Genomic DNA, 57671 nt, shown 5'->3' on the forward strand with positions numbered 1-57671 from the left:
GACCCGGCGCAGTTCCCGGGCGGCGGCCGCGACGCCACGCTGCACCGGCTCGCCGCCGCCGGAGTCTCGGCGCGGCGCGGGATCATGGCCTCGCACTTGGAGCCGGCGTATGAGGGCACTGATCACGTCCCGCTGCCGAACACCGAGCGGCTGACCCGCGACTCGCTGATCCTGCCGCTCTTCCACGCGCTCACCGAGGCCCAGCAGGAACACGTCGTCGACGTGCTGCGCAAGCCCGCGGACGACGCGGCGTAGGGATCGGCGCGATGACCACCACCAGCGAACTGTTGATCGTCGGCGCCGGCGGCTTCGCCCGGGAGACCGCGCAGGCCGTCGCCGCGATCAACGCCGTGCGGCCGACCTGGCGGCTGCACGGCTTCCTGGACGACGACCCGCTGCTGCACGGGCGGCGGGTCGACGGGCTGCCGGTGATCGGCGGTACGGATCTGGTGCACTCGCTGCCGAACGCGCACGTCGTCGTGTGCGTCGGCAATCCCCGCAACTACTTCACCCGTGCCCGCATCGTCGAACGGCTCGATCTGCCTGCCGAGCGCTACGCGACCATCGTGCATCCCTCCGCCGACCTCTCCGCGGATTCGGTCATCGGCCCCGGCAGCGTGCTGCTCGCTCAAGCGGTGTTGACCGCCGCGGCGACTGTCAGCGCGCACGTCGCGGTGATGCCGCACGCCGTCCTCACGCACGACGTGACGGTCGACGACTTCGCGACGATCGCTTCGGGAGTGCGGTTCGGCGGCGGCGTGCGCGTGCAGCGCGGGGCGTATCTCGGTTCCGGCGCGCTGATCCGCGAACAGGTCAAGATCGGCGCGTGGTCACAGGTCGGCATGGGTTCGGTCGTGCTGCAGGACATTCCCGACGGACAGGTCTGGGTCGGCAACCCGGCCCGCAAGCTTCGTGACATAGAAACGCAGTGACGTTCAGTAGCAGCGAAAGGCTGGCTTAGGCGCATGACGCAGGCAGACCCGATCCCGTTGGTGGATCTCAAATCGGCGCACGCCGAGATCGCCGACGAGGTCGCGGCGGGCTTCCAGAAGGTGCTGGCCACCACGGGCTTCATCGGCGGGCCCGAGGTGGCGGCCTTCGAGGAGGAGTTCGCGGCGTTCAGCGGCGTGCGGCACTGCGTCGGCGTGGCCAACGGCACCGACGCGGTCGAGCTGGCGCTGCGCGCGGCCGGGGTGCGGCGGGACGACGAGGTTGTGCTGCCCGCGAACACCTTCATCGCGAGCGCCGGCGCGGTGGCGCGCCTCGGCGCGGTGCCGGTGCTCGTGGACTGCGACCCGGACAGCTACCTGATCGACGTGCAGGCCGCACTCGCCGCGATCGGCCCACGCACGACTGCGGTACTCCCGGTGCACCTCTACGGCCAGCACGCTCCGGTCGAGGAATTGACCGAGAAACTGGCCGGCAGCAACGTGCGCGTGATCGAGGACGCCGCCCAGTGCCAGGGCGCGACCCGCAACGGCCGGGGCGCCGGTTCGGGCCCCGGGGCGATCGCCGCGACCAGCTTCTACCCCGGCAAGAACCTCGGCGCGTACGGCGACGGCGGCGCCGTGGTGACCGACGACGCCGATATGGCCAAAACCGTCCGCGCCATCGCGAACCACGGCGGCCTGACCAAGTACAGCCACGACCTGGTCGGCTTCAACAGCAGGCTCGACGCGCTGCAGGCCACGGTGCTGCGTTCGAAGCTGCGCCGGCTGCCGGCCTGGAACGCCGCCCGCCGCGCTGCCGCCGCGCGGTACGCCGAACTGCTCGCGGAGGTGCCCGGGATCGCCCTTCCCGCGACCTTGGCAGACAACGAACACGTCTGGCACCTCTACGTCGTACGCATCGACGCTTTCGACGGCGATCGTGACCGTCGCGACGCGCTCGTCGCGAACCTCAACGCTCAGGGCATCGGCGCCGGCGTGCACTACCCGGCCGCCCTGCACCAGACCCCGGCCTTTTCCCACCTGGGTTATCCGGCGGGCAGCTTCCCGAACGCGGAGGCCGCCGCCGCGCGCATCGTCTCGCTCCCGCTGCACCCGCACCTGACCGCCGCGCAGCAGGAACGCGTGGCCGAAGCGTTCACCGCGGCGCTGGGCTGAAAGGATCGGCTGAGGTGACGTCGTGGTGAGTTCGCACAGGCCGCGGTTGGGGCGTCGGCGCATCGTGATCCTCGTGGTCGCGGGCGCCGTGCTCGGCACGGCCGGGGCGCTGGCCACCACTCTTGGCTCCGGCGGCGGCAGCACGCCCACCGCGGCCTCGACGCCGACGACGGCCCCGCTCTCGTCGAGCCAGATCCCGGCCCCGTCCGGCACGGGCGCGTTGCGCTCCCCGTCGCCGCGCTCATTCCCCAAGGCCTCCGGCACCGCTTCGCCCGCCGGGAACGCCGCGCCAAGCTGTACCAGCCCCGCCGCCTGCGGATACCCGGACGCGGCCAGCACCGGTCCGCGTACCGCCTCGTTTTCCGCGCATTCCGGGAACATCTCCATTCGGGACAACGGAACCACGATCAGCGGCTGGAATCTGACCGGTTCGCTGGACATCTACGCGGACAACGTCACGATCGTCGACAGCAAGATCACCTCCACTAACTGGTGGGGGGTGAACCTGCGCCCCGGCCACACCGGCCTGCGAATTCTGCACACCTTCATCACCGGCGTTCCCGGGAAGGGCCCTGACAATGGCGGCGAAGACTACGCGCTGTCGAACATGAGCGACGGTTCCGTGGAAGTCGGCTGGAGCAACATGTCCGTTTTCGGGAACACGGTATCGACCGGCCACGGCTACATTCACGACAACTACGTGCACGACCTGGTGCCGTTCATCAACCACAGCGGCTATTACCAGCACACCGACGCCGTGATCAGCGACGGCGGGGATACCGGGGGCTTGCGCATCGAGCACAACACGCTGCTGAACCCGATCGACGCGACCCACGGAGCCTCGGCCGCCATCGGCCTGTTCCCGAACACCGGGCTGATCACCGACGTCACGGTCAAGAACAACTGGATCGCCGGCGGCGCGTACGCGCTCTACGGCGGCGGGCCGGGTGCCGCGCGGGTCGTGGTCTCCGGCAACGTTTTCTCCGATGAGTACTGGCCGGAGTGCGGCTTCTACGGCGCCATCGCGCATTGGAACGCCACGGGCTCCGGAAACGTGTGGTCGGACAACGCCTTCCGTAATGGTCAGGCCGTGATCCCGGCCACCTAGCCGCCGCTACCCAACGCGATCAATCAGAGCACCGTTCGAACACCTACGGTGACGAAACCCCAGCACCAGATGAAGGTCTCGCAACAATGGCCACGTTCTCCTGTAAATATCGAAGCCCGTCGCTATCTTTAGCACTGCATGTGTGTAGCGAGGACCTTCCATTCATCTTTTCTAGGCCCGGGGTGGGCGATGCACGTTAAGCTATTATCAGTATTCTTCGAAAAGTACCGCCGCGCAAGGGCCAGAAACAGAATTCTGATCCCGGCGGTCATTCTCGGCGTTCTCGCCGCGCTGGCGGGCCCCGCCATCGTGGCGCAGGCCACCGACCCCTGCGGCTCCGGCTCCAACCCGATCGTCTGCGAGAACTCACAGCCGGGCACGCCGATGAGCCAGTGGTACTCCCCCAGCGCGTACGGCGACATCACCGGCTTCAGCACGACCGAGAGCGTGCAGCCAGGGCAGACCATCAGCTTCAAGGTCAGCTCCCCCACGACCTATAACGTCGAGATCTACCGGCTCGGCTGGTACGGCGGGGACGGGGCGCGGCTGATGCCCACCTCGCCCACCACGGTCTACCCGGCGATCACGCAGCCGACGTGCAACCGCGACTCGTCCACCGGCCTGACCGACTGCGGCAACTGGTCGGTGACCGCCACCTGGACCGTGCCGTCCGATGCGGTCTCCGGCGTGTACCTCGCCGACCTGGACCAGAGCGGCGGCCAGGGCTTCATGCCCTACCCGTTCGTGGTGATGAACCCCAACAGCCACTCGGACATCGTCGTGCAGACCTCGGACCAGACGTGGCAGGCGTACAACATGTACGGCGGCGACGACCTGTACCAGGGCAACGGCCCGGCGCCCGACGGCCGCGCCTACGCGGTCAGCTACAACCGGCCGCTGAACGTCTCCGGCGCGAACGGCATCTTCGGGTCCGAGTACCCCATGCTGCAGTGGCTGGAGCGCAACGGCTACGACGTGAGCTACATGAGCGGCATCGACGTGTCCACGCAGGGCAGCCTGCTGCTCAACCACAAGGTCTTCATGTCCTCGGGGCATGACGAGTACTGGAACCAGGGCCAGTGGGACGCGGTGACCGCCGCGAAGCACGCCGGGGTCAACCTCGCCTTCTTCGCCGGCAACGACGTCTTCTGGAAGACCCGGCTCACGGCCAGCGCCGTGGACGGCGGGGCCAACCGCACCGTGGTCTCCTACAAGATGACGAAGCTGGAGTTCCCCCAGCCGGACGGCATCCCGGACCCCAGCGGCCAGTGGACCGGCACCTGGATGGACCCGGCCGGCGCGGGCATCGGCGGCAACCTGCCGCAGAACCAGCTGACCGGCACGCTGTTCGACGTCAACGGCTACAACGCCGAGGCCATCACGGTCAGCTACCCGTACAGCACCGACCGGCTGTGGCGTAACACGCAGGCCGCGTCGCTGCAGCCGGGCCAGACCTACACCATGCAGACCGGAACGCTCGGTTACGAGTGGGACAGCGACGTGCAGAACGGGGTGCGGCCGTCAGGCGAGATCGACATGTCGTCCACGACCGTCAACCTCACCAACGGCACGCTGCTGAAGGACTACGGCAACACCTACGGCAACGGCACCGCCACACACAGCCTGACCGAGTACCGCGACCCCTCCGGCGCGCTGGTATTCAGCTCCGGCACCGTGCAGTGGGCCTGGGGCCTGGGTACGACCCACTTCGACCTCGCGACCAACGAGGACCCGGTGCAGGAGCAGGCGACCGTGAACCTGCTCGCCGACATGGGCGTGCAGCCGGTCACCCTCCAGTCCACCCTGGTCGCGGCGAGCCAGTCCACTGACACGGTCGGCCCGACCGTCACCGTGGCGACGCCGAGTTCCGGGGTCACCGTTCCGGCGATGTCCCCGGTGACCATCAGCGGCACGGCCGCGGACAGCGGCGGCGGCGTGGTGGCGCGGGTCGAGGTGTCCACGGACAACGGCAACACCTGGCTGCCGGCCACCGGCCTCGGCAACTGGAGCTACAGCTGGACCCCGACGCAGACTGGCAACGTCACCATCCAGGTGCGGGCCGAGGACGACAGCGACAACATCGGCGCCGCCGTCAGCATCCCGGTGACGGTCGGCCCGCAAAGCTGCCCGTGCTCGATCTTCCCGAACTCCGCTTCGCCCGCGAAGCCGGACAGCGGTGACGGCCTTTCCGTCAACCTCGGCGTCAAGTTCGCGACCAGCGTGTCCGGCGCGGTGACCGGGGTCAGGTTCTACAAGGCCGCCACCAACACCGGCACGCACGTCGGCAGCCTGTGGACCTCTTCGGGCACCCTGCTCGGCAGCGTCACCTTCTCCAACGAGACGGCCTCCGGCTGGCAGACCGCCACCTTCTCGCAACCGATCCCGGTCAGCGCGAACACCACGTACGTGGTCTCCTACCTCGCGCCCGCCGGGCACTACTCCGCCGACGCCGGCTACTTCACCAACCAGGGCGCGGGCCTGAGCCCGATCACGGCCCTGCAGTCGAACAGCACCTCGCTGAACGGCGTGTACAAGTACGGCTCCGGCACCACGTTCCCGAACACCGGCTACCAGAACACCAACTACTACGTGGACGCGATCTTCCAGTCCAACGTCACCAGCACCACTCCGCCGACCGTCACCTCGACGCAGCCGGCCTCCGGCGCGACCGCGGTCCCGGTCAACTCGCCGATCACCGCTTCGCTGAGCGAGGGCATCAACGCCAGCACGCTGAAGTTCACGCTCAAGGACCCGAACGGGGTCAGCCAGTCCGGCACGGCGACCTACGACCCGGTCGGGCACACGGCGACGTTCACCCCGAACGGCCAGCTGGCGATGAACACGACGTACACGGCGAGCCTGTCGGCCACGGACCTGTGGGGCAACGCGATGACGAGCCCGTACACCTGGTCCTTCACCACCGCGAACACCCCGCCGTCGTTCAGCTGCCCGTGCTCCTTCTGGAACGGCGCCGTGACGCCGGCGAACACGAACACCAACGACGCCAAGTCGGTGGAGCTCGGTCTGCGGTTCCAGTCGGCGGTCGGCGGCTACGTCACCGGGGTGAGCTTCTACAAGGGCACGAAGAACACCGGCACGCACACCGGCAGCCTGTGGACCGCCTCCGGCACCCTGCTGGCCAGCGGCACCTTCACCGGTGAAAGTGCTTCGGGCTGGCAGACGCTCACCTTCTCCTCCCCGGTCGCGATCACGGCCAACACGCCGTACATCGCGTCCTACCACGCCCCGGTCGGCTACTACGCGTCGAACGGTTCGTACTTCACCTCGGCCATCACGGCCTACCCGTTGACCGCGCTCCAGTCGGTCACCGGCGCTGGCAACGGCCTCTACCTGTACGAGTCCGGCTCGACTCAGGTGCCGAGCAACAGCTTCAACGCGACGAACTACTGGGTGGACGTGAACTTCACCACGACCCCGCCGAGCGGTTCCAGCGGCGGCGCCTCGACCGCGGCGGCGACTTCCAACGGCTCGGTCACCCCGGCGGTGGACGCGCTCGGCCCGGACAAGGACGACATCGTCACCTCCACCACGGGCGTCTCGGACGCGGTGCACCCGCCGACGGTGACGTTCGCGGAGCCGATCGCGCCGCAGAGCCTGCGGATCAAGGTGGTCACCACGGTCGGTACACAGGGGACTGAATCGCCTGCGGGCACCGCGGTGACCGGTACACTGTTGTACAACCCTGCGACGCTGACGGCCTCCTTCAAGCCGGACTCGCCGCTGCGTCCGGGGGCGATCTACCGGGCGGTGGCGACGGCGAACGGGCTGGACGGCAAGGCGATCGCGCCGGTCAGCTGGACGTTCCGCGAGGCGACCCCGGGCAGTTCGGCTCCGGCCCACCTGCCGAAGATCCCGCCGAACGGCCAGGTGCCGCAGGTCGTCGCGCTCAGCACCGAGGGTGACAGCTGGCGGCGTACCGACCCGCTCCCGCCGACCGACGTCTAGCACCTTCGACCGATAGAAAGCAGGTCCGTCCCATGAGCTCGGTCAGCGTGGTGATCCCCTGTTACCGCTACGGGCACTTCCTGGAGCAGTCGGTGGGCAGCGCGCTGACCGAGCAGGACGGCGTCGACGTCAAAGTATTGATCATCGACGACGCCTCGCCGGACGACTCGGCCGAGGTGGCCCGTCGCATAGCGAAGTCGGACTCGCGGGTCGAGGTCCTCGTCCACGAACGCAACAAGGGCCACCTCGCCACGTACAACGAGGGCCTGCTGGAGTGGGCGGACGGCGACTACACGGTCCTGCTGTCCGCCGACGACCGGCTCACCCCGGGCGCTCTCGTGCGCGCGGCGGCGCTCCTGGACGCGAACCCGAATGTCGGCTTCGCCTATGGGCATCCGCTGCACTTCCGGGCGGACCAGCCCCTTCCCCCGGCGCGAACCGAGGGCAGGGGCTGGTCGGTCTGGCCCGGCAGATGGTGGCTCGAACGGCGCTTCAAGGCCGGCCACGGCTGTATCACCTCCCCCGAAGTCATGGTGCGGACGGACCTTCAGCGCAAGCTCGGCGGCTACGATCCGCGCCTGCCGCATGCTGGCGACATCGAGATGTGGATGCGTTTCGCCGCGCACGCGGATGTCGGCTACCTCAAGGGCGTCGACCAGGCGTACTACCGGGTGCACAGCGCGAGCATGTCCAAGACAGACTTCTCGGGACAGCTCGACGACCTGCGCCAGCGCAAGGCCGCCTACGACGCGGTGCTGGAACGCGCGAGCGAGCTCACGGCCGCGGAGCGGGAGCGGCTCGGCGCCATCGTGCACCGTAAGATCGCCCGCCAGGCGCTCTGGCGCGCCGCCCGCGCGTACGACCGCGGCCGCACCGCCCAGGTTCCGGTCGACGAGCTGGTGGCCTTCGCGGCCGAATGCTGGCCGCACTACGAGAGTCTGCGCGAGTTCGCCGGCCTCTCGCTGCGCCGTCGGATCGGCCCGAAGGCGATGCCGTACCTTCAGCCCCTCATCCTCACCGCGGTGGCGCACCACGCGCGCGAGCGCCTGTGGTGGCGCACCTGGCGGCGTACCGGCGTCTGACCGATCTTGCCTATCTCCGCGTCCTTCGCGACCATGGAGAAATGAGTGGCTTCGACTCACGCTTCGAAACGCTGGTAGACAAGCAGATCCGGGAAGCCGCCGCGCGCGGCTCCTTCGACGATCTGCCGGGACAGGGCAAGCCGCTCGCGGACGCCGGCCCGTACGACGAGGACTGGTGGCTCAAGGAACTCGCCAAGCGCGAGGAAGTAGGCCCGTACGTGCTCCCGGTGCCCCTCGCGCTGCGCCGCGAGGCCCAGGACCTCATCTCAGGGCTCACCAAGGCCCGCAGCGAGCGCGAACTGCGCGAGCTGGTGGCCGACTACAACACCCGCGCCGAGAAGGCCCGCCGCCGACCCCACGCCGGCCCGTCCGTCGTCATCCCCAGTGTTGACGCGGAGCAGGCGATCGCAGCCTGGCGTGAGCGGCGCGCCTCCTGACCGGCGAGCGAAGCCCGCGCGATTCCCGCGCCGCCGAGAGCGATCCCGTAGATTGCGCCCGGTAGTCAGTGCGCGAAGAGGCTGAGCAGTTCGCCGAGCGTCGTGATGGAGGGTACGTCGCACGGTTCGCCGCCATCCGTGCGGCGTAGTGCCCGGCCCGCATAACCGAGTGCGATCGCGGCTTCGACCAGCGCGGGATCGTCGTCGATGAAAAGGCACTGCGCGGGTTCCAAGCCGAGCGCCGAACTCGCATGGTGGTACATCCGCGGATCCGGCTTCCGGCATTCGAGCACCGCCGAGATCGCGTACGCCTCGAAGAAATCGCTGATGCCGAGACTCGAATGCAGTTCGGGAAGTTCCGGCCACGCGTCCGAGACCACGGCCATCCGCACGCCACGGCGGCGCAGCTCCTGCAACGTGGGAAGCACGTCGGGGAACGTCTCAAGAAATGCGGTCGGTTCGACGGGACGGGTGAGTTCGGCGAGCAGCGCATCACTGGCGTCGATGCCCAATTCGCCCAGGATGACGCGGTGATACGAATCGAAGTCGGGCGTGCCCGGCGCCTCGCTCATGAAGCGGTCGCCGACGGCTATCGCGGCCGCGAACTGCTGCGGCGTTATTCCGGGGGCGTGGGAGAGCACGGTCTGCTCGAAGTCGGCGCGCGGATTCCAGCGGCCGCCGATCGGCTGCATCAGCACGCCGCCGGAGTCGAACAGGACGGCGCACAGCGCGGATTCAGTCAAGGCTTCGGTCCCAGACGGTGTAGTAAGTGTTCGGATTCACCAGATAGCGAACGGTGGGCACCGGGATGTGGGCAATGCGGTGGTGGCGCGCGTAGCGGTATAGCAAGACCCAATCCTCGCGCGGCATGACGTCCTTGTGGCGGCGCAGGCGGCTGAAGCGCAGTGCGCGGTTGCGGCGCGCGACAAACGCATTGGTGTCGAAGAACGACTTCTCTCGAGCCAGTCTGCGGTCGTAGGGCACGGACAGGATGTCCATCTCACGACCGTCCGGGGTGACCCGGCGCAGGGCCGTGTACACCCCGTCCAGGCGGTATGAGCGGTCCTTCGGCCTGGCTTCGAGGGCCGCCAGTGCCGTCGCGAGGTGTTCCGGCTCCCATAGGTTGTCGTCGTCGAGGAAAGCGACGAACGGTGACGAGGCGAGGCGGACGCCGACATTGCGCACGACGCCGGCGACCGCCGTATTGCGCCGCAGGCTCACCGCGACCACGCGTGGATCCTCGGGGAGCGGCGGAATCTGGCCGCCGCCGTCGTCCACGATGATGACGCGGTTGTCCGCGATGGTCTGCGAGAGCGCGGATTCGACGGCGGCGCGCAGTGCGTCAGCGCGCTTGTACGTCGGGATGACGGTCGTGACCAGTGAGGGCGCGACGTCCGGCAAGAGCTTTCGCAGCCGGTGCACTTCGCGGGTCTCGAACAGCCAGTTCCCCGGCACGGTGTGCGCGAGCAGCACTTTGTTGCGCAGCTCGTACAGCGGCAGCCAGCCGAATCGCCGCCGCAAAATCCGCTTGGCGGTCCGCCGGATCATGACGTGCCTCTCATCGCTTCGGTCGATCGTGAGGTTATGGAACGCTCACCGCGTGTTCGGCCCGGTCGGCCTCGGCCTCTGGTTGCGCGGCCTGCTGCGCGGCGGGTCGCGGGCCGGCCTTGGCCAGGTGCCGCAGTGGCCAGACGACGGGAATGTACACGGCGAAGGCCGCCGCTCCCGCCGTGAACAGGTAGGCGATCTCGGGAAGGTTGAGCTGGCCGAGCGCCAGGGCGACGCCCACCATCAGCGCTCCGCCGAGGAACGGGCGGGCGCAGGCCTTCGCGATGACCAGCGGCGAGATACCGGCGCGGGAGAGCGCCCACAAGAACAGCGGAGCGACCAGCGGGCCGGCCACCAGGATGTGGCCGAGACCGACCCCTGCGATGCCTCTGGCCTTCGCGGTAACAATCAAGGTCGGGATGAGAGCGATCAGCCACCAGCCCTGCACTGTGATCAGCGCCTTACGGCGTCCCGACGCGACAAGGCAGTCGTAGGCCAGCTCGAACGCCACGCGCAGAAGGCCGAGGAGGGCGAGGAAGCGAAGGGCGCCCGACGCGGCGGTCCAGCGCTCACCGTAGAGCGCGTAGATCAGCGGTTTGGGCATGACGGCGAGCAGTACACAGGCCGGGACGGCAGCGGCCATGAGAAGGGCCAAGCCGCGGCCGAAGCTGTCGGACAGCGCCTTCTTAGAGCCCGCGACGCGGGAGAACCCGGCGAACGAGACCCGGCGGGCGATCTCGGAGACGCTGCGCACCGGCCAGCTGGAGACGTTGAACGCGATCTGGTACAGGCCGAGCTGGATCGGTCCGAGGGTCGCGCCGACGACGATCGAGTCCACGTTGAGCATGGCCAGCACCAGCAGGCTCGCCCCGGCCAGCGGCACGCCGAACGCGAGCAGCCGGCGCGCCTGCTGCCGGTCCCAGCCCGGCTTCAGGAACCCGGGCGCCGCGATCGAGCAGCCGACCAGCGCCACCAGGTTGCCCGCGATCGAGCCCCAGGCGAAGCTCATCGCGCCGAGCCCGGCCACCGCGAGGCCGATCGTCAGGCCGGTGCTGAGCACGAAGTTGCCCGCGTCGATGAACATCCGCTGGCGTTGGGCGAAGTTGCGCGTGAGCACGCCCGCGGGCACGCAGGCGATGCCGTCGATGATGACGGCGATGCCGAGCACGCGCAGCATCGACGTCGCGTCGGCGGCGCCGAGCAGCCGCGCGAATTCGGGGGCTGCGACGAACAGGACGAGATAGAGCAGGCAGCTGAAGACGGTGGAGAGGGTGAGCACGGTCGGAGCGAAGCGCTTCGGGTCCTCTTCCCAGCGCACGATCGCCAGGCTCACCCCGAGTTCGTTCGCGGACAGCAGCACCGCCAGCGCGACTAGGCCGATCGCGTAGAGGCCCCAGTCGCGCGGGCCGAGCAGCCCGCGGGCCAGCACGACTCCGGTCAGGAAGTTGCCGAGCCGCATCACCACGGTGTTGACGAAGCTCCAGCGCACCCCCTTGCGGATCTGCCCGCCGATCTTGGGTTCCGCGCTCGGGTCCGCCTTGACGACGGGGATCTCGCCGGTCTCGGTCGGCAGCCTGGCCTGCACGCCGACCGGCCTGATGATCGGCAGGACGAGCGTGTCGTCCTCCATCGGCGGGAACCACGGCCGCAACGTGGCCGCGATGGCGTGCGGAGTGCGGGTGAGACGCGTCATGTCGAGCATGTACGCGTTCGGGGCGGCCGTCCCTTGAGCGGACTTGCGCAGCGAGAAGAAGGCCGGCGGGATACCCGTCAGCGCGGCGGCCGGATCGCGGCGCGGCAAGAGGTCGCCCTCCCGCCGCGAGATGCCCAGATAGGCGCCCGCGCAGCCGATCAGCAGGAACACCACTCCGGCGAACATCGGAAAGCCGAGCGAGTCGAAGGTCGCGCTCACCACGAGTGCCGCGGCCAGGGCGGCGACGAAGCTCTGCCCGATCTCGCGCGTCGGCTCGTGCTTCCACAGCTTCCGGCCGCGCCGCGCGCAAACGATGCCGGTCACGTAGAGCACGACGATCATCAACGCGCCGACGATGCCGATCTCGACGACCGCCAGCAGGTACTGGTTGTCGGTGTACCGGTAAAGCGCCGGGATGAAGGTACGCCATCCGCGGCCGAAGAAGGGGCGCTGTTCGAAGTACTGCGCGACGCCCGCGTAGTCCATCGTCCGCGCCTGGGTGCTGTTGTCGCCGCTGCCGAGGAACGCGCTGAAGAGGTTCAGCACGGTCTTGATCAGTCCGGGCACGGCCAGCTTCATCACGCCGGCGCCGAGGATGATGACGCCGAGCGCGCCCCAGCGGCGGCGCGACGTCCAGGTCGGGATCAGCACGACAAGCACCGTGACCAGAGCGACCATCGAGGTGCGCGACACGGTCATCGGCAGCGCGCCGCCGATGCAGATCACCGGCAGCCAGCGGCGCGCCCAGCCGGTGTGGCGGCGCTCGGGATCGAGCGCCTGCTGAATCGCGAACGGAAGCAGCATCGCCAGCACGCCGGCCAGCTCCAGGGGCTGCGCCGCGGTGGACGACGGCCGGGTGAACGCGCCCCGGACCATCAAGTTGCTGATGTCGCCGTTGACCTGCAGGCCGGGGATGTGGATCTTGGCGAGCAGGTCCTTGCGGGTCATGAACTCGACGATGGCCAGCCCGCCGACGAAGGTGCCGCAGACCACCAGCCGGCGAAGCAGGGTCTTGAGCCGGTCGAGGTCGGTGATCGCCGCCGAGGCGACGACCACGACGCCGACCCACGCCGCGAGCACGATCAGTCCGCGGTCCGCGGCCTGCGTCTCGGCCTGTACCGGCGCGCGGTCGCTCTGCGCCAGCGCGGTGTACGAGACGAGGATCGAGACGGAGAACAGCAGCAGCGCGATGCGCACCGCCCGGGTACCCGGCGCGGGCAGCAGCCGCCCGGCCAGCCATGAGGCGAGGTACCACATCAGAGCCAGCAAGGCGTATACGTTCGCGACCGTGCCGGCCGCGCCGAGCGAGGGGAGGGTCCAGGTGGAGGGGATCAGTTCGAGCAGCGCGACGTAGACGGACAGCACCACCACCGCGTCCAGGCCGTGGCGCCGTTTCCGGGGCGTCGGCCTCGGGTCGTTCTTGCGGGCCCGCGGCCGCAGGCTCATCCCCAGCCTGGAATTGCGAATGGCTGGATCGGCCTCGGGACCTAGTCCGCGCAGGCCAAGGGTCGGCGCGGACACTAGTCGCGGGCGCCCGGTGCCCGGCTGCTCAACTCCGGGTGCGCCGGCTCGAAGGGGTCACGGTCCAGGTCGGCGCCGCCGTCCATGCCGTACCAGCGCGAGGCGGCGGTCTGCGGCGCGGCGGCGGGCGTGCTCGCCTGCGGGCGCTCGTCCGGGTCGTCGCGGCCGGTTTCCACGGCGGCGAAGTCGACGTCTGCTTCCGCGTCGAAGCCGTCGTCGTCGGCCCCGAAGGGCACCCGGCGGCGCCGGCGGCGGCGCGAGGCCAGGACGTTCTCGACGACGAAGGTGACCAGGAACGAGATGACCAGGCCGCCGATCGCGACGCCAAGCACGTCCTGCGTCTTGGTCTTGTTCTGCGCGGCCGGCGGCCCGGGCGGCACGATCACCATGGAGCGGATCATGTCGACCGGCTTGACCGCGGCCTGCTCCTGCACCGCGGCCAGCTGCTGAACGGTGTAGTTGGTCAGCGTGTTCATCGAGGTGAGCACGTGCTCGGGCTTGGGCCCCGTGACCGTGAGCGTGAGAAACGGTCCCTGCGCGGCGGCGGCGAGCGCGACGGAGTAGGTCTCGGTGACGCCGAGCTTCGCCAGGTCGTTCGCCGCGTCGGTGGAACCGAGGCGGCGGGCCAGGAAGTCAGCGGTCTCGTTGAGCGAGGAGTCGAAGTTCAGGAACGCGTTGCCGGTGCCGGGCACCTTCTCGGTGCCGGCGGTCGCGGACTGCGAGGCAAGCAGCGAGAGTTCACTGGTCGCCTGGTATTTCGTAGGAATGGCCCGGTCCACGCCAACGGTGAGCGCGATAGTGAGCAGCAACAGCGGCACCATCACGTACCAGCGTTTGCGTATGACTCGGACAACCTCCGCCAGATCCATGAACCCCTCCCCTTGCGTGCGTTGGCCCCGCTGCCCGGTCTGATGCCGGGGCGGTGCCGTGCGCACCGTCCACGGGTAGAGAATAGGGCCCGTAGCGGCGATGCATCCACCGCTTCGGCGACTTGGGTCGTTGTTCCGCACTTTCGTGCGCGGGCGGCCCGATCCGCTATACGGTGTGCGCGGGAGGGACGCGGACCAGGGGAGGGCTGCGGTGTCGTTTCGCGAAGTGATCGGGACAGTGCGATCACGCTGGTACATAGCCGCGCTCGTGCTGCTGGTGACCGCTGCCGCGGGCTGGAAGGTGGACCATCCGCCGCGGGTGTTCCAGGCCACCTCGGTGCTGCTGCTGGTCCCGCCGCAGGACCCGAGCGCGCCGAACACGCTGGCCGCGGCCACCCCGTCGATCGCCGCCACCGGCCTGATGGTCGACACCGTGCTCAGCGACTCCACCTCGGTGGCCCGGCTGCGCCAGGCCGGGGTGACGGATGACTACTCGTTGACGCCGCGCAACAACGGCACCGTGCAGACGCCGAGATACACGATCCCGGCCGAGCAGCTGAGCGTGACCGGCCATGACCCGAATGCCGTATTGACCAGCCTGACCAATCTTTCCGCAGTGTTCATCGCGGAGTTGAACGACCTTCAGGCGCGCGCCGACGTGCCGGCGTCACTTCGCATCACGACCCAGGAATTGGTGGCGCCGGCGGTAGCGCAGGTGCACGGATCGAAGTCCCGGGGGCTCGCCGGGGTCGCGCTGATCGGTTTGATCGCGGTCGTCGTGCTGCCGAATTGGTACGACCGGTACTTGCGGCGCAGAAACCGGCGCGCGAAAGCAGCGGACAAGAGCTGGAACGGCAAGTGGCGCAAGGCGAAGCCGGACAGGCCGAAGGAAACGGAGAGGGTGCCCGCATGAGCACGGGAAGCACGGCGGACAACGTAAGGACGGGCACCCGTATAGCCCCGGACGCCGATGTACACGCAAGCGCGGTGCTGGGCGAGGGCACCTCGGTTTGGCACGGCGCCTCGGTGCGTGAGAATGCCGTGCTCGGGCGCTCGTGCATCGTGGGCCGGGGCGCGTATCTCGGACCGGGCGTGCAGGTCGGCGACAACGTCAAGATCCAGAACAACGCGCTCGTCTACGAACCGGCCGTGCTCGGCAACGGGGCGTTCGTCGGGCCCGCGGTGGTCTTCACGAACGATCTCAATCCCCGCTCGGTGACTCCCGACGGCCGGTTGAAGACCGCGGACGACTGGCACGCGGTCGGTGTGACGGTCCTGGAGGGCGGCTCGGTCGGGGCGCGCTCGGTGTGTGTGGCGCCGGTGACGATCGGGCGGTGGGCGATGGTGGCGGCGGGCGCGGTGGTGACGCGCGACGTGCCCGATTTCGCCTTGGTGCTCGGGGTTCCGGCGCGGCAGGTCGGCTGGGTCGGCCGGGCCGGGGTGCGGCTGGTGGAGGACGGCGAGGGGTCCGGGCGTTTCGTGTGCCCGCAGACCGACGCGGTGTACCTGGAGAAGGACGGCGTGCTGACCGAGATTGACGCCCCGTGAGAATGCGAGCGGGTGCGAGCGCGGGCAATGCGCCGCGTGCGGTGATCGTCGTGCTGAACCTGCCGGTGCCTGACGACCATCGAGTCTGGGCGCAGGCGCAGGCGTTGCGCGATGACGGCGTGTCCGTGACGGTGGTGTGTCCGGCGATTCGGGACAAGCGGCCGGGTAAGGCGACGATCGACGGCATCGACGTGGTGTATTTCCCGTCGTTCGAGGGCGCGGGACGGCTCGGCACCATTGTCGAAGGCGCTTGGACGACGTTTGCTTCGACGCGTGCGGCCCGGCGGGCACTCAGGCAGCCGGCGAGCGCGCGCATGGTTCAGGTGTGCAATCCGCCGGACATGCTCTTCCGGTTGCTGAGCTGGGCTCGGCGGCGCGGTTGCTGGACGGTGTATGACCAGCACGACGTGGTGCCCGCGCTGGCTGGTTCGCGCCCGGCCTTCCAAAAGCTGGAGCGGCTGTTCCTCGCCTGCGAACGCAAGACCGTCGCGGCGGCGGACATGGTCCTGACGCCGAGTTCGGAGCAGGTCGAACGGCTGCGTAAGCTGTATGGCCGTGAAGCCGTTGTTGTGCGTACCGCATCCGTGGTCGCGGGGGTACGCACGCAGCCGCCGGAGGACGAGGACACGACCGTACTCGGGTATCTGGGCGTAATCGGCGAGCAGGACGGCGTCGGGGATCTGGTCGAGGCGGTCGACCTGCTGCGCGGGCGCGGCGTGACCGGTTTCCGCGTGGAGATCGCGGGTGACGGGCCGGCTCTCGCGGGGGTGCGCGAGCAGGTGGCGCAGCGCGGGCTCGGCGAGTTGGTGCATGTGCGCGGCTGGCTGCGCCCGGAGCAGATCGGCCCGTTCCTCGACGAGATCGACGCGATGACGGTCCCCGATCCGGATATCGAGTTCAATCACTATTGCGCGATGAACAAGGTCACGCATGCGATGGCGCGCGGCATCCCGGTGGTGCTGCGGCCGCTGCGCGAGAATTCGCGGCTGGTCGCGGATTCCGGGGTGCTGGCGAAGGATCAGAGCCTGCCGGCCTTCGCGGACGCGCTGGAGACGATGATCGGCCTGCCGCAGAAGGAACGCGCGGCCATCGGCGAGCGGTTACAGGAGATCTTCGAGGCTGAGCTGTCCTGGGAGAAGTCCTCAGCGCGGTATTTGGAGGCGGTCTCTCCGGCGCGGCGCGGCTAGCCGCGGCGGCCGGGGCGTGCTCTGCGAGCGGGGGCGGCCTGTGCAATGCTGTCCCGATGCCTCTGCCTGCGCGAATCGAACCGGTGACGCCCGACGCCGCCAGGCCGGTACGACGCGCGTTGCTAACGCAGTCCTGGCTGGATCTGACTTTCCTGCATTGGTCCGTGGCGCCCGAGGTTGTGCAGCCGTTTTTGCCTAAAGGAACGCAGGCGGACGTAATCGACGGCCACACGTATATCGGTCTCATCGCATTTCGGATGTACCGGATCGGCTGGCTCGGATTACCGGGTATGCCGTGGATCGGCACCTTCCCGGAGACGAATGTGCGCCTGTACTCGGTGGATGAGGCCGGGCGGCGAGCGGTCGTATTTCTGTCGTTGGACGCGGCCCGGCTGCTGCCCGTGCTCACCGCGCGGATCGGCTTCAAGCTGCCATACGTGTGGTCCCGCATGTCGGTGCAGCGGCACGGGGACGATGTGTTCGAGTACGCGAGCAGCAGGCACTGGCCGGGCAAGTCGTCGGCGCGTTCGCATATCAGGGTACGCATCGGCGAGCGGATCGAGGCGCCCTCTGCCGCCGAGCACTTTATGACCGCCCGCTGGGGTCTGCACTACGCGCCGCTTCGCCGCACGCTGTACCTGCCGAACGAGCACCCGCGCTGGTCGCTGCATCGCGCCGAGGTGCTGGATCTGCGCGAGAGCCTGGTCGCGGCGGCCGGACTGCCCGCGCCGGTCCGGCCGCCGGACAGCGTGCTGTACTCCCCCGGTGTTCCAGTCAGGTTCGGCGCGCCGTTGCGGGATCAAGGGCGCCCGCTAATTCAGCATGCTGCGTCCCACGTCGGAAAGCGGTCCAACCCTATCCGCGACTGGTGTCGATGACGCAGAACCGGTTGCCGTCAGGGTCCGCCAGCACGACGAAGTCCGGGTCCTGCGGATACATGTCCCAGTCGACGCGCTGCGCGCCGAGCGAGACCAGCCGCTCGACCTCGGCCGCCTGGTCGGCCGCGTCGCCCGCGTAGAGGTCGAGGTGGATGCGCGGGTGGTGCTCGACCGGCGCGTCGCTCGGCTGGAGCCCGAGACCGGGTCCTGATTTACCGTCCGGCGGGATGAGGAACGTCCAGCCGTCCGTCACCTCGTCACGCGGCACGTAGCCGAGCGCCTTGGTCCAGAATTCGACGGCGCGGCGCATGTCGGACACGCCGACGACTACGGTTCCGATGCTCAACATGCTTCGATTCTCACGGATCGCGCCGCGAAAACGGGCTTCCGCAGCCGGCAAACCATGCACTTGGCGTATCGGCCGCTGCGCTGCTCAGAGCTGGCGCCGCACCTCGTCGAGTTCCGCGACGGTGTACTCGCGGTCCGTGGCGATCGCGGCCAGCAGGTCACGCGCCTTAACCACGCGAGGATCGGCTTCCCTGATCACGACGCGCGCGGCGGCGTCCTCGCCATCGCCGGCCTCGACGACGGCCTGGTATTCGCCCGGCATCAGCGGGCCGTAGTTGCGGGCGAGAATCGCCCCGATCCGCACCGCCGCGGTCAACTCGTCCTGCGGCAAAGCCAACGCCTGCGCTCCGGTGCCGACGTCGGCGAGCACGACAGCCCCCTGAAAATAAGTTATCCGCCTCATCGCCTACTCCCCGTTACGAACCCGTCGCTGTCTCGTCGCATCGCACAGTAGACCACAGACGCCCTGCGGCTTTGCGGACCTTCTCCCCCGGGTTGTGTCCGAGTGGTCCTTTATGATCGAGAAAAGTCGGTCCCGGAGGGGAGACGGTGCCATGGCCGAGCTCGTGCGGCTCGACGAGGTGTTGGCGGCGGCGAAGCGGATCGCCGGCATAGCGACCCGTACTCCGCTGCTGCCCTGCCCGTGGGCGGACGCGGACCGGCCGCTGTGGATCAAGGCGGAGTCGCTCCAGCCAATCGGCGCCTTCAAGATCCGTGGCGCCGTGAACGCCCTCGCCGCGCTCGACGCCGCGGCGCGCGAGGCCGGCGTGATAGCGGTGTCCAGCGGCAACCACGCGCAGGCGGTGGCCTATGCGGCGGCGCGGTTCGGCGTGGACGCGCTGATCGTGATCCCGCACGGCTCGGCGCAGAACAAGGTGGCGGCGACGCAGGCGCTCGGCGCGACGGTCGTGCGGGTGCCCGCGGCCGAGCGCGAGGAGGCGGCCCGCAGGCTCGCGGCCGAGACCGGTCGGATCCTGATTCACCCCTTCGACGATCCGCGGGTGATCGCGGGCCAGGGCACCATCGGCGTGGAGATCGCCGAGCAAGCACAGGAGCTTGGCATCTCGGTCGACACGATTCTCACCCCGGTCAGCGGAGGCGGCCTCGTCTCCGGGGTCGCGGTCGCGGCCAAAGAACTGATGCCGGGCGTCTCGGTGTTCGGCGTGGAGCCGGAGCTGGCGGCCGACGCACACGAGTCGCTTCGGCGCGGCGAGCGTACGGCCTGGCCGGTGGAGGACACCTGGCGCACGGTCGCGGACGCATTGCGCTCGTCCAGCGTCGGCGAGCTGACCTGGCTGCATATCAGGGAACTGGTCGACGGCGTCGTCACCGTTCCGGAGCAGGCAATCCTCGACGCGGTGCGCACGCTGGCGGCCAGTGCGCGCCTGGTGGCCGAGCCGGGTGGGGCGGTGGCGGTCGCGGCCTATCTCGCCCGGCGCGACGAGCTTCCAGCAGGCCGCACCTATGTCGCGGTGCTGAGCGGCGGCAACATCGACCGCGACGCCTACAGCAGAATCCTGAGCTCGAACGACACCTCCGGCTGAGGCCGGGCCCGAAGCCGGAAACGAAGCCTCGATCGCGATCGAGGCACAGGGTGAGGGCGCGGCGGAAGCGGCTACGCCGTTGTAGAGCTGTGCTGGAGCTGGTCCGACAGCTCCTCTCCGGCCTTGCCCTGCGCCGGGCTCTGGCCGGAGGCCAGCGGCGAGCGCGCCAGTTCGATATAGCCGATCGCGATCGCGATCAGGCCCAGCATCTCCGGCACCAGCCACCAGCCGAAGCGCATGTCCTCCGCGAACAACAGGACGCCGTAGCACGAGCTGATCAGCGCGTCGCCGATGGTCAGCATCGGCTGCGAGGCGACCAGGGTGCCCGCCTGCAGCGCGTTCTGCAGCAGGAACAGCGAGCCGACTCCGGCCGCCGCGGTCGCGTAGAGCTGCCAGGTGCTGAAGAACGCGGCCGGACCGTCCGCGAGCGTGGACATGGCCTGCTTCATCAGCGCCGCGGTCAGCGCATACCCGCAGGCCGCGGCCAGGCCGAGGAGGGCGGCCCGAGGCTCGCCGTGCGCCCGCAGCGCCGAGACCAGCAGCACCGCCTCGAAGCCGCCGGTGGCGATCAGCGCCAGTACCCAGAGCTGGTTGGACGGCCGGTCGATGCCTCCGGACGGAGCCGCCGCCGCGAGCGCTACCGCGAGACCGACGGTGACCGCGGCCACCGCGGCCCAGGTGCGGCGCGGCAGCCGGTGCCGGAAGAGCAGGCCGGCGATCAGCAGCGCGAGCGGCAGTTCGATGATGAAGATCGGCTGTACCAGGGCGACCGGCCCGGTGCCCAGCGCCGCGGCCTGGAACAGCGCCGCCGCGCCGACCATGCCGATCCCGGCCAGCCAGATCCGCCGGCGCACCAGATAGGCGAAAAGCGACAGCCGGAAGGCGCCGTCCGAGGGTGCCTCGCTCGCGGCCCGGCGTTGAAATACCGAGGCCGATGCATTGCTGAGCGCCGTCAGCACCGCGAACAAGACACAGATCACGAAAATCAGCTTCCCGCTCCGCCGCCCCCGACACGCGGCTTACTGCCCTATGACGCGAATGAACGACTCCCGTCGATGAATTGTTCCCGGCGTGGTAACCGTGCGGGCGGCGGCGCGGGGCCTGCGCTAAACGGCGTATTCCGGTGCGTGCCTCGGCCACGGCCGCGCCGTTTCGAGCTGCGCCGCCAGCGCGAGTAGCCGCTGCTCGCCGCCGGGCCGCGCGACCAACTGGACGCCCAGCGGCCAGCCTCCCGGGTCGTGTACGCCAGCGGGCACGCTCATCGCGGGCCATCCGGCGATATTCCACGGCCCGAGCAGCTGGCCGACCCGGACGCTGGTGATCGTGTTGCGCACGGCCGCACGCTCGCCGTAACGGCGCGCGAACGGCGGCGGCACCGCGACTGCCGGGAGAACGAGCACGTCAACGTCGCCGAAGAACGCGTCGGCGGCCCCGCTGCGCCAACGCTCGCGCGCTCCGCCGCCGCCAAAGTGCGCGGCGTTCAGCACGCCTCCGATGGCGGCCATCTGGCGCGTTGAGCGGTCCAGCTTCGAGTGGTCGAGTTTGCGCGCGTCCTCGTGCGCGCAGGAATACCAGGTACGCAACGCCGCAGGCCCAAGCCACATCGGGTAGCGCGTGGTGTGGCGACTGACGGTGTGTCCGAAGGTCGCGAGCAGATCGCCGGTCTCGATGACGGCCGCCTCACAGCGTTGATCGATGGGCAGACCGAGCTGCGTGGGGCGCACGGATACGCCGACCCGCACGGTCTTTGAACCTGCGCCCATTGAACCCGCGCCCTTTGAATCAGCGCCGTTCGAGGCAGCGCCGTTCGAGGCAGCGCCGTTCGAATCGGCTTCGTCGAGTTCTGCGAGTTTCGGGTCGTCCGCCATCACCGACAACGCCAGCGCGGCGTCGCGCACCGTCGTGGCCAGCGGGCCGTTCTCGGACAGTCCATACCAGGGCACGCTGCCATCCTCGTTGAGCAGCGGCGGCACCACCCCGGCCCCCGGCTTGATCCCGACCAGCCCGCACAAGGACGCCGGGATCCGGATCGAGCCGAGCCCGTCGTTTCCGTGCGCGATCGGGACCAGGGCCGCGCTGACGGCGGTCGCGCTGCCGCCGGACGAGCCGCCCGCGGTGGTCTGGCGGTTCCACGGATTCCTGGCGATGCCGTAGACGCTGTCCGACATCGGCATCAAGCACAGCTCGGGCACGTTGGCCAGCCCGACCACGATCGCGCCTGCCGCACGCAGCCGCGCGACGACCGGATGGTCCGACTCGTTGGTCGCCTCAGAACTCGCGGACGAGCCGTTGCGGGTCTGCTCACCGGCCACCGCGACGTTGTCCTTGATCGCGACGGGAACCCCGGCCAACGGCAGCTCCCCAAGGTCCGGACGCGCGGCGAGCGCGTCGGCCTCAGCAAGCGCCTCCTCGTGCCGGACCTTGCGGAAAGCGCCGAGTTGCGAGTTCAGCCGCTCGATCCGGTCAAGGTGCTGCTGTACCACGCGCCGCGGCGCCGCCTCACCGCGGCGCACGGCCTCAGCGATCTGCTGTGCGGTGCGGCCGATCCAGCTCTCCGAATTCATGCCCGTAGGCTCGACCGGCGACGGCTTCGCGTCAACCGGGCGAGGGCGCGTGCGAACCCGCGGCGCAGGCGGGAAGATCTACCCATGCCTTCCGTTCTGATCGTCAACGGCCCGAACCTCAACCTGCTGGGCACCCGCGAGCTCGGGATCTACGGCGCGCACACGCTCGCGGACGTCGAGGCGATGTGCCACAAGGCCGCGGCCGCGCTCGGCTTGGAGGCGCAGTGCCGCCAGTCGAACCACGAGGGTCAGCTGGTCGACTGGCTTCAGGAGGCCGGGGCCGAGCAGCAGGCGGGGCGGCTGATCGGTGCGGTACTGAACGCGGGGGCGTATACGCACACCTCGATCGCGCTGCACGACGCGATCAAGGGCGCGCACCTGCGCGTCGTCGAGCTGCACATCTCCAACGTGCACGCGCGCGAGAGCTTCCGGCACCACTCCTACATCTCGCCGGTCGCCGCCGGCATCGTGATCGGCTTCGGCGTCGAAGGCTATCCGCTCGCCATCCAGGGCCTGCACCGCCTCGCCGCCGCCGAGAGCGCGCGCTGAATCGAGAGCTCCCGGTGACCTGGTGACGCCCGCTCTTACCGGTACGCGGACTGGCCGGTGAGCGCCTGGCCGACCACCAGGGTGTGGATCTCCTCGGTGCCCTCGTAGGTGAGCACTGATTCGAGGTTGTTGGCGTGGCGGATCGGCGAGTAGTCGAGCGAGACGCCGTTGGCGCCGAGGATGGTCCGGCACTCGCGGGCGATCTCGATCGCCTGGCGCACGTTGTTCAGCTTGCCCGCGCTGACCTGCTCGGGCCGGATCCGGCCGGCGTCCTTGAGCCGGCCGAGGTGCAGCGCGAGCAGCATCGCGGTGTTCAGCGACACGGCCATGCCGGCCAGCTTGCGCTGAGTGAGCTGGAAGGCGCTGATCGGCCTGCCGAACTGCACCCGCTGGCCGGCGTATTCGAGGGCCGTCTGGAGGCAGTCGCGGGCCGCGCCCACCGCGCCGAACAGGATGCCGAAGCGCGCCTCGTTCAGGCAGGACAGCGGCGCGCCGAGGCCGCGGGCTTCCGGCAGCCGCGCCGCGTCCGGGAGGCGCACCTCCTCGAAGACCAGCTCGGAGGTGACCGACGCGCGCAGCGACTGCTTGTTCTCGATGTCGCGGGTGCTGAAGCCGGGCGTGCCGCGGGGCACGAGGAAGCCGCGGATGCCGTCCTCGGTGCCGGCCCAGACCGTCGCCACGTCGGCGATGCCGCCGTTGGTGATCCACATCTTGGCGCCGTTGAGGATCCAGTCGCCGCCCGCGCCGCCCTGCTGTACCGCGCGGGTGCGCATATTGGCCGGATCCGAGCCGAAGTCCGGTTCGGTCAGGCCGAAGCAGCCGATCGCCTCGCCCGCGGCCAGCCGCGGGAGCCACTGCTGCCGCTGCTCCGCGGAGCCGTAGCGGCGGATCGAGTACATCGACAGCGAACCCTGCACGGACACGAAGCTGCGCAGCCCGGAGTCGGCCGCCTCCAGTTCGAGGCAGGCCAGGCCGTACGCCGTCGCGCTCGTGCCCGCGCAGCCGTAGCCCTCCAGGTGCATGCCGAGCAGGCCCAGCCTGCCCAGCTCGGGGACCAGGTCGCGCGGGAAGTGGCCGCGTTCGAACCAGCTGCCGATGTGCGGCCGCACCCGGTCGGCCAGCAGCTCGCGCACCGTGCGCTGGATGGCCCGCTCCTCCTCCCCCAGCAGGGAGGAGAGGTCCAGTAGATCCAGCGGGTCGGCCAGCGGACCCGGTGCGGCGCTCGTGTTCGCCGGGGTCTTCTTCGCGGTGTCAGTCACACCGTTATCTGTATCACCCGGCTGTCTCGATCACCCGGCCGCTACCTCTTCACCGCCCTCATACCTTCACCGCCCTCATCCCTTCACCGCACCGGTCAGGCCGCCGACGATGCGCCGTTCCGCGATCGCCAGGAAGGCGAGGGCGGGCACCATGGACAGGCCGGTGAACGCCAGGATCTTCGCGGTGTCCTGCGTGTACTGGGTCTGGAAGTTCGCCACGCCCAGCGGCAGGGTGAAGTTGTTCTGGTCGTTGAACGCGAGCAGCGGCAGCAGGTACGCGTTCCAGCTGGTCACGAACGCCAGGATGCCGACCGTGATCAGCGCGGGCCGGGACAGCGGCAGCAGGATCCGCCAGAAGAAGCCGAGCCGGCTCGCGCCGTCGAGCATCGCCGCGTCCTCGATCTCCCCGGGGACGGCCCGCATGAACGGCCGCAGGATCACGATCGTGGCCGGCAGCGAGAAGGCGGACTCCGGGATCGCCACGCCCCACCAGTGCTCCAGCATGTGCAGGTCGTGCAGCAGCAGGAACAGCGGCAGCGCCGCGACGCCGATCGGGAACAGCAGGCCGATGGTGAAGAAGCTGTAGAACGCCTCGCGGCCGCGGAAGTCATAGCGCGAGAGCGCGTAGGCGGCCATCGAGCCGACGCCCACCGCGATCGCGGTGGCGACCACCGCGATCAGGATGCTGTTGTAGATGTTGCGCCAGAACTGCCCGTTGCTCAGGACGCTGGTGTAGTTCGACCACACCCAGTGGTGCGGCACCAGCGCCGCGGGGTCCGAGTTCAGCTCCGCGTTGGTACGGAAACCGCCGAGGATCACGAACAGCAGCGGGACCACGGTGAGCCCGATGACGAGGATCGCCACCAGATACGCCACCCACGTGCGCCCCCCGCGGGGTGCGCCGCCGCGCCGGCCGCGCCGGGGAGCGGCGGCCATTCCGGCCGCCGTCGTGTTCACAGCAGCTGACATGCCGTCACCCCACCACCCGGGTCAGTGCGCCCTCGGTGTCGCGGCGCAGCACGAAGCGCTGGTAGGCCAGCGCGAAGATGAAGCAGATGATGAACAGGATCACGGCGACCGCGCTGGCGAAGCCGTACTGCTGCTGGCTGATGCCGAAGTTGTAGATGTACGTCACCATCGTGTTCGACGCCTCGGCCGGGCCGCCGCGGGTCATGATCCACACCAGGTCGAACAGCTGCAGCGAGCCGATCACGGACAGGAAGATCCAGATCCGGATGGTCGGGCCCAGCAGCGGCAGCACGATGTGCCGGGTGACCTGCCAGGAACTCGCGCCGTCGAGCGCGGCCACCTCGCGCAGCTCGGACGGGACCCCCTGCAGTCCCGCGAGCAACAGGATGATGCCGAACCCGATGTACTTCCAGGTGATCACCACGAAGAGGGTGTAGAGCACGAGGCTGGTGCTGCCCAGCCAGTCGTGCACCTGGCTGCCGAGGCCGACCGAGGTGAGTACCTGATCGACGAAGCCGCTCGGCTGCAGCATCTGGTACCAGATCACGGCGGTGATCGCCTCGGACAGCACATACGGTGCGAAGACCACCAGGCGCAGGAAGGCGCGGCCCTTGAGGTTGCGGTTGAGCAGCATCGCCAGGCCGATGCTCAGCGGCAGCTGGATGACCAGCGAGAGCCCGACGATGATCAGGTTGTGCCAGAGCGAGTGCTGGAAGTTCGTGCCCTTGATCGCGCTGGTGTAGTTCGACAGGCCGGCCGAGGTGAGCGTGCCGTAGCCGTTCCAGTTGTAAAAGCTGTAGTAGGCGGCCAAGGCCATCGGCGCCAGCACGAAGCCCGCGAAAAGGATCGTCGCGGGCGTCAGCAGCAGGATGAGTTCGAGCCGCTTGCGCCGCCCGCCCGGACGGACCGGGCGCGCCGTGGCGGCGCGGCCGGAGCGTCCGAGCGTCTCGTCACCCGCCACGGCGGGGATGGCGTCGGCCATCCCCGCCGTGACCCGTGCCTCGCTCATTACTTGCCGCCCGAACCGGCGTTCGTGACGCTCTGCACGATCGTCTGCGGCGTGCCCTTACCGGCGAAGAAGTCCGCCACCGCGTTGTCGAGCGACTGCCCGACGTTGGTCGGGAAGGCGATGTCGAAGTACATCTGGATGTACGGCGCCTTGGACGCGTACGAGGAGATCTGCTGCAGGTTCGGGTCCGTCAGCTTGGAGGCCGAGGCCGGGTTCGCCGGCAGCGCGATGCCCTGCGAGGCGATCTTGTCCTGGATCGCCGGGCTGGCCAGGTACTTCAGGAAGTCCGGGCAGGCCGCGCTCGCCCCGGTGGTGCAGGAGAAGCCGTCGCCGCCGCCGAGTGCCACGGCCGGGTCGCCCTGGCCACCGGCCACCGACGGGAACGGGAACCAGCCCATCTGCGACTTGAAGGTGCCGTTGGGCAGCAGGCCCTCCATGGTCGGCAGCTCCCAGTCGCCCTGCAGCTCCATGGCCGCCTTGCCCGAGGCCACCAGGCCGGCCGAGCTGCCCACGCCCTGCTGGGCCGGGGTGCCGAGGAAGCCGGTCTGGAAGGGGTTGGTGGCCAGGAAGGCCTTGACGTCGTTGCCGGCCTTGAGCCAGCACGGGTCGTCCAGCTTCATGTCCTTAGAGGCCTGCTTCAGCACGTCGGTGGAGCATTCGCGCACCGCGAAGTAGTCCCAGAAGAACGCGTCGGGCCAGCGGTCCTTGCTGCCGATGGCGATCGGCGCGATGTTGTGCTGCTTGAGCTTGACCACGTCCGCGTTCAGCTCGTCCATCGTGGCCGGCGGGGTGGTGATGCCGGCCTGCGCGAACAGGTCCTTGCGGTACCAGAACCCGACCACGTGCAAGTCGTAGGGGATGCCGTACTGCTTGCCGTTCGCCTGCCAGCCGGCCGCCGTCGGGCCCAGCTCGCCGATCCAGCTGGCGACCGCCGAGGTCAGGTCCATGACCTTGCCCGAGGTGATCTGGCTGGTCAGCTGACCGCCGCCCCACTGCTGGTAGATGTCCGGCGGGTTGCCGCCGGCCAGCGCGGCCGGGACCTTCGTGGTGAACTGCTCGTTCTGGATCGGATCGACGGTGAACTTCACGTTCGGGTGGGCGGCGGTGTAGTCGGCGGCGGCCTGCGCCCACAGCGACTTGACCGGATCCGTGGTGCCGTTGTGCCACCAGGTCAGGTTCACCGGCCCGGTGCTGGAACTGCTCTTCGCGCCGCTGCTGCTACTGCAGGCCGAGGCGGTGAGCGCCAACGCCGCCGCGGCGGCGACGAAGCTGACTGTGCGGATTCTGCGCATGACTGGTCCATTCCTGACGACGTCGGCCGAACTGGACCGGGCGAAGTGAGCCCAGGATGGCAGAGAGTTTGCGCGCAACTCGTGATCGTGTCAATCGTTGTCGATAACGATTTACAACGCTATTCTGGCCCGGTGCAGCCAAGCTCCCGCGTGACAATTCGCGACGTCGCCGCAGCAGCCGGCGTGTCGGTCGCGACCGTGTCCAAAGTCATCAACCAGCGCTACGGCGTGTCGGCGGACACCTTCGCGCGGGTCCAGGCCGTGATCAACGAACTCGGCTACGAGGCCAGCCTCGTGGCGCAGAGCCTGCGCAATCACCGCACCAACGTCATCGGGATCCTGGTGGCGGACCTGGAGCCGTTCAGCACCGAACTACTCAAGGGGGCGGGCGACGCCATCCGCGGCACCGGCTTCGAACTAGTCGTCTATTCGGCCGGCGGGCGCACCAGCGACCACGTCGGCTGGGAGCGGCGCTATCTCTCCCGGCTGAGCGGCACCCTGGTGGACGGCGCGGTGCTGGTCACCCCGACCGTGGTGGACGTGCAGTACGGAGCGCCTGTGGTCGCGGTCGACCCGCACACCGGGCACTCCGACCTGCCGACCATCGACTCGGACAACCTGCACGGCGCGCGTCTGGCCACCGAACACCTGCTCGAGCTCGGGCACCGGCGCATCGCGCTGCTCGGCGGCCGGCCGGACCTGCAGTCCGCCCAGCTGCGCGAACAAGGCTACCGCGAGGCGCTGACCGCGGCCGGGGTGCCGGTGGACGAGCGGCTGGTACAGGTCGGCGCCTATGACCCGGAGGTCTCGGTGAAGCCGGCCAGAGAGTTACTGAGTTCCCCCGATCGGCCTACCGCGGTGTTCGCGGCGAACGACCTGTCGGCGATCGCGACCATCGAGGTGGCCGAGGAGCTCGGGCTGCGTGTTCCCGAGGACCTTTCGATCGTCGGCTTCGACAACATCCCCGAATCGGTACTGAGCACTCCCCCGCTGACCACGGTCGAGCAGCCGATCCGCACGATGGGTCAGCGCGCGATCGAGGTCCTGGTCAAGCTGATCCGGGGGGAGAGCCCGCAGGAGACCCACATCACGCTCGCGACGCGGCTGGTCGTGCGCCAGTCCACGCGTGCGCTGTGACCCTTCGCCGACCGGCGGCACAACCCAAAAGTAAAAGCTCTTGCTCGGACCATCGCTCTGTGCGCGTGAAGGACGGACGGACCGTACGTGGCTATCGACGATCAACTGACCGCTGAGGTTTGGCGCGACCCCGCGGCCGAGGCCGGCGCGCGCGTCGGCGACCTGATGGCCCGGATGACGCTCCGGGAGAAGGTGGCCCAGCTCTACGGCGTGTGGGTGGGGATAGACAGCGCCGGGGGCGATGTGGCCCCGCACCAGCACGAGCTGGCCACGGCGCCGGCCGCCTGGGAGGAGCTGATCCGCGACGGGATCGGCCAGCTGACCCGGCCCTTCGGCACCAAACCGGTGGAGCCGCCGGCCGGCGCCGCGGCCCTGGCCCGCAGTCAGCGGCAGATCATGGCGGCCGGGCGCTTCGGCATCCCGGCCCTCGTGCACGAGGAGTGCCTGACCGGCTTGGCGGCCTGGCAGGCGACGGTTTTCCCGTCTCCGCTGTGCTGGGGGGCGAGCTTCGACCCGCAGCTGGTGGAGCGGATGGGCGCCCAGATCGGCCGCACGATGCGCGCGCTCGGCGTGCACCAGGGGCTCGCCCCGGTGCTCGACGTGAGCCGCGATCCGCGCTGGGGCCGCACCGAGGAGACCATCGGCGAGGATCCGTACCTGGTCGGCACCATCGGCGCCGCGTATGTGCGCGGAGTCGAGTCGGCCGGGATCATCTCCACGCTCAAGCACTTCGTCGGATACTCGGCCTCGCGCGGCGGCCGGAACCACGCCCCGGTCTCGATCGGCCGGCGTGAGATAGCCGACGTGCTGCTGCCGCCGTTCGAGATGGCGCTGCGGGCCGGCGCGCGTTCGGTGATGAATGCGTACACAGACATGGACGGGCTGCCAGCGGCGGCCGATCCGGAGCTCCTCAGCGACCTGCTGCGCGGCACCTACGGGTTCACCGGGACCCTGGTGTCCGACTACTTCGCGGTGACGTTCCTTCAGATCGAGCACAACGTCGCCGGATCGGAGGGAGAGGCGGCGGCTCTGGCGCTGCGCGCCGGGATCGACGTCGAACTGCCGACGGTCCGGTGCTTCGGGCAGCCGCTGCTCGACGCGATCGAGGCGGGCGAGGTCGACGTCGCGCTGATCGACCGGGCGCTGGAGCGGGTGCTGCGGCAGAAATGCGAGCTCGGGCTGCTGGACGCGGACTGGTCGCCGCAGGTGGCCGACGCCGAGGCGGTACGGCTCGACGACGACGAGTCGCGCGCGCTGGCCCGCGAGCTGGCCGAGCGCTCGATCGTGTTGCTGCACAACGAGGGCGCGCTGCCGCTGGCCGCCGGGAAGCGGATCGCGGTGGTCGGTCCGCGCGCGGACGAGGCGGGCGCGCTGATGGGCTGCTACTCCTTCCCGATGCACGTCGGCGTGCACCACCCGGAAGTGCCGATGGGCATCGAGGTCGCGACGGTGCTCGGCGCGCTGCGCGAGGACACCGCCGGGTATCAGATCTCGTACGCACAGGGCGTTCCGGTGCTCGGCGGGACCGACGAGGGCATCGCGGAAGCGGTCCGCGCGGCACGCGCCGCGGAGGTGTGCGTCGTGGTCCTGGGCGACAAGGCCGGCCTGTTCGGCGGCGGCACGTCGGGTGAGGGCTGCGACGCGACCGACCTGCGGCTGCCGGGCCGGCAGGAGGAGCTGCTCGAGGCGCTGCTGGAGACCGGCACCCCGGTGGTGCTGGTGCTGCTGGCGGGGCGGCCGTACGAGCTGTCCCGGCAGGCGGGCCGGCTGGCGGCCGTGGTGTGCGGCTTCTTCCCCGGCGAGGAGGGCGCGCACGCGATCGCCGATGTGCTCTCGGGCCGGGTCAACCCGTCCGGCCGGCTGCCGCTCACCTTCCCGACGGCCGACGTGAATCAGCCCTCGACCTATCTGGCCGCGCCGATGGGCCACGCGAGCGGCGTCAGCAACATCGACCAGACACCGTTGTTCCCATTCGGGCACGGCCTGTCCTACGCCCCGGCGACCTGGGTCGGCGTCCAGGAGGCCGGGCCGCAGCGGACCTGGGCCACGGACGGGACGTACCGGGTGACGGTGGCGCTGCGCAACGATCATCCGGTGCCGACCTCAGAGGTCGTACAGGTCTACCTGCACGACCCGGTGGCCGAGGTGGCGCGGCCGGTGCAGAAGCTGATCGCGGCGCCCCGCGTGGACTTGGCGCCCGGCGCGGAGCGGACGGTGACCATCGAGCTGCACGCGGACCTGACGGCATATACCGGCCGGGCCGGCGCGCGTCAGGTGGACCCGGGCGAGGTGGAGCTGCGCGTGGGCGCGTCGAGTGCGGACATTCGCAGCACCATGCGGCTGACGATGACCGGGGCGCGCCGCGAGGTCGGCTTCGACCGCGTCATGGAGCCGACGGTGACCGTGACTGAGGGGATAAGCGGTGCGGAGCGCGCGGAAGTCCTGCAGAGCGGGAGCGTCCCGGCGCCGCGTGGCTGACTCAGCACGACCCGGCAGCAATCCGATCTGTGCTCCCCGCGGGCACGGACAGCCGGTACAGTCCTGCCCATGGTCTTGCCTACCCCTGGTTGTCGCTCCGAGCAGGTGCATCCGTGACCAGAATTGACGCGCACCACCACCTCTGGGATCTGGCTCGGCGCGAGCAGGCCTGGCTCGACGGTCCCGAGCTGGCGTCGATCCGTCGGACCTTTGCGGTGGAAGACTTCGCGGCGGTGGCCGGGGGCGCCGGGATCGAGCTCGGCGTTCTGGTCCAAGTGCTGCCCGACGCCGACGAGACGCGCGAGTTTCTCGCTCTGGCCGCGGACTCGCAGCTGGTGGCCGGCGTCGTCGGCTGGACGGACCTGCCCGCGCCGGACGTGGCCGAGGCGTTGGCCTCGCTGCGCGAAGGTCCGGGCGGCGATCGGCTGGTCGGTATCCGGCACCTCGTGCAGGGCGAGGCCGACCCGCGATGGCTGTGCCGCGCCGACGTGCGCCGCGCCCTCGCCGCGATCGGCGAGGCAGGGCTCTGCTACGACCTGCTGACGTACCCGCACCAGCTGCCCGCCGCGATCGAGACGGTGCGGGCGCTGCCGCAGCTGACCTTCGTGCTCGACCACCTGTCCAAGCCGCCGATCGCCTCGGGCGCATTAGAGCCGTGGGCCACGCTGTTGCGCGAGCTGGCCGGCGAACCGAACGTGTTCTGCAAACTGTCGGGTATGGTCACCGAGGCGAATCAGAGCTCGTGGACTGTATCCGACCTGCGCCCGTATGCGCGCGTCGCGCTCGACGCGTTCGGCCCCGACCGGTTGATGTTCGGCTCGGATTGGCCGGTGTGCCTGCTCGCGGCCTCGTACGACGACGTCGCCGAGGCGGCGCGGGAGCTGACCGCACAGCTGTCCGAGGACGAGCGCGCGCAGGTCTTCGGCGGCGCCGCCGCGCGCGCGTACCGGCTGAAATTCTGAACCCGCGAAAACTTATCATCAGCCTTCTACAAAGCCGAGTTTCTCTCGAATAACCGTTTCGAGCGCACTTCCACGCACGTCACAGGCCATGGCGTACTTCTCGCGCGCCCCCGTTTCCGCCTGGTTGTGACACCGGTGTTTCCTTATCGTCAACGCTGACCAGAGCCCTTACTCAGGGTTCGAATTTCGCGAGAGCGGCGGCTTGCGCCGCCGCACTGGGGGTGTCATGTGATTCAACGATGGAGTAGGTCACGTCTCGGCGGCCGGCTCGCCGCGCTGCTCGCCGCCGCGCTCGCGCTGATCGGGGTGGTGGCGCTGCCCGCCGCCCCGGCCTTCGCGGCGGCCAACGTGCAGGTCTTCGTCGGCTACGCCGACAACCTGCGTGCGAACCCGGCCAATTTCCCGACCCCGTGGGACGGTTCGCCGTCAGTCGACTTCGCCGGCTGCACGCCGAACTGCACCTTCGACGCGGGTGCGGTGCGGCTCGTCAACAACGCGCCGATCGCGGTGACCGTGGACTCGGTGATCGTGAAGGTGAGCACCTGCACCTGGGACATCTGGCCGCACGGCACGGTGCTGCAGCCGGGCGAGCAGCTGATCGTCACGCAGACCACGACGGTCGCGGCGGCCACCTGCGGCGGGACCAGCGGCGCGTTCGACACCTCGGATGTCGGGGTGAACGGCGCCGGGACGACCTGCACCCCGGACGGGGTGATCCCCGAGATCGACACGACGATCGACGGCGTGGCCAGCGCCTTCCAGGACACCGGCCAGGTGCTCAACACCGGCGGGGTGGACCGCGCGGCGTGCGCCGGCGGACCCAACGAGTCGCAGCAGTGGTCGTCGGTCGGCACCCAGTCGTGCCCGGGTTCGGTGTTGTCGCTCGCGCCCGCGACACAGACCGACGCGGTCGGTTCGTCGGCGAGCGTCACCGCGCACCTCGCCAACAGCTGCGGCACCGCGTTGCAGGGAGCGAAGATCGACTTCGCCGTGCAGAACGGCCCCAACGCCGGAAAGACCGGTAGTGGGACCACCGACCAGAACGGTGACGCGGTGTTCAGTTACACCGGCGCCGCCACCGGTACCGACACGGACGTTGCGAGCACCACGAACCCGGCCGGCACCATCACCTCGAACACGGTCAGCGTGGTGTGGCAGAAGCGGACGTCGTCGCTGTCCATCACCGGCGGCGCGGCGACCGGCGACTACAACGATCCGGCGAGCGTCGCCGCGACCTTGACCGACGAGCTCGGTCCGGTCGCGGGGCAGACCGTGACGTTCACGCTGAACGGCGCGGAGACCTGCTCGGCGGTGACCAACGGCAGCGGCGTCGCCTCGTGCCCGATCACACCGCAGGAGGCGGCGGGGCCGTATCCGCTCACTGCTTCCTTCGCGGGCAGCGCCACCGACCTCGGCTCGACCGCGACGGCGACGTTCACCGTGACGCACGAGGAAACGACGACCACGTACACCGGCCCGGCCAAGGCCGCGAACGGCGCGCCGCTCACCCTTTCCGGAGTGCTGAAGGAGGACGGCACGGCGCCGATCTCCGGACGCACGCTGACCTTCACGCTCGGCTCCGGCGGCTCGGCGCAGTCCTGCTCCGGCACGACGGACGCCACCGGCTCGGCCTCCTGCACCATCGCCTCGGTGAATCAGCCGGCTGCGACGACCACCGTGCCGGTCACGGCGGCGTTCGCCGGTGACGCCTATTACCAGCCCTCCTCGGCCACTGCGACACTGAAGTTCCAGTACCTGACCGGCCGTGCCTTCGGCCTGTCCTCCAGCGGACTGGTCGGCATCTCGCCGGTGCCGGACACCGGTCCGATCGCGACGGCGGCGGCAGGCACCTTCGGCCCGCCATGCGTCGTCCGGATCAGTGGTCTGATCGCGGCGGACACGCTGTGCGCGAAGGTGGTCACCTCGCTGAACCCGGGCACGTCGGCGGCCTCGGCCTCGGTGCAGGACGCGACGATCGGCGTGATCGGAGTGCCGGTGATCAAGGTCGGCCTGGTGCAGACCTCCTCGACGACGACCTGCGCGGGCTCGTCCGGGGACGCCACGGTCACCTCGCTGAGCGTCGGCGGGATCCCGGTGAACGTGAACCTGCATCCGGGTGCGAATACGACGGTCAACGTGCTCGGCGTCACGATCATCCTCAACGAGCAGAGCGCCGTGCCCGGCGCCGATCAGGGGCTGACCGTGAACGCGGTGCACATCAAGGTGCTCGGTCTGCTCGACGTCGTCCTCGCGTCGTCGACCAGTGACATCCACAACTGCAACTAGCCACTATCGCGGGATGGGAGCCCGGCCGGGTGCTTGCCGCCCGGCCGGGCATCGCGCTGCCCGACAAGGCGTTGTCCGGCAAGCCGAAACGCGGCACGGAGCGCACGTCAATCGACCAGCACGGCGACGCCGGTTACCCGGTCGGCGGCCAGATCGGCAAGGGCCTGATCCGCGTGAGCCATCGAATAGCGGGTCACGGCGATGCGCGGCCGAGCGGTCTCGGCCGCCGCGAACAGGTCCCTGCCGTCCTCGCGGGTGTTGGCTGTGACGCTGCGCAAGGTGCGCTCTTGGAATACGTGCTTCTCGTAATTGAGCGACGGGATGTCGCTCAGATGGATGCCCGCGATGGAGAGCGTGCCGCCGCGGTCGAGTGCGGCGAGGGCGACCGGGACCAGATCGCCGACCGGGGCGAACAGGATCGCCGCGTCGAGTGGTTCCGGGGGCGCGTCGTAGGCCCCTGCCGCCGAGGCCGCGCCGAGGTCGAGCGCGAGTTGCCGGGCCTCGGCGGAGCGGGTCAGCACATGGACCGTGGCCCCCGCGTGGACGGCGAGCTGCGCGGTCAGGTGCGCCGAGGCGCCGAAGCCGTAGATGCCCAGGCGGCCGCCGGGCGGCAGCTCGGCCCGCTTCAGCGCGCGGTATCCGATGATCCCGGCGCACAGCAGCGGCGCGAGCTCCTCCGCCGGCGGCTCGCTCGGCAGCCGATACACGTAGTGCGCGTTCGCGACCGCGTAGGGCGCGTAGCCGCCGTCGAGGTCCCAGCCGGTGTATCGCGAATGAGGGCACAGATTCTCGTTGCCGCGTTCGCAGTACTCGCACACGCCGCAGGTCCAGGCGAGCCAGGCGATGCCGACCCGCTCGCCGAGGGCGAACCCGGCGACCTGCGCGCCCATCGCGACGATCCGTCCGACGACTTCGTGCCCTGGTGTGCACTGGGGCCGGCGCGGCGGCAGGTCGCCCTCGGCCAGGTGCAGATCGGTGCGGCACACGCCGCAGGCCTCGACGCGCACCAGCAGCTCATGCGGCGCCGGTTCGGGCACCGCGCGGCGGACCCTGCGCAGCGGGCGGCCGGCCATCGGCCCCGGATCCTGCACGATCCAGGCGTCCATCTCCTGCGGGATCGAGCTCGACTCCTGCGCCGCGGAGCTGCCGCTCACGCCTTCTCCCCGCCGTGGCCGTCCGGAAGGTCCATGTGCAAGCGGATGCAGGTGCCCCACGTCAGCTCGGAGCGGATCTCGACCAAGTCGCACAGCTGGTGCACGAACCACAGTCCGCAGCCGCCGATCTGGTTGGACGCGGGCCGCACCCGGCCGACCATCGGGTCCTTGATCACCCCGGCGTCCCGGAACTCGCACACCAGCGCGCCGTCCTCGACCCAGACGCGCAGGGTACCTTTGCCGCCGCCGTGCCGGATGCTGTTGGACGCGACTTCGGTGACCGCCAGCATCAGGTCACGGGTCCGGTCGGCGGACAGGTGCTGTGAAAGAGCCCAATCGGTGACGATTTCACGCAGCGTCGTCAGATCGTGGATCGTGTACTGCTTCTCGTCGTATGGACCGCGTGGCTCCGCGAACTGCGCGAACGCGTACGGTCTGGGCGTGTAATGCTCCGCGACGGTGATCGCGGCTCCGTCCCACACCAGCGGATGGGAGCGCACAAGTGCCTCAGTGGCCGCCTCCGACTGACCGACCGTGTCATACGGGCAGAGCAGCGACCACGCAGGGGTCCCCGCGAACGCCACGTTGAGCAGCCACTCGTGGTACTGCAACTCAGACAGTCGCGCGGCGCTGCGACCGCTCCACACGGACTCTCCGATGCCGTGTACCGCACCGGCGTCGCTGTGCTGGTCGATCCACTCCCGCCAGGCCGGGATCAGCCGGCCCGGGTTGGTGCCGAGAGCCGTGAGATCCATGAACGCCACCGAGTCGCCCTCGCGCAGGTAGCCGCGCAGCAGGTCGCAACGGTCCTCGGGGGCGCAGATCACGACGCTGGCGTCGGCGGCGCGCGCCTCGTCGACGTAGGCCAGCACCCCGTCGAGATATTCCTCGGTGCCGGCGTACGGATAGAGCATGTGACGCAGGCCGGCGGCATCAGCGGCAGGCTGTTCGGAGGGAACGGGTGCGGCACTCACGGCGAGGTCTCCTGCGCCATTGTCACCACGTCCTGGCCGCCCGAGGTTGCAGAGCGAGGCGCCAGGCCCGCGCCGCTGGCGCGGCTTGCGGGCCGCCGGGTGGCCGCCCGGCCGAGCGCCGAGTCGAAAATCGACCATAGCGCACCGGACGCCGCTGCCAAGCCACCGCGCGGCAGCTTGGCACGGATGTACCATCATCAGCCGCCGAAGGCCGCCAAGCTGCGAGGCTCCCGAAAGCGGACGGACGGGTGAGCGCGATCGCGCGGCGACGGGCCGGTCAGCCCCGGCCGACGATGCTGCTCGTCCCCGGGGAGACGAATCCGACGACGTGTTCTCTCGCCGCGGGCTCAGGCCACACGACGGCCTGCGCGACGATCGCCTGCCCGCCGCTTACGGCCACCCCCGGGCTGCCGTGCAGGACGTAACCGAGGTCGAGGGCTTCGCTGACCCGCCGGCAGAACGCTTCGTCGTCTGGGCCGGTCAGCACGCGATAGCGGGGAAGGTCATTCGGTGGTTTCGCCATGATTCGAGCATGCCACGGGGGCTAATCGGCGTGGCGTGACACGGCGCCCTTGATGCGTTCGCTGTCAGCGAAAGCGAACGCATCAAGGGCGCTGGTGCCTTCAGCCCACGGATCGGCGGGCTGCGGCGGTGGAGGAACGGACCACGAGCCGCACCGGAAGCAGCCTGCCGCGCGGCGCGGTGTCCGAGCCGACGCGCGCGGGCGTCTCCGCGGATCCGCCGCACGCCTTTCCGAGCAGCAGCTCTACCGCCGACCGGCCGGCCTGCTCCAGCGGCAGCGACACGGTGGTCAGCCGCGGCGCGCCCATCGAGGCCATCGGGATGTCGTCGAAGCCGGTCACGCTCATCTCCAGCGGCACGTCGATCCGGCGGTCGCGCAGCCTGGCGATCACGCCGAGCGCCACCAGGTCGTTATACGCGATGACTGCCGTGGCCCCGGATTCCAGGGCGAGATCCGCCACGCGCGCGCCGGAGGCGAACTGCGGCGCGAAGGAGCCCAGGTCGATGATCCGCATGTCGGTGCCGTGACAGGCCTTGGCCAGTCCCCTGCGCCGCTCGGCGTCGGCGAAGGATTCGCGCGGCCCTCCGGCATACGCGCAGCGGCGGTGGCCGAGCGCCGCGAGATGCGCGACGATCTGCCGGATCCCGTCACCGCTGTCCAGCAGTACCGCGGGGAATCCGGGCAGCACCCGGTTGAACAGCACCGTGCTCGAGTGGAGCCCGTTGGGTTGCGGCCCGTTTGGCTGGAGCCCGTGCGAACGCAGCGTGCGCGCCGGCCCGGGGAACTCGCGCAGCCGCGCCACCGGTAGCCGCGAGGAGAGCAGGATCAGCCCGTCCACCTGCCGACTGATCGAGCTGAGCAGCTCGGCCTCGGCGACCGGATCCTCCGAGGTGTCCGCGAGCAGCACGTGGTGCCCGCGTTCGCGCGCCGCCGCCTGCACTCCCTTCAGCACGCCGAGGAAGAACGGGTTGGCCACGTCGGGCACGACCGCGCCGATGAACCCGGTGCGCCCGGTGATCAGGCTGCGGGCGGCCCGGTTCGGCTCGTAGCCGAGCTGCCGGGCCACCTCGATGACCCGCGCCCTGGTGCGTTCGGCCACCAGGTCGGGGGCGCTAAGGGCACGCGAGACGGTGGCTATAGACACGTCCGCGTGTCGCGCCACATCCCGGATAGTCACCGCCATCGCGCGCCTACCTCCTCGTTCGCAGGGCATGAGGAAACCCTGTTCGTCCGTAGGATCGGCCGTGCGCCGTCAGCCGGTCTTCACGCGCAGCGCCGCGCCGGTCGTGCTCTTACCGGTCGCGCTCGACCCGGACGACGAGAAGAACCCGACGTCGTACGGGCTGCCGCTGCCACTCTGTACCACGACATTATTGACCTTGACCGCCGATCCGTCAGTGGTCAGGAATGCCGGGCGGCCGTCGTTCTTGGCGAAGCCGACTTGGTCGTTCTGGAACGTGATGTTCCCGACGTGCCGCAGCCACCAGCCGTAGGCGGGCCGGGTGCCGTAGTCCCGGGGGGCGTACGTGGTCGGCTTCTCCGGCGGGTTGATGCTCGCGTCGGAGGCGGGGTCGCCGCCGGGGACGGTGAGGTTCACGTTGGTCAGCGTCACGCCGGTGACCGGGTGCCCGGGCAGTCCGGTGATGGTGCTGGTGAAGCTGCCGTTGTCACTCAGGTTGGTGCCGGTGACGCCGGTGATGCTCACCCCGCTGATGGTGCCGGCGCCGGGGTGCCCGGGGCAGCGGCCGCGCGAGCCGATCTTGATGTAGATGGGCGTGGCGGCGCGGGTCATGGTGATGTTGTCGTAGGTGATGTTCGAGATGTGCGCGCCGTCCATCGAGACGATGCCGATGCCGGCCTTGCCCGCCTCGTTGATGGTGATGTGCGAGAAGTGCGCGTCGCTGAAGTCGCCGCAGGTCTCCGAGCCGAACTGCAGCGCGTTGTTGCCGGTGGAGGAGACGGTGGTGTTGCTGACGTTGATGTTGGTGCTCGGGTAGGTGCGGCCGAGCGCGAAGTCGCTCTTGAACACCAGCGCGTCGTCGCTGGAGGCGATGTTGCTGTTGGTGACCGTGAAGTTGGCCGTGTTGATGACGTTGAAGCCGTCCCGGTCGGAGGCGGTGGAGATGGTCAGGTGGTCGACCGTCACATGGTTGCCGCCGTTGAGCAGGATGCCGAAGTGGCCGCCGTTCTTGATGGTGATCCCGGAGAAGGTCAGCCCGTCGACGACCGCGAGCGAGACCGCCTTGTCGGCCTGTCCCGAGCTGATGTTCCCGGTCTTCAGGTTGCCCGCGCCGTCGATCGTGCCGGAGCCGGTGAACGCGACGTTGGTCAGGTTCTCGCCCCAGATCAGGGCGTCGTGGAAGTGGCTGTGGCCGAAGTCCTGGTACTGCGAGAACGAGTTCGGCTCGGCAGCGTCGAAGCCGCTGGAGGCCGCGGTTATGGTGGCGCCGGCGTCCAGCTGGATGTCGACGTTGCTGCGCAGGTGGATGGACACCGACTTGTACTTGCCCGCCGGGAACTCGACGGTCCCGCCGCCGCTCGCGGCGCTCGCCGCGGCGATGGCCTTGTTGATGGCCGCGGTGTCGATGGTCGAGCCGTTGCCGGTGGCGCCGTAGGACTTGACGTTGAAGACCCGGGTGGCGGCCGGGTGTCCGACGGCGAGCGCCGTGGTGGCCGAGGCGGCGAGCAGCCCGCCGGCGGCGGAGAGCGCGATGAGTGTGCGTTTCACGGTTTTTGTTCATTCCCCTCGGTGGGCGGGCGCGCCGGTGAAAAGGTTTGCTGTCATGCCGGGTTGGTGTATCCCCGCGGCCGGATGACGTCAAAGAGTGTTGATTCATCAGGCCGGTCCGCAAATGCCGATTGCCACCCTGACCTGCGGCGTAAAGATCTCTGACTAGACAGCCGTTGTAACGGACTGAAACATCCGATGAATCATTGACCCGCTAGGGGCACAGGTGTAGACCTCTGATCCGAGTGCCGAAATCCGCCCGTAACACCACAGCAAGGTCCTTCGACACGGCCTCACCGCCCCCAGCACACCCCCGGAGCAGGTCGGCGCCGCCGCTACCGGTCGGTCCACTCTTCTTTCCCAAGCCCTCCCGGAGGACTTCATGAGCAGTACCCCCGACCGCCGCGACGAGGTCGCCCGGCCGGCCGTCAGTCGCCGCGGCCTGCTGGCCGCCGGAGCGGCCGCGCTCGGCGCCGCGGCCGCCGTCCCCCTGCTCGAAGCGACCGGGGCGCAGGCGGCGCCGGCTCCCCGGCGGCTGCTGGCAGGCTCCGTCACGCGGGTGCGCACCTCGGCGATCCCGGTGCTGCCCTGGCCCGCGGCCAACACCATCGTGGCGGACACGAAGCTGCCCGCCTTCCCGTCCGCCACCTTCCCGGTCACCTCGTACGGCGCGGTCGCCGACGGCAAGACCGATAACACCGCCGCGTTCGCCAAGGCCATAGCCGCATGCAACGCCGCGGGCGGCGGGCACGTCACGGTGCCCGCGGGGACGTACGTGACCGGTGCGATCCGCTTGCTCACCAACGTGGACCTGCACCTGGCCAGCGGTGCCACGCTCAAGTTCAGCGGCGATGCGAGCAAGTACCCGCTCGTGCTGACCCGCTACGAGGGCATCGAGTGCATGAACCGCTCACCGATGATCTACGCGCACGGCGCCTCGAACATCGCGCTGACCGGCTCGGGCGTTCTCGACGCCTCCGGTACATCCTCGTGGAACCAGGGCTCTGATCGCGCGTACCTGGAGACGTTGGTCGCCAAGGGGGTGCCCGCCAACCAGCGCGTCGTGCCCGGCTCGGGTCACCAGATGCGCTCGACCTTTGTCGAGCCCTACTCCTGCGACACGGTGCTGATCCAGGGTGTGACGCTGCACAATTCGCGCTTCTGGCAGCTGCACCCGACGCTGTGCACGAACGTGACGGTCGACTCGGTCACCACCTCGGCGACCAACTCGAACACCGACGGCTGCGACCCGGAGTGCTGCGACCACGTGGTGATCCAGAACTGCACGCTGGGCGCCGGAGACGACAACATCGCGATCAAGTCCGGCCGGGACGCCGACGGCCGCCGGATCAACACCCCGTCGCAGAACATCGTCATCGTCGGCTGCCACATGAGCGGCCCGTGGGGCGCGGTGAGCTGCGGCAGCGAGCTGACCGGCGGCATCCGCAACGTGTACGCGTACAAGATCGTGGCGAACCCGACCCGGTACGCGTTGTATGTGAAGTCGAATACGCAGCGCGGCGGCTTCGCGACCAACATCAACCTCGACAGCGTCACCGCGGGGAACCAGAAGGGCGCGTTCGCCTTCGTCACGATGACCTACAACGGGCAGCACGGCTCGAACAACCCGGACTTCGGCGGGTTCTCGGTCACCAACTCGACGTGCGAAAAGGCGCCTTACGCCTTCGACGTCACCGGCCTGAGCGGCGACCCGGTGCACGGCGTGACCGCCTCGCACTGCACCTTCACCAACATCGCGCACGGCACGGACGTCATGAGCAACGTCACCGGCGTCTCCTTCAGCAACGTCACCATCAACGGCAAGACGGTGACGAAGTGAGGCGCCCGATCAGGGTACTGACGGCGTTCGCGCTGATCGCCGGCGCCGTCACCGCGGCAGCGGTCGCGCAGACCCCCGCCGAGGCGCTGGCCAACGGCCTGGCGCTGACCCCGCCGATGGGCTTCAACGACTGGAACGCGGTCGGGTGCGGCACCAGCGAGGCGTTCATCAAGCAGACCGCCGACTTCTTCCACACCCACAAGCTGTCCGACGGCAGCACGCTGCAGCAGCACGGCTATCAATACGTCAACATCGACGACTGCTGGGCGCTGCCGAGCCGCGACGCGCACGGCAACCTGGTGCCCGACCCGAAGAAGTTCCCTGACGGCATCTCGGGCACCGCGGCCTACGTGCACTCCCTGGGCCTCAAGCTCGGGCTCTACAACGACTCCGGCCTCAAGACGTGCAGCTCGCACGGCTTCCCCGGCTCGTTCCGGCACGAGGCCCAGGACGCCCTCCAATTCGCGAAGTGGGGCGTGGACTACCTCAAGGACGACAACTGCAACCAGGCCTCCGGGCAGGACACCCGCGCCGCCACGATCCAGCGCTACACCGCGATGCGCGACGGCCTTGCCGCCGCTCGGAAGCAGACCGGGCAGGCGATCGTGTTCAGCATCTGCCAGAAGGGCGACAACGGGATCAACACCGAGGACTGGTCGCCCGAGGTGGGCAACCTGTGGCGGACCACCAGCGACGTCCACACGAACTGGACCCGGCTGGATTCGATCATCGACAAGAACATCCCGCTGGCCCAGTACGCCGGGCCGGGCGCGTGGAACGACCCGGACATGCTGGAGGTCGGCAACGCGGGGCTGACCGCGACCGAGCAGCGCACCCAGTTCGGTATGTGGGCGGAGATGGCCGCGCCATTGCTGATCGGCACCAAGCTCGCCTCCGCGACGACGCAGACCCTTGACATTCTCGGCAACGCGGAGGTCATCGCGGTCGACCAGGACTCGCTGGGCAGGCAGGGCGTGCAGGTCAGCGACAACGGCGGGCTGCGGGTGCTGGCCAAGAAGCTGGCGAACGGCGATGTCGCGGTGGCGTTCTTCAACGAGACCGGCGCGACCGCGTCCATCTCCACCACGGCGAGCGCCGTCGGAGTCGGCGGCGCCGCGAGCTACGCGCTGCGGGACCTGTGGGCGCATAAGACCACGAATACGACCAGCCCGTCGTGGACAGAAAGCGTGCCCTCGCACGGCACGGTCCTGCTCCGCATTCATCCGACCGCCGCGAAGTGAGGGGACCGGCCGTGATCAGCAAGAGAAGTACCTGGCTGGCCGCCACGGCGGTCACCGTCTCCGCCGCCCTCACCGGGCTGGCCGCGCACGGCGCCGCGGCCGCGACCCCGGTCAGCTTCTACGTCTCCCCCACCGGCAGCGACAGCAACTCGGGCACCAGCGCGTCGAGTCCGTTCGGCACGCTCGCTCACGCGCAGTCGGCCGTGCGCTCGGCGCTGGCGGCCGGTTCCAGCCCGATCACCGTCAACCTGGCCGGGGGCGACTACCGGCTCAGCAGCCCACTGACGTTCACCGCGGCCGACTCCGGCAGCTCGGGCGCCGACGTCACCTGGCAGGCCGAAGCCGGGGCATCGCCGGTCGTCAGCGGCGGCGTCCAGGTCACCGGTTGGCAGCAGACTGATACGACCAAGAACATCTGGTCCGCGCAGGTCTCCTCCTCCCTCAACACGCGGCAGCTATATATCAACGGCACGCGTGTACCGCGGGCCAGCGGCAGCCTGCCGGTTTCGGTGAAGCAGACCTCGACCGGGTACACCACCGCGTCCGGCGACCCGATGGCGAAGTGGCGCAACCCGTCGGCGATCGAATTCGTGTACCGCGGCGGCTTGGGCGCGTGGACCGAACCACGCTGCCCGGTCTCGTCGATCAGCTCGACGGCCATCACGATGGCGCAGCCCTGCTGGAACAACTCGACGCAGCGGGTGATGCGGACCGACGGCTCCGGCCGCACGTACGAGCTGGTCGGCCGCAAGTCGATCACCGAGTCGCCGACCTCCGTGGAGAACGCCTACGAGCTGCTCACCGCAGGGCACTGGTATCTCGACCCGTCCGCGCACCGGATCTACTACATCCCGCGCAGCGGCGAGACGATCAACAGCGAGGACGTCGAAGCGGCCGCGTTGCCGACGCTGGTCTCGGCCATCGGAACGGCCAGTGCGCCTGTGCACAACCTGGTCTTCCGCGGAATCCAGTTCTCGTACGCGACGGACACCCAGACCAGTTCGCCTGAGGGCTTCTCGGAAATTCAGGCCACATACACCATCACCGGTACGCACGGCTACGCGACGCAAGGACTGTGCACCTTCGTGTCCGGCGGCACCTGCCCGTACGGCAACTGGACCAAGATGCCCGGCAACGTCTCGCTGGCGTACGACCACGACGTCACCTTCGACCACGACTACTTCGTGCACCTCGGCGCGGCCGGGCTCGACCTGGGCGACGGCTCGCAGAACGACACCGTCGAAGGGTCCGTGTTCACCGACATCTCGGGCAACGGCCTGGACCTGGCCGGCGTGGACATCACCGAGCCGACCAACGCGGCGCAGCACACCAGCGGCAACACCATCGCGGACAACCACTTCTACAACACCTCGGTGGAGTACCACGGCGGCGTGGCGATCGACATCGGTTACGCCGAAACGACCACGGTGGCGCACAACCAGCTCGACCACCTGCCGTACACCGGGATCTCGGTGGGCTGGGGCGGCTGGCCGGACAAGGTCAAGCTGCCGGCCGAACCGAACTACTCCAACCACAACCTGTTCTCGGACAACCTGATCTACGACCACATGTCAGTGCTCGCCGACGGCGGCGCGATCTACACCAACGGCATCACCGGCAGCTCGCTGGCCAACGGCGAGCACATCACCGGCACGCTGGTGCACGACCAGATCGCCACCGCCGGACACGGCCTGTACACCGACAACGGGTCGAGCTACATCACGATCACCGGCAACGGCGAGTACAACATCGCGGCGACCGTCTGGGGCAGCAAGCACACCAACTACACGCTGAACAACGGCACCTACGATCCCCTGGACATCGAGGGCAACTACTGGACCAACGGCCCGGCGGACTACAACGCCAAGGCCGTGCTGATCAAGAACAACACCAATATCACCAGCGCCGGCCAGATCCCGGCGAGCATCACGAACAACGCAGGGCTCGAATCCGGGTTCAAGTCGATCCTGAACTGGCAGCCGGCCCGCTGACCGGCGTCCGCGCCGAAGAGCGCGGCAGCCGGGGCGTGCGCGAAGTCACCGCAGCGCGAGCGCCCCGGCCGTCAGCGTCCCTCGTCCCAGCCACAATGTTCCGCTCCCCCCACCCTCGGCCGAGGCATGTCCTCGCGCCAACCCGGAAGGAGATCGCGTGCGCACGCGATCCGGAAAGACCACCACCCTGGCGGCCCTGGCGCTCACCGCCTCCGCAGCCGCCTTCGCGTTCGGCACCCTGAACGCGACCACCGCCCAAGCGGAGAGCAACGGCGTGGGTGCCACACCCGCGCTGGGCTGGAGCAGCTGGAGCTTCATCCGGCACGATCCGACCGCCGCGAAGATCGACGCCCAGGCGGACGCGATGAAGACCAGCGGCCTGGCCTCGGTGGGCTACCAGTACGTCAACGTCGACGATTTCTGGTACCAGTGCCCCGGCAGCCAGGGGCCGAACGTGGACGCGTACGGCCGCTGGGTCACCGATGCCACGAAGTTCCCGCCCAGCGGCTCGACGAACGGCATCCAGGTCGTCGCCAATCACGTGCACGCCGACGGTCTCAAGTTCGGCCTCTACGTCACGCCGGGCGTTTCGCATCAGGCGGTCGTGGCGAACAGCCACATCCTGGGCACCACATACCGCATCGATGACATCGCGACCACGGCCGCGGAGAAGAACTACAACTGCAAGGGCATGGTAGGGATCGACTACACCAAGCCCGGCGCACAAGCGTTCATCAACTCGTGGGCCGACGAGTTCGCCTCCTGGGGCGTGGACTACGTGAAGATCGACGGCGTCGGCACGAGCGACGTCGCCGACGTCAAGGCGTGGTCGGCGGCGCTTCGGCAGACCGGTCGGCCGATCCACCTGGAGCTGTCCAACAACCTGGCCATCTCCGCCGCGGCCACCTGGAAGCAGTACTCGAACGGCTGGCGCACCGGCGGTGACATCGAGTGCTACCACTGTGAGAGCGGCGGCAGCAGCTACCCGCTGACCAGCTGGAGCAGCGTGCAGTCCCGATTCGCTCAGGTCGCGAACTGGCAGCCCTACGGCGGCCCCGGCGCGTTCAACGACTACGACTCGATCGAGGTCGGTAACGGCGCGAATGACGGGCTGACGGCGGCCGAACGCCAGACGCAGCTGAGCCTTTGGGCGATGGCTTCCTCGCCGCTGATCCTGGGCACCGACCTGACCCACCTCGACGCGACCGATCTCAGCTTCCTGAAGAACACCCGCGTGCTCGCCGTGGACCAGGACGCGATCGACGCGCGCCGCATCGTCAGCAGCAGCAATCAGCAGGTCTATGCGAAGACTGAGAAGAACGGCGACGTCATCGTCGCGCTGTTCAACTACAGCGGTACCGCGAGCCAGACCGTGAGCGTCAGCCTCGCCTCCGCCGGACTGAGCGGCAAGGGCACGGCCGTGGACCTATGGAGCGGCGCCTCGATCGGCACGGTGAGCGGCAGCTACAGCGTGCATCTCGGCGCCGGAGCGGTGCGGCTGCTGCGGATCACTCCACAGCCGTAAAGCGGCCAGTCGGCGGACCAACGCAGCGCCGTCCGCACCCGAGCAGCGCCGGGTGCGGACGGATCGAGAACCGCTCCGCGGGGCCATAGCTCGGCTTGCGGAACCTGCGACGCAGCCGCAGTGCGGCGGCGCGTCTACGCCTCATCTCTCGTACCACCCGACACCGGATAGACAGATAGGAGTATCCATGCGCCGACCACTTCGCACACTGGCCGCCGCGGCCGTGGCCTTCGCCGCCGCTCTGGCCGCCCCGGTCGCCACCGCGTTCGCGGCCTCCGGCCCCGCCGCGCAGGCCAAGCCGCCGGCTTCGAACCCGTACGGGGACCCGCACCTGGTCTCCATGTTCGACGGCAAGACGCTCACCGGCTGGACCCAGGCCGCCGCCGGGGAATGGTCCGTGGTCAACGGCGCCATCCACGGCAACGGCACGGCCCGCGGCTGGATCTACTACAACGTCCAGCAGGCCGGGACGTTCCGCTGGATCTTCGACGTGCGCCAGGTCAGCGGCAACCACGCGCCCACGGTGCTGATCTGGGGCACCACGACGCCGCTGCGCGACGCGCTGAGCGCGATCCAGTTCCAGCCGCCCAACGGCGGGCACTGGGACTACCGGCCCGGGCACAACAACGGCGGGAAGGGCGAGTTCACCCAGCTGCCGCACACCAAGATCCCGGTGAACAACTGGGCGCAGTGCGAGCTCATCGCGGATCAGAAGACGGGGATCGCGCGGATGGCCTGCTGCCCGCTCGCCCCGGGCGCGGCGACCTGTAAGGCGACCGAGGTGCTCGACTTCAAGGACCCGACCGCGGGACGGGTCGGACCGCTCGCGATCCAGGTGCACAACAAGGGCATCCACGACGAGTACAAGAGCCTTTATATCGAGTCCCCCGTCGTGGACAGTCCCGGGTCCTTCATCACCACGAAGTAGCCCGACCCCACGCCCCGCGGGCGCAAGGGTTTTGTAGGGTCTGCGGGTCCTGCTCTCCGCGGAGAGCAGGACCCGCTTCGTGTTGTTGTCAGGCGCGGGTCAGTGGTGCTTGCCGCCGGCCGGGGCGAGCGCCGTGAGCGAGCCGTCCATGCCGGGAGCGAGCAGATGCCCTTCCGCGATCGACGGGGCGCCCCAGTACTGCGCGCCCGAAGGGTTGCGGTATGCGAACAGCTGCTTGCCCGTCGACGCGTCGAGCAGCAGCACGGAGGGGCCCGCCGGCACCGCGAGCAGGCCGTGCGCGCCGGCCGAGGCGCCGAGGACATGCCCGGTCGTGGCGCAGAACTCCCACTTGGACGCGCCGGTCGCCGGGTTCAGGGCCCGCACTCCGCCGGCGCAGCTCTTGCCGCCGATGGTGGTCGTGCCGCCGGCCACGTACAGCGTGGAGCCGTCCCAGACGGCGGGCGAGAGCGTGCCCTGACCGCCCTGCGGATCGTCGCCGCTCGCCGCCACCTGGCGCTGCCAGATCGGCCCGGCGGCGATGTTCGCGCGGTCCCAGGCGTAGAAGATGCCGTTCTTGTTGCCGAGGCCGACCATCTGCCGCGTGGCTCCGTTGACCGTCGCGGCGAACAAGGTGGGCACCGAGCCGAAGTCTCCGTCGGACAGCAGCTGCGCCTTGGGCACGGTCCAGTGCGCGACCACGGACAGGTTCGAAGTACGCAGTTCCAGTAGCGAGAACGCGTAGCTCTTGCCACCGCCGCTCGGACCGCCTACGGGCACGTACATGTCGCCGGTGGCCGTGTCGATGCTCGGCGTGCCGAAGACGCCGCCGCCGACATTGATGTTCGCCTGTAACGCCCCGGTCGTCGCGTTGAGCTTGTACACGTGTGCTGCGATCACCGGTTGGTCAGCCTGCGACGAGGTCGAGACGAACACGCTGCCGCCGAAGACCTTCACCGAGCTCCACGCGAAGGTGTCCCCGCCGACCGCGACGAGGTTGGTGCGCCAGATGATCGCGCCGGTGGACGCGTTGACGGCGAACGCTGAGACGTGCCCGCCACCGGTCGCGTCGTTGCCGCCGTCGAAGACCCACAGCACCGGGGTGGAGCCGATCGTGCCGTACGCCGGGGTCGAGGCCATGCCGGCGACCTTCGGGTTGCACTTGCCGCACGTGGTCACGCCCAGCGCGCGCGTCCACAGGCTGGAGCCGTTGGCCAGCGACGTGGCGTGCAGGTTGCCGTCCCAGGAGCCCCAGTACACGACGCCGCCGACGACCAGCGGCTGCGCGCTGGCGGACCGGCCACCGTGCGCGGTCCAGCTCACGGCGAGCGAGCCCGCGTCGCCGGTGGTGAGCGCGGATTCGCCCGAGTTGAATCCGGCGCCGGCGCTGTCGGCCTGGTACTGGGTCCAGTCGGAGGACCCGGCCGCCGCGACCGCGCTCTGCCCGGTGGCGGCCAAGGCGCCGCCGGCCAGTGCCGCAGCCACGAGGGCGGCCGAGGCGGGTTTTCTCCAGCCTGAGATGTTCACGGGAAGCTGCCTCCAAGAGCGCGAGAAGAGAAAAGGAGAGAACGGAAAGGTGCGGTGGGGAATTCGGCGGGCGCCGCGCCGAAGGGGATGGCCGGGCCGGTGACTTCGCCCGGCACATGGTGTGCATGGCCGCAGACTGGGCCATCAGCGAGACCGGCCCGGGTCCGCCGCCGACCCTCAACGGCGGCGGACCCGGGCTGCGGTCCGGATCGGCGCGCGCTCGCCGATCCCCGCTCGCCGGCTGATCCCTTCCCGACTCAGCCGGCTCGGTTGCCCTGCATCCATTCATTCATGATCAGAAACGCGCCGAGACCGTGGAAGTCGTCGGTCGCCCGCGGCCGGCCAAGGTAGTAGGACAGGTCGCCGACGTTCGTTCCGATGCAGATGTTCTTGATGTGCGTCGCCCCGGAGGAGTCGGTGGAGACCTCGGCCAGCACGCCCTGGTACCCCTTCGCCGCGATCGACTGGTCGGCGGCGGGCACATAGCCCAGCGCCACCGACTTGGCGACGATGAACGTGTACATCGCGGAGCACGAGGTCTCGGTCCAGTCCGAGGACAGGCTGCCCTTGTCCACGACCTGGAACCAGCGGCCGGTCGCCGGGTCCTGATACGTGCCGATCGCCGAGACCAGCTTCTGCACGGTGCTCAGGATGGTCGCCCGGTGCGGGTCGCCCTTCGGCAGCGCGTCGAGCGTGGCGAGCGAGGCCATGCCGTACCAGCCGATCGCGCGGCACCAGAACTGCGAGGAGTGGTGCGTGGTCGGGTCGGCCCAGCTGATCGGGTCGAGCGAGTAGGCGTGATAGAGCAGGCCGGTCGGGCTTTCCAGGTGGCTGCCGTAGACCGTGATCTGCTTGCCGGCCTCGGCATCGGCGTATGCCGCATCGTTGTACGCGGCGCCGTAGCGCAGCAGGAAGGGCACGACCATGTATGTCCCGTCCAGCCACAGCTGGTTGGTCTTGGACGTCGCGTGCCAGAAGCCGCCGTCCGGCGTGCGCGGGTAGGTGTTCAGCCGCGTGCGGATCTGCGCGGCCGCGGTGGCGTACTTGGCCTGGCCGGTTTGCTGGTTCAGCAGGATGAGCAGGTTGCCCGCCTGCATGCTGTCGAGGTTGTTGAAGCTGTTGGAAAGGTGCCCGGACGAGCTGACGAAGTGGTCGACCCAGCCCTTGATGTAGTTGAGGTACTTGGCGTCGTGCGTCCGCTGATATACGAGGTCTGTCCCGTAGAGGAAGAGACCGACCTGATAGCCCCAGCCGCCCAGCTTGGCCGGGTCGGGGATGCGCTTCATCGTCGAGTCGATCACGGCACGCGACAGGTCAGTCGGCGCGGTGGGTGCGGCGGGCGCACCGGCCGCGCCGGCCGCCGCGGCGGATTGCGCTCGGGCCGTGGCGGCGGAGCTCGTCCCGGCGGCGAGGCCCACTCCCAGCATGCCGCTGAGCGCGGCCGCGACGGTCGCGGTGAGGCGGAGCCGGAAACGAGATGGTCGGCGAGTCATGGGATGCCTCCGAGGCGGCGGCAGGGGCGGCAGTCGGACCACGCACCCTGTGGTGGGTAAACCAGGGCACTCGCCTCAGAGGTCTACACCAGTGTGGAAAGCCGGTCAATGAATGGTCCGATGTTTCATTGCGTTTTCAGCTCGCAAACGCTTCCGGCGCCTGGTAAATCGTTTGCCCCAGTCCGCGCGGTATTGCTGTAATCGCGGCGAAAGTATTCCCGAGACCAGGAGAAAACGCGCATGCGCGCTGCGTCCATGTCCACCCGGAAGAGCTCCCCCTGCTACGTCAAGGACATGACGCTTCGTGAGTACGTTGAACCTCGGGATTCTGGCGCATGTCGACGCCGGTAAGACCAGCCTGACCGAGCGGCTGCTGCACGCCGCCGGAGTCATCGACCAGCCGGGCAGCGTCGATGACGGCAACACGCGCACCGACACGCTCGAGCTCGAGCGGCGGCGCGGCATCACCATCAAGTCCGCCGTGGTCTCCTTCGATCTCGGCGGCGTCACCGTCAACCTGATCGACACCCCCGGCCACCCTGATTTCATCGCCGAGGTGGAGCGGGTGCTCGGCGTGCTGGACGGCGCGGTACTCGTCATCTCGGCGGTCGAGGGCGTGCAGGCGCAGACCAGGGTGCTGATGCGGGCGCTGCGGCGGCTGGACATCCCGACGCTGATCTTCGTCAACAAGATCGACCGCGGCGGCGCGGACCGCGAGCGGACGCTGCGCGGCATCAGGGAGAAGCTGACCCGCGCGATTGTGCCGATGGGCACGGTGTACAAGGCGGGCACGGCCGAAGCCGCTTTCCAGCCCTTCGCCGCGGACGACTCCGGCTTCGCCTCGGCGGCGATCGAGGTGCTCGCAGACCACGATGACGCCTTCCTCGCCGACTACCTGGCTGATGAGCACGCGGCCTCGCCCAAGCGGCTGCGCCTCGGGCTCGCGGAGCTGACCGGCAGGTCTCTGGCGCATCCGGTCTTCTTCGGGTCCGCGATCACCGGCGCGGGCGTCGCCGAGCTGACGGATGGAATCAGGGAGCTGCTTCCTGCCACGGCGGAGCACGCGTACCGGACGGCAGACCCGGCCGAACCGCAGGACGCGCCGGCCGATCCGGCCCGTGGCACCGTCTTCAAGGTCGAGCGCGGCCCGGCCGGTGAGAAGATCGCGTACCTGCGGATGTTCTCCGGAGCCGTGCACACCCGCGACCGGCTGACCCTGCACCGCGCCGGAACGAGGCTCGAGGGCAAGGTCACCGCGATCAGCGTGTTCGAGCGCGGCGCGGACGTGCGGCGCGAGGCGGTGACCGCCGGTCACATCGCCAAGGTATGGGGTCTGGCTGACGTCCGGATCGGCGACGCGGTGGGCGAACCGCAGGCGGCGAGGCGCGAGCATCACTTCTCCCCGCCGACCCTGGAGACCGTGGTCGTGCCGAGTCGGCGCGCCGAGAAGGGCGCCCTGCACGCGGCGCTGGCTCAGCTCGCCGAGCAGGATCCGCTGATCGACCTGCGGCAGGACGATGTGCGGCAGGAGCTGTACCTCTCGCTGTACGGCGAGGTGCAGAAGGAGGTCATCGAGGCGACGCTGGCCGAGCAGTACGGACTCGAGGTCGGCTTCCGGGAGAGTACGACCATTCACATCGAGCGCCCGGTCGGTACCGGCGCCGCGCTCGAAGCGATCAAGAAGGGGGACAATCCGTTCCTCGCCACGGTCGGCCTGCGCGTCGAGCCCGGCGCGATCGGCAGCGGCGTGCAGTTCCGGCTCGGCGTCGAGCTGGGTTCGATGCCCTATGCGTTCTTCAAGGCGGTCGAGGACACCGTGCATGAGACGCTGCGCCAGGGCCTGCACGGCTGGCAGGTCACCGACTGCGTCGTGACCATGACGCACTCGGGCTACTGCCCGCGGCAGAGCCACGCGCACCAGCGCTTCGACAAGTCGATGTCGAGCACCGGCGCGGACTTCCGCGGCGTGACCCCGCTGGTCGTGATCGAGGCGCTGCGCGAGGCCGGAACCAGGGTGTACGAACCCGTACATCGCTTCCGGCTCGACCTGCCGGCGGCCGCGCTCGGCCCGATCCTGCCGATCCTCACGGCGCTGCGCGCGGTGCCGCAGACCTCGCGGCTGCACGGTTCCACATGCGTGGTCGAGGGCGAGGTCCCGGCCGCGCAGGTGAGCGCGCTGGAACGGCAGCTACCCGGCCTGACCGGCGGGGAGGGCGTCCTGGAGTACGAATTCGACCACTACGTGGAGGTGCGCGGCGAGATCCCGCAGCGGCCGAGGTCCGACCACAATCCGCTGGACCGCAAGGAGTACCTGCTTCACGTCCAGCGCCGAGTCTAAGGAACACGGAACCCCGCGCGAACCCGACACTCGCGCCCTACCACTGGCGATCCACAGCGCGGACCGCGAGACTGCAACCGGTGCGACGACGAGGAGTAGACGCATGCTGTTCGCTGGGGTCGCGTGGTCGGCTGAGGGCTACGAGGTCGGATTCTCAGACCAGGCCGGACGGCCGGATCCGCGCGTCCGGGCGCGCCGGTTCGGCGGCGGCGAACTGCCGGACCTGGTCGCGTTCCTGTCTCGGATCGCGCGGGAGTCCGGGCCGCTCGGGATCGTGGTCGAGAGCACGAACGGTGCGGTCGACGGGTTCCTGTTAGCCGCTGGGCTCGAGGTGTACCGCGCCGATCCGGCTCTGCTCGACGAGGCCCTGGCGTCTTCGAATCCTGAGCTGAATGCGCCGCGCCCGGAATTCGGCTCGGTCCCCGCGCTCGCGCTGGCGCGGATCGCCGCGGCGCGCCTCGACTCACTCTCAAAGCTGAGCGCCGAGGACGGCAGCCTCACCGGACGGTATCTGCCGCCTGCGGCTACCTTCGCCCCGGTCGGCACGGAACTGGAAAGGCGCGGCCGGGAGGCCGGCTGCGTCAAGCACGGCCCGCGCGAGCGCGCGGCCGTCGCGCTCAGCTTCGACGACGGGCCGCATCCGGAGTTCACGAACCAGATCCTTGAGATCCTGGCGCGTTACCAGGCCCGGGCGACCTTCTTCCCGATCGGGCTCAGTGTGTCAGAGCTCGGAGATCTCCTGGCCAAGGCCGCCGACGCGGGCCATGCGATCGGCAATCACACGTGGTCGCACCCGTATCTGCCGGATCTGTCGGCCGCCGGGCTGCGCGAGCAGGTCGACCGGACGAGCGAGGCGGTCGCGAGTGCGGTCGGCGCCCGGCCGTCGATGGTGCGACCGCCGTACGGTTCGCTGACTGCCGAGGTGCTGGAGAAGTGGACCGGGCTCGGCTTCGAGGAGCAGCTCGTGCTCTGGGACGTGGACTCCGCGGACTGGGCCCTGCCGGGCGCCGAGGCGATCGCGGACAAGACGCTCAAGGAGATCCAGCCGGGCTCGATCGTGCTGATGCACGACAGCGGCGGCGACCGCTCGCAGACGGTGCAGGCGCTGCCAGCCATTATCGAGGGCTGTCTGGAGCGCGGGTACGGACTCGCGACCGTGCCCGAGCTGCTGGGGCCGCACTAGCCGACACCCCAGCAGCTCGACTCAGGCACGCGAGAGCCTGCTACCGACGGTCTGCCTCGATCCGGTCGCCGAGCGTCTCGTCGGTCTCCGATATCGGTGCGCCCATCGGGTCGGGCGCCACGTTGTCGCGCCCGCCCATGACGTCGGGGATCGGCGCCGCGGACTGGTCGCTGGCCTGGCCGGGGCGCAAGGTCCGCGCCTGCGCGTCCTCGGCTACCGGCTGCGTGTCCGACGGGATGGCGCTGGTGTCGTCCGGGGCGACCCGGCCCGGCGCGTCCAGCGCTTCCGGGTCCATGGTCTGATCGTCCACGGTCCCGTCACGCGGTCCCATCTCGTCCCCGGGCCGCGCGGCGCCGGCCGCGGGCTCGCCGAACCTGCTCTCTTCGGGATCGGTCTCGTGCCTCATTGGTGCGCCTTCTTCCTTCGTTCAGCCGCCGCGCTGCGCCCTATGCCGACCCTCCCCTGCTCACTCCAGCCGCACTAACCCGTGACGGCAGGTTCGAATCGTTCCGGAGCGTCGAAGAGCCCAGGAAGCCGTCCAGTTGGCGTCGAGTGCGCGCGGCCTGAAGCAGCGCGCGGATCGCGGTGCGCTCACCCCAGCGTGGTTGGCGGGCGATGTCCCGGTATGCGGGGTGCAGCTGGGTCCAGCGCCGGGCGAAGGGGCACAGGGCCAGCACCGTGCGGTCGTTGGCACGGGCGTCGTCGAAGATCCGGCGCATCAGCAGCGAGCCGATGCCCTTGTCGTGGTCCTCCGGCGCGACCCGGACGTAGGGCACCAGCACGGTGTCCCGCACCAGGATCCACTGCGCCGACCCCACAGGCCGGCCGTCCAGGTACGCGGTGTAGCGTTCGCGGCCTTCCTCAGCCTTGATCTCGAGTGTCATGGCCGGGCGCGGGGAGCGGCGATGGCCGGGCGGTCATGCGTCGGGGCCCGCTCCTCCTCTCGCTGTGTTCGGGTTTTGATCGGTGACGGCTGTTGACCGGTAGCTGTCGATTCAGTCCGGGGCCGGTTGCTCAGTCCCAGGGCTGGTTGCAGGACGGGCACACTGCCGGCTTCGCCTCCGTGGTGACGGCGCCGCAGTGCGGGCAGAGCCGCGGCAGCAGACAGGCGGCCTCGCCGCCCTCGTCCGCCGCCTCCTCCTCGCGCGCTTCCAACCGGGCCAGCGCCGCCGGGTCGGTCGGCAGCTGGATGCGTAGGCCGGTGCGGGCGCGGTGCACGGTCAGGTACGCCAGGCCGCCGGGGCCCGCGGTGATCGAGCGGCGCGATCCGCGCGGCAGCCAGGTCAGCGCGTGCGTGGCCAGCGCGATCGACTCCTCGCCGGAGCGCAGCGTGCCGTTGCCGGCGATCGGGAGCAGCAGCACGTCCACGTCGCGCTCGGTATGCGCCTCGACGGTGGCTCCCGGGGGGAGCCGGACGAGGTTGGCGTCGAGCTGCCGCCCCGCCTCGGCCAGGCGCCACAGCGCCCCGCGCTGCTCGTCGGCCGCCTGGGCCAGGCACCAGTCGAGATCGGCCAGCAGGCTCGGGCTCGGGTCTGCGGCGCCGTTGCGCTCTTTGGTCTCACTGCCTGCGGTGTTCATGGCTTCCTCGGGTGCGTTTCGGTGGTGCCGGGGGTCGGTGGTCAGTCGGAGCCGCTGTCCGCGCCGACCGGAACCGCGGCGGAGGGCGGACCGGAGAGCGGCGGACCGGAGGGCGGCCGCTTGCTCTTCACGGCTCGCCGGGCGGGCAGCAGGCGCTCGCGGTGCATTTCTTCGTGCAGGTCGCGCCGCCGGGCGTGCAGCAGCTGATCGAGGGTGATCAGCCCGGCCAGGCGGTGCGGCGCGGTGCGGTGGACTACCAGCGCCTTGGTGACGTTGTGGTGCGCCAGGATGTTGGCGACCTCACGCAGCGTGTGGTCGGTGTAGACCACAGCTCGGCCGGTCAGCGCCGGGCGGCCGTGCACGTTCGGCGTGTGGTGGCTGTTCGAGCCCTGCGGCCCGAAGCCGTCGCGCAGAACGACGCCGTCGCGAATCGCCGTCGGTTCGTGCGGCAGGGTCAGATCCGCGGTCTGCTCGCCGGGATTGCGGGTCATGACCTCGTGCGCGAACAGCGCCTCCAGCGGGTCGGTGGTGTACTCGCGGGTCAGGTGCAGGCCGCGCCGGGCGATCTTCTCGGTGAGCACCGAGCGCTTGAGCAGCAGCGCGGAGAGGGCATAGGCACTGACCGAGGCGATCAGCAGCGCCGGCAGGTCGGGCCAGGCGCGGGTGAGTTCCAGCGTGAAGACCACCCCGGTCAGCGGGGAGCGCATCACGCCGCCGACCACCGCGGCCAGCCCAGCCATCGCCCAGAACCCCGGGAAGACCTGCGGCAACACCGTGCCCTCCAGCGCGCCGAGCGCTCCGCCGATCATGAACACCGGCGCGAGTACCCCGCCCGAGGTCCCCGAACCCAGCGAGAGCGACCAGATCAGGGTCTTGACGAAGAGGATGCCGAGCACGAGGGAGAGCCCGGCCTGCCCGGTGAGCAGCCGGTCGATGACGTCGTAGCCGACGCCCAGGGCGCGTGGCTCGATCAGGCCACCGATTCCGATGATCAGACCGCCGATCGCGGGCCACCACATCCAATGGAATCGCAGCCGGGAGAAGGCGTCCTCGGCCAGGTACACGAGCCCGGTGGCGCCGACCGCGAGCAGCCCGCCGGTGAGCCCGGGGATGAGCGAGAGCAGCTGCGCACCCGCGCCCGGTCGCACGACGTGCGCGACCGGGAAGATCGCGCCGGTGCCGAGCAGGAAGCCGCGGCAGATGACGGAGACGGACACCGCCGTGCCGACGGGTATCAGGCTGCGCGGACGCCACTCGAACAGCAGCAGCTCGACCGCGAGCAGCACTGAGGCGAGCGGCGCGTTGAAGGTTGCCGCCATGCCGCCGGCCGCGCCGGCTACCAGCAGGGTCTTGCGTTCGTCGGCGGAGAGCTTCAGGCCCTGGGCCAGGATCGAGCCGACCGCGCCGCCGGTCATGATGATCGGGCCCTCGGCGCCGAACGGCCCGCCGGTGCCGATGCTGACCGCGGCGGACACCGGCTTGAGCACGGCCACGCGCGGCGCGACCCGGCTGCCGCCGACGAGGATCGCCTCAATCGCCTCGGGCATGCCGTGGCCGCGGATCTTCTCTGAGCCGTAGCGGGCCATCAGCCCGACGATCAGGCCGCCGCCGACGGGTGCGACGACGACCAGCCAGCCGGGGTGGTGCACGGCGCCTGGCGCGACCAAGCCGGTGGCGACGCGCTGGTAGAACACCAGGTTGGTGATCAAGCCGATCAGGCGCAGCAGCACGAAGGCGGCCGCGGCGCTGGCCGCGCCGACCGGCACCGCCAGCAGGGTGATCAGCAGCACCCGCGGCGTGACGGTGAAGTCGCCGAGGTGCTGCGGCCGCTCGGTCGCGGCACTGGGCGCGGCGCTCGTCGCCGCGCCGTTCGATCCGGCGTGGTCACTCGCCGCCAGGGCGGAGGATCGGCCTGACAGCGAGGCGGCGGAGTCATTCAGCCTGGCTTTCTCGCGGATGCGCGCGTACAGGCGATGAGTGATCACAGCGGCACCGGTCCATTCACTCCCAGCGCGACTGCGTCCCCGGCCAGGTCGACGAAGACCGTGGCCATTTGCCGCGCCTGCTCGCGCTGTTGCGGATCCATCCGGTCAAGCACGTCCTCCAGCAGCGCGTGCCGGCGGTCCAGCACCGCGGTCACCAGGTCCCGGCCACGGCCGGTGACCTCGACCGTCACGATGCTGCGGCTGTGTTCCACGCTGCCGCGCTGTACCAGGCCGACCGCCTGCAGCCGATCGACCAGGCGGGTGACCGAGGAGGCGCCCATGCCCAGCGCCTCAGCCAGGGTCGAGGAGGGCACTCGGCCGAGCCCG

At 69.6% G+C, this 57671-nt stretch carries 48 protein-coding genes (1 of these 48 running past the window's edge); 24 read left to right on the forward strand and 24 right to left on the reverse strand.

The window, feature by feature from the left end; genetic code table 11:
* The 7 genes from VFA06_RS22625 to VFA06_RS22655 all read left to right on the forward strand — a co-directional run.
* Nucleotides 1-255 (forward strand): DegT/DnrJ/EryC1/StrS family aminotransferase (locus VFA06_RS22625; RefSeq protein WP_324842690.1); only part of this gene is annotated, 255 nt, incomplete at its 5' end.
* An 11-nt stretch (nt 256-266) separates the two neighbouring features.
* Nucleotides 267-932 carry an acetyltransferase gene (locus tag VFA06_RS22630; protein ID WP_324842691.1) on the forward strand — a complete coding sequence of 222 codons (666 nt, stop codon included), beginning with the start codon at nt 267-269 and terminating at the stop codon, nt 930-932.
* Nucleotides 933-965: 33 nt separating this feature from the next.
* Nucleotides 966-2105 (forward strand): DegT/DnrJ/EryC1/StrS family aminotransferase, encoded by a 1140-nt coding sequence (locus VFA06_RS22635; RefSeq protein ID WP_324842692.1) that lies wholly within the window; start codon nt 966-968, stop codon nt 2103-2105.
* Between the two features lie 25 nt (nt 2106-2130).
* Nucleotides 2131-3213, forward strand: a complete 1083-nt coding sequence (locus VFA06_RS22640; RefSeq protein ID WP_324842693.1) for a hypothetical protein — start codon at nt 2131-2133, stop codon at nt 3211-3213.
* Between the two features lie 309 nt (nt 3214-3522).
* Nucleotides 3523-7179 (forward strand): DUF4082 domain-containing protein, encoded by a 3657-nt coding sequence (locus VFA06_RS22645; protein ID WP_324842694.1) that lies wholly within the window; start codon nt 3523-3525, stop codon nt 7177-7179.
* A 32-nt stretch (nt 7180-7211) separates the two neighbouring features.
* Nucleotides 7212-8261: a glycosyltransferase family 2 protein gene (locus VFA06_RS22650; RefSeq protein WP_324842695.1), complete on the forward strand. Its 1050-nt coding sequence runs from the start codon at nt 7212-7214 to the stop codon at nt 8259-8261.
* A gap of 41 nt (nt 8262-8302) precedes the next feature.
* Nucleotides 8303-8698: a DUF1992 domain-containing protein gene (locus VFA06_RS22655; RefSeq protein WP_324842696.1), complete on the forward strand. Its 396-nt coding sequence runs from the start codon at nt 8303-8305 to the stop codon at nt 8696-8698.
* Between the two features lie 65 nt (nt 8699-8763).
* Here the strand turns inward: VFA06_RS22655 and VFA06_RS22660 are convergent, their stop codons facing one another.
* The 4 genes from VFA06_RS22660 to VFA06_RS22675 all read right to left on the reverse strand — a co-directional run bounded on the left by VFA06_RS22660 (nt 8764) and on the right by VFA06_RS22675 (nt 14329).
* Entirely contained in the window at nt 8764-9441 is a 678-nt protein-coding gene (locus tag VFA06_RS22660) for an HAD-IA family hydrolase (RefSeq protein WP_324842697.1), read from the reverse strand.
* Entirely contained in the window at nt 9434-10246 is an 813-nt protein-coding gene (locus VFA06_RS22665) for a glycosyltransferase family A protein (RefSeq protein WP_324842698.1), read from the reverse strand. The genes VFA06_RS22660 and VFA06_RS22665 overlap by 8 nt, the downstream gene beginning before the upstream one ends.
* A gap of 34 nt (nt 10247-10280) precedes the next feature.
* Nucleotides 10281-13385: an oligosaccharide flippase family protein gene (locus VFA06_RS22670; protein ID WP_324842699.1), complete on the reverse strand. Its 3105-nt coding sequence runs from the start codon at nt 13383-13385 to the stop codon at nt 10281-10283.
* A gap of 74 nt (nt 13386-13459) precedes the next feature.
* The gene (locus VFA06_RS22675; protein WP_324842700.1) at nt 13460-14329 is read right to left on the reverse strand and encodes a hypothetical protein; all 870 of its coding nucleotides are present in this window, start codon (nt 14327-14329) and stop codon (nt 13460-13462) included.
* Between the two features lie 211 nt (nt 14330-14540).
* Between VFA06_RS22675 and VFA06_RS22680 the strand changes: the two genes are divergently transcribed.
* The 4 genes from VFA06_RS22680 to VFA06_RS22695 are packed head-to-tail and all read left to right on the forward strand — an operon-like array spanning nt 14541 to nt 17942.
* A complete protein-coding gene (locus VFA06_RS22680) occupies nt 14541-15242 on the forward strand; it encodes a hypothetical protein (protein WP_324842701.1) in 702 nt (233 codons plus the stop codon).
* Nucleotides 15239-15877: an acyltransferase gene (locus VFA06_RS22685; RefSeq protein ID WP_324842702.1), complete on the forward strand. Its 639-nt coding sequence runs from the start codon at nt 15239-15241 to the stop codon at nt 15875-15877. The genes VFA06_RS22680 and VFA06_RS22685 overlap by 4 nt, the downstream gene beginning before the upstream one ends.
* Nucleotides 15878-15879: 2 nt before the next feature.
* Nucleotides 15880-17064, forward strand: a complete 1185-nt coding sequence (locus tag VFA06_RS22690) for a glycosyltransferase (RefSeq protein ID WP_324842758.1) — start codon at nt 15880-15882, stop codon at nt 17062-17064.
* A gap of 56 nt (nt 17065-17120) precedes the next feature.
* Nucleotides 17121-17942: a DUF2071 domain-containing protein gene (locus VFA06_RS22695; RefSeq protein ID WP_324842704.1), complete on the forward strand. Its 822-nt coding sequence runs from the start codon at nt 17121-17123 to the stop codon at nt 17940-17942.
* Here the strand turns inward: VFA06_RS22695 and VFA06_RS22700 are convergent.
* On the reverse strand, nt 17920-18291 hold the full coding sequence (locus VFA06_RS22700; RefSeq protein ID WP_324842705.1) for a VOC family protein: 372 nt from the start codon (nt 18289-18291) through the stop codon (nt 17920-17922). The two genes, VFA06_RS22695 and VFA06_RS22700, sit on opposite strands and share 23 nt — an antisense overlap.
* A gap of 84 nt (nt 18292-18375) precedes the next feature.
* A complete protein-coding gene (locus tag VFA06_RS22705; RefSeq protein WP_324842706.1) occupies nt 18376-18660 on the reverse strand; it encodes a hypothetical protein in 285 nt (94 codons plus the stop codon).
* 184 nt (nt 18661-18844) lie between these two features.
* Here VFA06_RS22705 and VFA06_RS22710 point away from each other — a divergent pair, with 184 nt between their 5' ends.
* Nucleotides 18845-19834: a threonine/serine dehydratase gene (locus VFA06_RS22710; protein ID WP_324842707.1), complete on the forward strand. Its 990-nt coding sequence runs from the start codon at nt 18845-18847 to the stop codon at nt 19832-19834.
* Nucleotides 19835-19905: 71 nt separating this feature from the next.
* On the opposite strand, the gene VFA06_RS22715 is transcribed toward VFA06_RS22710, so the two are convergent.
* Together VFA06_RS22715 and VFA06_RS22720 are read right to left on the reverse strand one after the other, a co-directional pair.
* On the reverse strand, nt 19906-20814 hold the full coding sequence (locus VFA06_RS22715; protein WP_324842708.1) for a DMT family transporter: 909 nt from the start codon (nt 20812-20814) through the stop codon (nt 19906-19908).
* Nucleotides 20815-20940: 126 nt separating this feature from the next.
* Complete coding sequence (locus VFA06_RS22720) at nt 20941-22398, reverse strand: amidase (RefSeq protein WP_324842709.1); 1458 nt, start codon at nt 22396-22398, stop codon at nt 20941-20943.
* A gap of 84 nt (nt 22399-22482) precedes the next feature.
* On the opposite strand from VFA06_RS22720, the gene aroQ reads away from it, so the two are divergent.
* A complete protein-coding gene (gene aroQ / locus VFA06_RS22725; RefSeq protein ID WP_324842710.1) occupies nt 22483-22947 on the forward strand; it encodes a type II 3-dehydroquinate dehydratase in 465 nt (154 codons plus the stop codon).
* A gap of 35 nt (nt 22948-22982) precedes the next feature.
* Here aroQ and VFA06_RS22730 read toward each other — a convergent pair whose 3' ends face one another.
* The 4 genes from VFA06_RS22730 to VFA06_RS22745 form a co-directional block, all read right to left on the reverse strand.
* Nucleotides 22983-24206: an acyl-CoA dehydrogenase family protein gene (locus VFA06_RS22730; protein WP_324842711.1), complete on the reverse strand. Its 1224-nt coding sequence runs from the start codon at nt 24204-24206 to the stop codon at nt 22983-22985.
* Between the two features lie 75 nt (nt 24207-24281).
* Nucleotides 24282-25142 (reverse strand): carbohydrate ABC transporter permease, encoded by an 861-nt coding sequence (locus tag VFA06_RS22735; RefSeq protein WP_349260302.1) that lies wholly within the window; start codon nt 25140-25142, stop codon nt 24282-24284.
* A gap of 37 nt (nt 25143-25179) precedes the next feature.
* Nucleotides 25180-26157, reverse strand: coding sequence for a carbohydrate ABC transporter permease (locus VFA06_RS22740; RefSeq protein WP_414639950.1), 978 nt, complete (start codon nt 26155-26157; stop codon nt 25180-25182).
* 26 nt (nt 26158-26183) lie between these two features.
* Nucleotides 26184-27476: an extracellular solute-binding protein gene (locus VFA06_RS22745; RefSeq protein ID WP_324842714.1), complete on the reverse strand. Its 1293-nt coding sequence runs from the start codon at nt 27474-27476 to the stop codon at nt 26184-26186.
* 150 nt (nt 27477-27626) lie between these two features.
* Here VFA06_RS22745 and VFA06_RS22750 point away from each other — a divergent pair, with 150 nt between their 5' ends.
* From VFA06_RS22750 to VFA06_RS22765, 4 genes are all read left to right on the forward strand, one after another.
* Entirely contained in the window at nt 27627-28613 is a 987-nt protein-coding gene (locus tag VFA06_RS22750) for a LacI family DNA-binding transcriptional regulator (RefSeq protein WP_349260303.1), read from the forward strand.
* Nucleotides 28614-28778: 165 nt separating this feature from the next.
* Nucleotides 28779-31091: a beta-glucosidase family protein gene (locus VFA06_RS22755; RefSeq protein ID WP_349260304.1), complete on the forward strand. Its 2313-nt coding sequence runs from the start codon at nt 28779-28781 to the stop codon at nt 31089-31091.
* A 113-nt stretch (nt 31092-31204) separates the two neighbouring features.
* Nucleotides 31205-32053, forward strand: coding sequence for an amidohydrolase family protein (locus VFA06_RS22760; protein ID WP_324842717.1), 849 nt, complete (start codon nt 31205-31207; stop codon nt 32051-32053).
* Nucleotides 32054-32281: 228 nt separating this feature from the next.
* Nucleotides 32282-34339, forward strand: a complete 2058-nt coding sequence (locus tag VFA06_RS22765; protein ID WP_324842718.1) for an Ig-like domain-containing protein — start codon at nt 32282-32284, stop codon at nt 34337-34339.
* 107 nt (nt 34340-34446) lie between these two features.
* Here the strand turns inward: VFA06_RS22765 and VFA06_RS22770 are convergent, their stop codons facing one another.
* The 5 genes from VFA06_RS22770 to VFA06_RS22790 form a co-directional block, all read right to left on the reverse strand.
* Complete coding sequence (locus tag VFA06_RS22770) at nt 34447-35445, reverse strand: zinc-dependent alcohol dehydrogenase family protein (protein ID WP_349260305.1); 999 nt, start codon at nt 35443-35445, stop codon at nt 34447-34449.
* 44 nt (nt 35446-35489) lie between these two features.
* Nucleotides 35490-36467 (reverse strand): sensor histidine kinase, encoded by a 978-nt coding sequence (locus tag VFA06_RS22775; RefSeq protein WP_324842720.1) that lies wholly within the window; start codon nt 36465-36467, stop codon nt 35490-35492.
* Between the two features lie 277 nt (nt 36468-36744).
* Complete coding sequence (locus VFA06_RS22780; protein WP_324842721.1) at nt 36745-36990, reverse strand: DUF1737 domain-containing protein; 246 nt, start codon at nt 36988-36990, stop codon at nt 36745-36747.
* 100 nt (nt 36991-37090) lie between these two features.
* Nucleotides 37091-38173 (reverse strand): LacI family DNA-binding transcriptional regulator, encoded by a 1083-nt coding sequence (locus tag VFA06_RS22785; RefSeq protein WP_324842722.1) that lies wholly within the window; start codon nt 38171-38173, stop codon nt 37091-37093.
* A gap of 69 nt (nt 38174-38242) precedes the next feature.
* On the reverse strand, nt 38243-39718 hold the full coding sequence (locus tag VFA06_RS22790; protein ID WP_324842723.1) for a glycoside hydrolase family 28 protein: 1476 nt from the start codon (nt 39716-39718) through the stop codon (nt 38243-38245).
* A 382-nt stretch (nt 39719-40100) separates the two neighbouring features.
* On the opposite strand from VFA06_RS22790, the gene VFA06_RS22795 reads away from it, so the two are divergent.
* The 5 genes from VFA06_RS22795 to VFA06_RS22815 all read left to right on the forward strand — a co-directional run bounded on the left by VFA06_RS22795 (nt 40101) and on the right by VFA06_RS22815 (nt 47243).
* Nucleotides 40101-41558, forward strand: a complete 1458-nt coding sequence (locus tag VFA06_RS22795; protein WP_324842724.1) for a glycoside hydrolase family 28 protein — start codon at nt 40101-40103, stop codon at nt 41556-41558.
* Entirely contained in the window at nt 41555-42799 is a 1245-nt protein-coding gene (locus tag VFA06_RS22800) for a glycoside hydrolase family 27 protein (RefSeq protein ID WP_324842725.1), read from the forward strand. Before VFA06_RS22795 ends, VFA06_RS22800 begins: the two co-directional genes overlap by 4 nt.
* Nucleotides 42800-42810: 11 nt before the next feature.
* Nucleotides 42811-44790, forward strand: coding sequence for a right-handed parallel beta-helix repeat-containing protein (locus VFA06_RS22805; RefSeq protein WP_324842726.1), 1980 nt, complete (start codon nt 42811-42813; stop codon nt 44788-44790).
* Nucleotides 44791-44947: 157 nt separating this feature from the next.
* Complete coding sequence (locus VFA06_RS22810) at nt 44948-46315, forward strand: glycoside hydrolase family 27 protein (RefSeq protein ID WP_324842727.1); 1368 nt, start codon at nt 44948-44950, stop codon at nt 46313-46315.
* 187 nt (nt 46316-46502) lie between these two features.
* Nucleotides 46503-47243: a family 16 glycoside hydrolase gene (locus VFA06_RS22815; protein WP_324842728.1), complete on the forward strand. Its 741-nt coding sequence runs from the start codon at nt 46503-46505 to the stop codon at nt 47241-47243.
* A gap of 99 nt (nt 47244-47342) precedes the next feature.
* On the opposite strand, the gene VFA06_RS22820 is transcribed toward VFA06_RS22815, so the two are convergent.
* Entirely contained in the window at nt 47343-48767 is a 1425-nt protein-coding gene (locus VFA06_RS22820) for a PQQ-binding-like beta-propeller repeat protein (RefSeq protein WP_324842729.1), read from the reverse strand.
* A gap of 257 nt (nt 48768-49024) precedes the next feature.
* Entirely contained in the window at nt 49025-50260 is a 1236-nt protein-coding gene (locus VFA06_RS22825; protein WP_324842730.1) for a glycoside hydrolase family 88/105 protein, read from the reverse strand.
* A gap of 304 nt (nt 50261-50564) precedes the next feature.
* Here VFA06_RS22825 and VFA06_RS22830 point away from each other — a divergent pair, with 304 nt between their 5' ends.
* Both VFA06_RS22830 and VFA06_RS22835 read left to right on the forward strand, forming a co-directional pair.
* Entirely contained in the window at nt 50565-52598 is a 2034-nt protein-coding gene (locus VFA06_RS22830; RefSeq protein ID WP_324842731.1) for a translation factor GTPase family protein, read from the forward strand.
* Between the two features lie 103 nt (nt 52599-52701).
* Complete coding sequence (locus tag VFA06_RS22835) at nt 52702-53781, forward strand: polysaccharide deacetylase family protein (RefSeq protein ID WP_324842732.1); 1080 nt, start codon at nt 52702-52704, stop codon at nt 53779-53781.
* A 40-nt stretch (nt 53782-53821) separates the two neighbouring features.
* Here the strand turns inward: VFA06_RS22835 and VFA06_RS22840 are convergent, their stop codons facing one another.
* The 5 genes from VFA06_RS22840 to VFA06_RS22860 form a co-directional block, all read right to left on the reverse strand.
* Entirely contained in the window at nt 53822-54187 is a 366-nt protein-coding gene (locus VFA06_RS22840; protein WP_324842733.1) for a hypothetical protein, read from the reverse strand.
* Between the two features lie 40 nt (nt 54188-54227).
* Nucleotides 54228-54665: a GNAT family N-acetyltransferase gene (locus VFA06_RS22845; RefSeq protein ID WP_324842734.1), complete on the reverse strand. Its 438-nt coding sequence runs from the start codon at nt 54663-54665 to the stop codon at nt 54228-54230.
* Between the two features lie 130 nt (nt 54666-54795).
* Complete coding sequence (locus tag VFA06_RS22850; protein ID WP_324842735.1) at nt 54796-55359, reverse strand: hypothetical protein; 564 nt, start codon at nt 55357-55359, stop codon at nt 54796-54798.
* Between the two features lie 41 nt (nt 55360-55400).
* Nucleotides 55401-57149 (reverse strand): chloride channel protein, encoded by a 1749-nt coding sequence (locus VFA06_RS22855; RefSeq protein ID WP_349260307.1) that lies wholly within the window; start codon nt 57147-57149, stop codon nt 55401-55403.
* Nucleotides 57150-57340: 191 nt separating this feature from the next.
* Nucleotides 57341-57671, reverse strand: the 3' portion of a protein-coding gene (locus tag VFA06_RS22860; RefSeq protein WP_324842737.1) for a MarR family winged helix-turn-helix transcriptional regulator. Its footprint extends 161 nt past the window's final position; the window shows 331 of its 492 coding nt (coding positions 162-492); its start codon lies beyond the right edge, outside the window; the stop codon is at nt 57341-57343.

The sequence above is a fragment of the Actinocrinis sp. genome, assembly GCF_035653575.1.
Taxonomy (GTDB): Bacteria; Actinomycetota; Actinomycetes; order Streptomycetales; family Catenulisporaceae; genus Actinocrinis.

What these genes read in the sequence shown, in the direction of transcription:
- VFA06_RS22630 (WP_324842691.1), top strand. Translation starts at nt 267, where the DNA reads ATGACCACCACCAGCGAACTGTTGATCGTCGGCGCCGGCGGCTTCGCC.
- VFA06_RS22635 (WP_324842692.1), top strand. Translation starts at nt 966, where the DNA reads ATGACGCAGGCAGACCCGATCCCGTTGGTGGATCTCAAATCGGCGCAC.
- VFA06_RS22650 (WP_324842695.1), top strand. Translation starts at nt 7,212, where the DNA reads ATGAGCTCGGTCAGCGTGGTGATCCCCTGTTACCGCTACGGGCACTTC.
- VFA06_RS22655 (WP_324842696.1), top strand. Translation starts at nt 8,303, where the DNA reads ATGAGTGGCTTCGACTCACGCTTCGAAACGCTGGTAGACAAGCAGATC.
- VFA06_RS22665 (WP_324842698.1), bottom strand. Translation starts at nt 10,246, where the DNA reads ATGATCCGGCGGACCGCCAAGCGGATTTTGCGGCGGCGATTCGGCTGG.
- VFA06_RS22670 (WP_324842699.1), bottom strand. Translation starts at nt 13,385, where the DNA reads ATGAGCCTGCGGCCGCGGGCCCGCAAGAACGACCCGAGGCCGACGCCC.
- VFA06_RS22675 (WP_324842700.1), bottom strand. Translation starts at nt 14,329, where the DNA reads ATGGATCTGGCGGAGGTTGTCCGAGTCATACGCAAACGCTGGTACGTG.
- VFA06_RS22685 (WP_324842702.1), top strand. Translation starts at nt 15,239, where the DNA reads ATGAGCACGGGAAGCACGGCGGACAACGTAAGGACGGGCACCCGTATA.
- VFA06_RS22690 (WP_324842758.1), top strand. Translation starts at nt 15,880, where the DNA reads ATGCGAGCGGGTGCGAGCGCGGGCAATGCGCCGCGTGCGGTGATCGTC.
- VFA06_RS22695 (WP_324842704.1), top strand. Translation starts at nt 17,121, where the DNA reads ATGCCTCTGCCTGCGCGAATCGAACCGGTGACGCCCGACGCCGCCAGG.
- VFA06_RS22700 (WP_324842705.1), bottom strand. Translation starts at nt 18,291, where the DNA reads ATGTTGAGCATCGGAACCGTAGTCGTCGGCGTGTCCGACATGCGCCGC.
- VFA06_RS22710 (WP_324842707.1), top strand. Translation starts at nt 18,845, where the DNA reads ATGGCCGAGCTCGTGCGGCTCGACGAGGTGTTGGCGGCGGCGAAGCGG.
- VFA06_RS22720 (WP_324842709.1), bottom strand. Translation starts at nt 22,398, where the DNA reads ATGAATTCGGAGAGCTGGATCGGCCGCACCGCACAGCAGATCGCTGAG.
- aroQ (WP_324842710.1), top strand. Translation starts at nt 22,483, where the DNA reads ATGCCTTCCGTTCTGATCGTCAACGGCCCGAACCTCAACCTGCTGGGC.
- VFA06_RS22735 (WP_349260302.1), bottom strand. Translation starts at nt 25,142, where the DNA reads ATGGCCGCCGCTCCCCGGCGCGGCCGGCGCGGCGGCGCACCCCGCGGG.
- VFA06_RS22740 (WP_414639950.1), bottom strand. Translation starts at nt 26,157, where the DNA reads ATGGCCGACGCCATCCCCGCCGTGGCGGGTGACGAGACGCTCGGACGC.
- VFA06_RS22745 (WP_324842714.1), bottom strand. Translation starts at nt 27,476, where the DNA reads ATGCGCAGAATCCGCACAGTCAGCTTCGTCGCCGCCGCGGCGGCGTTG.
- VFA06_RS22755 (WP_349260304.1), top strand. Translation starts at nt 28,779, where the DNA reads ATGGCCCGGATGACGCTCCGGGAGAAGGTGGCCCAGCTCTACGGCGTG.
- VFA06_RS22770 (WP_349260305.1), bottom strand. Translation starts at nt 35,445, where the DNA reads ATGGACGCCTGGATCGTGCAGGATCCGGGGCCGATGGCCGGCCGCCCG.
- VFA06_RS22780 (WP_324842721.1), bottom strand. Translation starts at nt 36,990, where the DNA reads ATGGCGAAACCACCGAATGACCTTCCCCGCTATCGCGTGCTGACCGGC.
- VFA06_RS22785 (WP_324842722.1), bottom strand. Translation starts at nt 38,173, where the DNA reads ATGGCGGTGACTATCCGGGATGTGGCGCGACACGCGGACGTGTCTATA.
- VFA06_RS22795 (WP_324842724.1), top strand. Translation starts at nt 40,101, where the DNA reads ATGAGCAGTACCCCCGACCGCCGCGACGAGGTCGCCCGGCCGGCCGTC.
- VFA06_RS22815 (WP_324842728.1), top strand. Translation starts at nt 46,503, where the DNA reads ATGCGCCGACCACTTCGCACACTGGCCGCCGCGGCCGTGGCCTTCGCC.
- VFA06_RS22825 (WP_324842730.1), bottom strand. Translation starts at nt 50,260, where the DNA reads ATGACTCGCCGACCATCTCGTTTCCGGCTCCGCCTCACCGCGACCGTC.
- VFA06_RS22835 (WP_324842732.1), top strand. Translation starts at nt 52,702, where the DNA reads ATGCTGTTCGCTGGGGTCGCGTGGTCGGCTGAGGGCTACGAGGTCGGA.
- VFA06_RS22840 (WP_324842733.1), bottom strand. Translation starts at nt 54,187, where the DNA reads ATGAGGCACGAGACCGATCCCGAAGAGAGCAGGTTCGGCGAGCCCGCG.
- VFA06_RS22845 (WP_324842734.1), bottom strand. Translation starts at nt 54,665, where the DNA reads ATGACACTCGAGATCAAGGCTGAGGAAGGCCGCGAACGCTACACCGCG.
- VFA06_RS22850 (WP_324842735.1), bottom strand. Translation starts at nt 55,359, where the DNA reads ATGAACACCGCAGGCAGTGAGACCAAAGAGCGCAACGGCGCCGCAGAC.